Source organism: Carboxydothermus ferrireducens DSM 11255 (assembly GCF_000427565.1).
GTDB classification, from domain to species: Bacteria; Bacillota; Z-2901; order Carboxydothermales; family Carboxydothermaceae; genus Carboxydothermus; species Carboxydothermus hydrogenoformans.
The window spans coordinates 1-57,671 of the sequence record NZ_ATYG01000013.1; the positions used below are offsets into that span (position 1 = coordinate 1).

The window sequence follows — 57,671 nt, forward strand, 5'->3', positions numbered from 1 at the left end:
AAAATTTGACAAAAAAGGGCCGTCCCTGCATGTACGGCCGTAAATATTCCCAGGTTTTACTGTAATAAGCAATAATTTCATCAAGATAAATTCCTTCGGGGTAAACTAAGTCTCTTACCACGATCCCACCTTCTTTTTTGTATAATTTACCCGGAAAATTAATGATAATACAAAAAATCGTGCAGCTCAAGCCACACGATTTTTCCTAAACATCCATTAAAAGCCGATAAATTGTATTTTCCCGGTTTTTCTCGGTGGCACCGGAGGAGTTTGATCGGGATACCCCAGTACCACCGCACACACAAATTCCTTATCGGTAACCCCCAAAAAGCGATCAATCTCATCGGCCACATACCTGGGGCCGGTCATCCAGCACGTCCCCAGCCCTCGTTCATAAGCCAAAAGCATTAAATTTTCCACCAGGGCCGAGACGCTCATGATGGCTTCGATCCTGCTTTCTTCATTGTAATGGCGTTCATAGCCACTCATGAGGTGGTTAACTGAATATTCGTATTTGGGAATGTAAAACAGAATAATTACCGGCGCGTCACCAACATTTTCAAAAAACTGCAGGGTAATTTTTACAATCTTTTCCGGAAAAAGTTCTTCTAATTTTGGTTTAATGTGCTTACCTGATTCAGCAATAAGCCTGGCAAGCTCATCCCGCTTTTCCCCACCAACCACGTAAATTTCCCAGGGCTGGCGGTTTTTCCCGGAAGGCGCCCAGAGTGCCGCTTCTAAAAGCTCTTCCACCACTTCCCGCGGCACCGGGTCTTTTTTAAACTTTCTAATACTTCTTCTCCCCTTTAAAATTTCTTTTAACTCCATCTTCCCCCTCCTTAAAAATTCCGGACTAAATCCGGAATTAGTTCCTTATACGGTCGCAGGGCACGTCGCAGGGACAGTTTCTCTTGCTATCTTTCAGCGCCGGTTCTCCTTTAATGGTTTTAATCAAGCTTAATAATTCTACTACCTCATCCTCATTTCCTTCTACAATAAACGTTTTTCCCCCTTCGGCTCCCCCTATGCCACCGCTACCTACTACCACAACCTCAATGTTGGGAAATAAAAGCTTTAAAGCAGATATTTCGGTAAAAATTTCCCCATCACCAATGACGGTATAACCGAATTTTTGCCCTAAAGCTTTATCAATTGTATAAATTCCGGTTAATTCGGCTGCTTTCCGCACCGAAGGCACCATTTTCTCCAAACCAACGGGAATAATAAGCCGTATCCCCCGGGCGCGAATAAGCGGGTATGCCCGGCCTATGGTCCCTCCCCGGGAATCGGAAGTAATGATTCCGGCAAATCCTTCCGCATCGATAGCACTGGCACCTTTTAAAAACACATCATCCCGTCCCATTTTTTCGAGGGCATCCTGCCAGCCAAGCTCTGATACCTGGCCCCGTTCCAGCACCACCGGTGGAATTCTTCGACCCGGGTCGGTTACGCACTGTCCTTTGGGCGTTATTACCCCCGCCGTATACCACTCCCGTTCAATTTCCCTGCCGGTTAATTCTTCCACGATATAACCATTAGTTGTTCCTCCGGCAATCACCACAATCCCTTCCTTAAAAGCTTTTGCTACCGCCGGATGTTTTTTAATACCTTTTGCAATCAACCTCTTCCCTTCAGCCACCGTTAAGGAAAAAGCAGCTCTCATTCAGCTCACCCCCATTTGATTAATAGCTTCCAGAATCCGGTTAAAATTATTGGGATCTTTTTTAATTTCGCCCTTTTCTTCCAGGTTTTTAAATCCAACAATCCTAAACTCCTCAACTTCTAAAATATTATTTAAGTACTTCAAGGTAATCTCCGCCCCGGTAAATACGGTGTTAAAATTAGTACCGGCGGTCAGTAAATACAGGCCTTTTCGCCTTTTTTGCTGCATTTCTGACTGCTTTAAAAGGTACTTTTGCGCCCAGTAAGGCTGCAACCGGTCTACTATAGCTTTGGCCTGAGCGCAAAGCCCCATGGCATAAATTGGAGATGCTATAACCAAATAATTAATTTGCGGAAGTAACTCATAAATTTCTGCCATGTCATCCTTTTGCACGCATCGGCCGTCCCGGCTGCATAAATTACACCCAAGGCAAGGATTGATTTTTTTGCGGGAAGTGTTTAAGAAAACTCCATCTCCTTTAGCCTTTAAGAGGGTTTCCACATACCGGGCAGCAGTATCGCTATTGCCACCTATCCGTGGACTGGTAGAAAGAATTAAATATTTAAGGGAGTTCGCCACGGCCATCTCCCTTCTTTTCGCTCACCACATAGTAATTTTCACAAATTTCCAGGGGACGTCTTTTTACCCGAAAAACCCTCTTTTTCCTCAATTCTATTCCCTCCTCGCTAAAACCCTCTTATCTCCAACACGCCGGGTAATTTTTAGCTGGTCTAAAGTTTCTAATAACGGCAAAGCGTATTTACGGGAAATACCAAGGAGTTCTCGCACATCGGCAATTACAATTTCTTTTTTTTCTAATAAAAGCTTTTTAATTTTGGCCATAGCCTCTTCAAAATGTTCGCGGGCTAAATATATTTCTTCGTCAATCTTAATTAATTCCCCTTGCTCCACAAGATAATTTATTAACTCCAGCGCCAAATCTTCTTTGAGATTAAAATTGGTCAAAATAACTTTTAGATTTTCCGGTGTTAAAGCAGCTTGTTTAAAGTAGTTTATAATCCTTTCCTTTGCTTTTTCCAATTCCGCAGTAAATTCCGGGAAGTGGTCAGGTAAGGCTACTTTATTTCCAGTTACTTTTAGCTCATTTCTCTCTTCTGCAATTTCCAGAAAAGCAGAAAACTCCCGCGGAGTAAACTCATTAAAAAGTTTACTTTTTAACTCATCTTTAGGAATTCCTATTCGTAATGGGTATTGCCGGTGATATGCCTGTAAAAACTCTTTTGTTTTGGTTAAGGCCTTAGCAAAATTTTCTGCCGTATAATAAAGTTTTTCTCTTGATTGGTAAATTTTGTTGGCTGCGAGCAACCTGTTGATACTCTCCTCGACCGCCGGTGCAGGCAAGGTGGTTTTCTGTTCAATAACTTTTTGTTCCATGGGTTTTGGATTATGCAAAAGAACGTTTAAAACTAACTCCGCAGGTTCTCCTTTTTCTTTAATTTTTAAATTTTCAATTACTTCCTCCCGATAACGCTTGTATTTTCTTGCGGGATAAGGATCTAAGACCTCTCCTCCTCCGATAGTTACCATAGGCGAATAGGAACGAATTATAAACCGGTCAGAGCGGTCGGCTACTACCGGCTCCTCTAACATGAGCTGGGCATAAGTTTCCCCTCCCGGCTCTAACTCTTCCCGGTCTAAAAGCAGTACCCTTCCCAGCCGTTCCGCCGTTCCCAGGTAAAAACGTATCTGCTGCCGGTGGCGAACGGGCTTTTCTTGCGAAGCAAGAACCGTAAACTTAACGTCAAGCAACCGGGTGGGTTTTAATACGCCAGTGGTAACAACCCAATCTCCCCGTTCAATATCTTTTACCTCTACATCCGCTAAATTGATCGCCACCCTCTGCCCGGCAAAAGCCCTTTCCACTTTTTGCCCGTGGACCTGCAGGTTTCTAATCTTTTTGGTAAGCCCGCGGGGGAGAATTTCTACCGTTTCGCCCACCGCAAGTTCCCCCGACCAGAGGGTACCGGTAACGACCGTCCCAAATCCCGCTATGGTAAAAACCCGGTCAATGGGCAGGCGTGCATAATGGGACCGGGATTTTTCCTCGACCTCTTCCGCGACCCGGTCAATTTCCGCAAGTAAAGTAGAAATCCCTTCACCGGTAATTGATGATACGGGGATAATGGGAGCCTTTTCGAGAAAACTTCCTTTGACAAATTCTTTGATATCTTCAATTACAAGATTTAACCAGTCTTCATCCACTAAATCTTTCTTCGTTACTACCACGATACCTTTTTTTATCTGTAAAAGCTTTAAAATATCCATATGCTCCCGGGTTTGGGGCATAATACCCTCATCGGCAGCAATAACTAAAAGCACCATGTCAAACCCCATAACCCCGGCCAGCATATTTTTAATAAACCGCTCATGCCCCGGAACATCAACAATCCCGGCTTTTTTCCCCGAAGGGAGCGTCAGGTGAGCAAAACCAAGTTCGATGGAAATTCCCCGTTTTTTCTCTTCCTTTAAGCGGTCGGTATCAATTCCCGTAAGCCTTTTTATCAGTTCCGTTTTTCCGTGGTCTACATGGCCAGCGGTTCCAATGATGAAGTATTTCATTGCCGGTCACCCACCAGATGTTTTTCCAGTAAGCGTTTGCAGTAATCTATTTCTTCCTCCAATACCGTCCTTAAATCAATAATAAATTTTTCTTCCTCAATTCTTCCCAAAAGGGCAGGATTTTCCTCCCGTAATGCTTTTGCCAGTTTTTCCACCGAAAGGTGATGGGGGTTAATTTTTATCACATAAGAAGATAGGTAGGTTCCGGGAAAAGCTCCCCCACCTACTTCCGATTTACCTTCACCTATGGAAATTTCAGCAGGTAATTTGGCCCTTAAGAGTTTGCGATAAAGCTTTTGCGCCCGCTTTTTAATCTTTTCGGGCGGTTCGGTTAACATCCGTAATACCGGGATTTTCGTGAGAAAATCTCTTTCAAAGTAAAGCATTAAAGTTGCCTGCAAAGCTGCTACGGTCATTTTATCAATCCGAATAGCCCGGGTAAGAGGATGTTTTTTCATTTTGGCAACAAACTCTTTCTTGCCAGCAATAATCCCCGCTTGCGGGCCACCCAAAAGCTTATCTCCGGAAAAAGTAACTACATCCACCCCCGCCGCCAGAACTTCCTGCACCGTTGGTTCGTACGGTAATCCGTAAGAGGTTAAATCCACCAAACTGCCGCTTCCCAAGTCCCACATTACCGGAATTCCCTTTTCTTTTCCAAGCTTCACCAAATCGGCAATTTCCACCGATTCGGTAAAACCAATTATTTTGTAATTGCTGGTATGCACCCCTAATAAAAGGCCGGTGTTCTCGTTAATTGCCTTCCGGTAATCGTCAAGCCGGGTTTTATTGGTGGTACCAACTTCTTTTAAAATTGCCCCGCTTCTTTCCATTATTTCCGGTATCCTAAAGGCTCCGCCGATTTCCACCAGTTGGCCCCGGGAAACTATCACCTCTTTCCCAAAAGCCATACTGCTTAAAGCTAATACTACCGCCGAAGCATTATTGTTCACCACCAGTGCATCCTCGGCTCCGGTTAACTCACAGAGGTATTCCACCACGTGGTCGTAACGGGAGCCCCTTTTTCCGGTGGTTAAATCCAGCTCCAAGTTGCCGTAACTGCCCGAGACTTTACGTAAGGCTTCTACCGCCTCCGGGGCCAGAGGAGCCCGGCCCAGGTTGGTATGCAAAACCACACCGGTACCGTTGACCACCCGCCGGTAGGGGGGTAGAAAAAAGCTTTCAATCTTTCTTTGAGCTAAGTTAACAACCTCCTGAAATTCCAGCGGCTTTTGCCGCTGGCCAGAGACTATACCGGTTCTGAGTTCATCTAAAACCTCGCGCACTTTGCGGGTAATAATCTCCCGCTGATAACGGTTTAAATAGTCCTGAAGTTCCGGAGCTTTTAGAATCTCATCTACCTTGGGTATGGAGCGCAGTAATTTTTCCAATGCCATCGGCTCACTCCTCATAAACTTCCAAAATTTCGTAATGGGTGTTGCGTTTGGCCGGTATGAACCCTGCTTCCCGGATAGTTTTTATTATTTCGTTCATTGGTATGCGGTAGGTTACCCCCGCTGCCCGGACCACATTTTCCTCAAGCATGGTAGAGCCAAAATCGTTGGTTCCAAAATACAAAGCTAATTGCGCTATTTTGGCCCCTTGGGTAACCCAGGAAGCTTGAATGTTGGGAAAATTATCGAGATAAATCCGGGAAATAGCAACCGTCTTTAAGTAGTCCACCCCTCCAGCTGGCAAAAGATGGGCTAAGGCTGTATTGGCCGGCTGAAACGACCAGGGTATAAAAGCAGTAAATCCGCGGGTTTTATCCTGAAGCTGCCGCAAATTTTCCAGGTGAATAATCCGGTCTTCGTAATTTTCCACATGCCCGAACATCATCGTTGCCGTAGTCTTCATCCCCAGGCTATGGGCTGCTTCCATCACTTCCAGCCATTCCGCCGCGGAAATTTTATTGGGACTAATTACCTTCCGCACCCGGTCGGATAATATTTCCGCTCCCCCTCCGGGCAAAGATTGCAGTCCGCTTTCTTTTAGTTGCTTTAAGACTTCAACCACGCTTAAGCCTTCTTTTTTAGCCAGGTACATAATTTCCGGCGGCGAAAGGGAATGGATTTGTACCGTTGGAAATCTTTTCTTTATCTGAGAAAACAGGTTTTTAAAGTACTCCAGCCCTAAATCGGGATGGGTCCCTCCCTGCATTAATAACTGAGTTCCGCCCAGGTTAACCAGCTCTTCAATTTTGGCAAAGATTTCTTCCAAGGTCAGAACGTAACCTTCCGGATGACCGGGAGGACGATAAAAAGCACAAAATTTGCAGGCCGTCGAGCAGATATTGGTATAATTTACATTCCGGTCAACCACAAAAGTAACAATATTTTCCGGGTGATGACGGCGGCGGACAAGGTTGGCAAGTCGCCCCAAGTTGTACAAATCTCCCTGTTCAAACAGTAAAACTCCTTCGGCAAAAGTTATCCTTTCCCCCGCTTCTATTTTGGCGTAAATTTTTTTTACATCCAATCGTCTTCCCTCCAAATCTTAACCAAAACCCCTGCCGGCGCTTCGCCTATTTTAGAAGCCCGACGGTAAAACTCCAAAAGACCAGAAAACTCCCTCTCGGATAGTTCATGGGAAATAATTTTTAAATACCCGTCAATTTCCTCAGGAGTAAAAGGATATTTCTGGCTGCCAAATTCAACCATTTCTTGCCAGTGAGCATACGAGTAATTTTTAGCCTGAAAAAACAGTTCGGTTAACTTTTTAATTTTATGAGGCTCTTTCTGGCAGGTCTCCCGGTGGACCGCCCATACCGCATAAACCATGGGTAGCCCGGTAAGTTTTTTAAAAGCTTCGCCTAAGTCCAACACCTCTAAATTTTGGGGCAAATGATAATAACCTGCTAAAGCTTTATCACCAATTAAAAGCACTCCGTCTAAATCTGTCTTGCGGTAAAATTCAATGTCCAGATTCATGGGTACGTATTGAGGGTCGGCCCCAAAAAGTTCTTTTAAGATTATTTTTAATAATACTACCGATGTTGCCGACTCCCTGGTTACACCAACTTTTTTTATGTTTTGAAGCCTTCCGGAAAATTCCTGCCGGTAAAAAAACATCACGCTCAATACCGGGCCATCGGCGGCAATGGAAAGATCAGGTAAAATTAAAAGGTCTTGATAGTTTCTGGCGTACTCAATGGAGGAAAGGGGAGTTACATCTAACTGATGTTTTAAAAAAAGTTGATTTAACTCGGCCGGGGGACCTGAAAAAAGCTCAGCCTCCGCAAAACCATTTTTCTCAAAAGGATAATATAAGGGTAAGCAGTTTAAGTAGCTTACCCGTCCAAGCCGTAATCTCATTAAAAAACCTCCCGTACCACATTGTAAAGAGTATCTCTTTCTACCGGTTGTCTTCCCGCTTCCCGTATAAGGTGCAGGATTTCCTTTTTGGTCATGGCTTGAGAGGTGGTAGCCCCGGCAGCATGGGTAATCCGCTCTTCTACCACCGTGCCATCAATATCGTCCACTCCGAAGGAAAGAGAAATCTGAGCAAGTTTTGGTCCCACCATGATCCAGAAAGCTTTAATATGGTCAAAATTATCGAGCATTAAGCGGCTGATAGCTAACATTTTTAAGTCTTCTACGCCAGTAGTGAGGGTTTTAATTTCACCCTCTAACCCGGTGTTTTTAGGATGAAACGCCAAAGGAATAAACGACATAAAACCGCCGGTTTCATCCTGAAGTTCTCTTAACTTAATTAAATGCATAAGTCTTTCTTCAACGGTTTCGATATGTCCGTAAAGCATGGTGGCATTACTTCTAAGCCCGAGTTTATGGGCGGTTCTCATGACTTCCAGCCAGCGTTCGCCGGAAATTTTTTTCTCGCAAATTTTCTTTCGCACCCTCTCTGAAAAAACTTCCGCACCTCCGCCGGGTAAAGAACCCAGCCCGGCATTTTTTAAAATTGTCAGCACTTCCTCCAAAGACTTCCCGGAAATACGAGAAAAGTAGTCAATTTCCACCGCCGTAAAAGCCTGAATGTGCACTCCGGGTAAGGCTCTGGAAACCCTCTCCACCATCTCTACGTAAAAATCAAAAGGCAAATCGGGATGAAGACCACCTACAATGTGAATTTCACTTATCCCATCATCTTTGGACTCTAAAGCCCGCGCTTCAATTTCGTCAAGGCTCATCTGGTAAGCTTCCGGAGAGTCTTTGTCCACCCCAAAAGCACAAAGTTTGCAGCGGTTAACGCAGATATTGGTGGGATTAATATGGCGGTTTACAATAAAATAAGCTTTATTGCCATTTTTTCTTTCCCGGACGATATTGGCAAGATAACCAATCCCTATAAGGTCGGAGGAATTAAAAAGGGTTAGCCCGTCTTCAAAGGAAAGCCGTTCACCCTTCTCAACTTTATCGTAAATTTTTTCTAAATTTTTGTCGGCAAAAGCAAACATTCTTCCACTCCCTTTTTAAATTAGTAAATCGATAACGGTAACACCGAACATTAAGACGCTGATAATCATATTTACATTGTTAAAAGCCGTATTAACCCTTGATAAATCGGTAGGCTTGACCAGCCAGTGCTCGTATAATAAAAGAATAGCGGTAGCAATAACACCAAAATAATAAAAAAACCCAAGGCCAAAACCAATGCCAGCCAGTAAAAAGAAGATGATAGTTAGAAAGTGAAATACCCGGGCAATCGTTAGAGCTTTTTCTATCCCAAACCTGCTGGGTATGGAGTATAACCCCTGCTGCCGGTCAAACTCCACATCCTGAAGAGCGTAGATAATATCAAAACCTGCAACCCAAAATAACACCCCGGCAGCTAAAAAGTAAGCCGGTAGCGGTATATAACCTTCAATCCCCACAAAGCTTCCGAGCGGAGCAAAGGACAGGGCCAGGCCTAAAACAAGGTGGCATGCCCAGGTAAATCTTTTAGTATAAGAATAAATTACCAGAACAAATAAAGCAAGGGGAAGAAGCTTTAAAGCTAACGGCTTTAAATTGGCTGCCGCCCAAAAAAAGAGCAATAACGAAAGTATCGTGTAAATATATACTTCCGACACTTTTATAAGCCCCCGGGGCAGGGCCCGGTTTTGGGTTCGGGGGTTTAAGGCATCTATATGCCGGTCAATCAACCGGTTTAAACTCATTGCGGCAGTCCGGGCACCAACCATAGCCAAAGTAATAAAAAGAAAATCTCTTAGCCTCGGTACACCCCCGGAAGCCAAAAATGCTCCTACATAAGCATAAGGTAGGGCAAAAAGTGTATGTTCAAACCTGATCATTTCAAGAAAGATCTTAATTTTAGTCAAGGCCGAGGTCACTCCACTTCCGGTCCACCAAAGCCTTAATCTCCGGATCCATTTCGATGTCATCAGGCCAGGGTCGGGTGTGACCTTCGGAAGGCCACTTTTTGGTAGCATCAATGCCAAGCTTTGAACCGTAATTGGGCAAAGGAGATGCGTGATCCAAAATATCCAGGGGTCCTTCAACAATCATTAAGTCCCGCTTCGCATCAATATTGTTAAATACTTTCCACATTACTTCCGAAAGGTTTTGTACGTTAACATTTTCATCAACAACAATTATCATTTTGGTAAACATCATCTGCCCCAAGCCCCATAAAGCATTCATCACTTTACGGGCATGACCGGGATAGCGTTTTCTAATCGAGACAATTGCGCAATTATGGAAGACCCCTTCCAGGGGAAGATTTATATCAACAATTTCCGGCAGCAGCAGCTTTAAAAAAGGCAAAAAGATTCGTTCGGTGGCTTTTGCCATATAACAGTCTTCCATCGGTGGTTTGCCCACAATTGTTGCCGGGTAAATGGGATTCTTTCTGTGGGTAATTGCTGTAACATGAAATACCGGATAATAATCGGTTAAGCTGTAATAACCGGTATGGTCCCCGAAAGGCCCTTCTAATCGCAGTTCATCGGGATCAACGTAACCTTCAATAACAATCTCCGCATGGGCCGGAACTTCCAAATCTACCGTCTCCGCTTTAACCAATTCCACCGGTTCTTTCCGAATAAAACCGGCAAAAAGAAATTCATCAATTGACGGTGGCAGAGGAGCTGTCGCTGCATAAATGGTTGCCGGATCTCCGCCCAAAGCTACCGCAACTTCTAAAGGCTTGCCCAGGCGCTTGGCCTTCTGGTAAAAGTGCGCCGCATCTTTATGCATATGCCAGTGCATCCCGGTGGTTCTTCCGTCATAAATTTGCATCCGGTACATGCCCACATTTCTTCTTCCGGTTTCCGGGTCTTTGGTAATGACTAACGGTAAAGTTATAAACCTTCCACCATCCTGCGGCCAGCATTTTAATATTGGAAATTTATTTAAATCGGGGTTATCCTTGATAATTACTTCCTTTACCGGGCCACTTTTTACAATCTTAGGCGCAAAATTTGACAACCTGGCAAGCTTCGGTAACATTTTCAGCTTTTCAAACATGGTAACCGGAATATCATCGGGATTTAAAAGGCTTAAAAACTCTTCTCCGATATCATCCAAACGGTCAACCCCAAGAGCCAATTTCATGCGCTCATAGGAGCCAAAAGCATTCATCAATACCGGGACATCGTAACCCGAAACGTTTTCAAATAAAAGAGCCGGTCCATAGGCCTTTGACACCCGGTCGGTAATTTCGGTTATCTCCAATTCCGGTGACACCGGAACTTTGATCCTTTTAAGCTCCCCCCGCTTTTCAAGTTCTGCTATGAACTCTCGCAAATCCCGAAACGCCATCAAATACTACCCCCAATCTCATGTAGTTTTTTCAAATGGTTTGGTACCAACATGAACCGCCACTATTCCGCCGGTAAGCTCGTAACATTTTACATCCACCAAACCTAAATCCTCGAACATCTTTTTAATGACCTGCTGGTGGGGAAAATTTTTTACCGAGTTGGGCAGGTAAGAATAAGGACCGTCCACCCCCACCCCCAATTTCCCTAAAAGCGGCACCAATTTTTCAAAGTAAAACCAGTACAGTTGTTTAAACACGGGGAAGGTCGGATGGGCAAGTTCTAAATTCACAACCCTGCCTCCGGGTTTTACTACCCTTTTCATTTCCAGTATTGTTTTTTCAATATCCGGCACATTTCTTAAAGCAAAACCAATAGTTGCCACATCAAAGCTGTTGTCCGGAAAAGGTAAAGCCAAGGCATTACCGTGAACTAACTTAATTATTTTTTCCATGGAGTACCTGGCAATATTTTTCCTGGCAACTTCAAGCATGTTTTCGTTAAAATCAAGTCCTACGACTTCTCCTGTCGGGCCAACTACCCGCGCTAATTCAATAGCAAACATTCCCGTGCCGCAGGCCACATCTAAACCCCTTCCCCCGGCCGATAAGCCCGATACCTTGACCGCGAACCGCCGCCAGGCTTTATCCCGGTTAAAACTTAAAACGGTATTTAATAAATCATACCGATGGGCAATTGCCGAAAAAATATTATAAACAAGTTCTTCTTTTGAAGTTTGGCGGGAATCGTTCAAAATTTACTACCCCTTCCTTCTATGATAAAATGTCACTTTTATTGATAAATTCTTTAAGTTTTATTAAACCGTCAAAGCCTTCATCCTCAATGTTACAAAGAAACTCGCCAATTTTTTCTCCAAAGGTAATAAGTTCTTGCAGGGTATCTTTGGGTACATCAGCTAAATCTCCCAGGATAGCCAGACTCTGACCCATAAAAATTCGCTCGTCTTTATATTTATCTTCCTCCGAAAAAATCAAAGCAGCTTCATTTAAGTCAAGAATTAACCTGGCCAGAGAACTTAAGTATTGTAAAAGTCCCGCTTTGGCCAGCTCCAAAAAAAAGTTACCGTACATAAAATCGCCCACTAACACCTGATACTGGGTTCTTTGCCTTTCCCCGTGATATTCTTCTTCACCAATTTGCCGGTGAATTTCATGGGCAAGATAAATATAAGAAAATATTTCGGCTAATTTTACTAATTTTTCCCATTCAATCCCCAGCTTTTGCCCCACCAGTAACCAAACTAAAATTCTTTTTCTAACAGCAGTCATTTCCTTAATCTCGGGCAAAATTTCTCCGTATTGTTCCACGTTACTTCGAAGTTTTTTGGCAATTACCTCCGTTATTTCCGCTGCCACTTTATTAAGTTCCCTTTCAGCAACACTCATTTACAGGCCTCCCCAAAATAATCCACACTTATACTATTATTCTTTATTTTATCCCATTTTCCTGTTAGCTTTCTTAAAATTATTAGAAATCATCATTTTTAAAATAAATAAGCCCTACATACCTTCTCCGGCATGTAAGGCTCGCTAACCGTGTTTAAAACACGTACTAATAAAAATCCCTCCTATAAATTGACGGCTTGACTCTCGGCAAACTCTTCAACCATGACGCCCCGTTTCGTTTCCTTAGCCGTCATGTACTTTGCCCCAAACTCCTTTGCCAGGTAATTTGTTGCATCCCAGGGATCTACCGTATCCCCGCAGGTAAATACATCAACAGCAGCATAACCTAACTCAGGCCAAGTATGAATTGCAAGATGGGACTCAGAAATGACCACCACACCGCTAACCCCTTGCGGACTAAACTTATGGAAAGCTACCTCTCTAATTTCAGCACCTGCTTCCAAAGCACTTCTGACCATGATTTCTTCAACTCTTTTGACATCATTTAAAACGTCAAACCCGCAGCCGTAAAGCTCGGCAATCACATGACGGCCTAAAGCATTCATCGGCACTTCCTCCTTTAAAAATAATTTGTTGGGAACTATAACCCCCTTTTGTATACATGGGCTTTATTCAATCAAATTAAATTTTAGCATATAAATCCCCGTTGTCAATAAAAAAATAGAGATTTTCTAAATTAATTTCATTTAATTTTGGTTAATTCTTTATTATCCTTAAAAATTTTTAAGATTTCATGGCTTTTTCTATACTTTCACAAAATTTCTTAGGCTTCCAATGGCCGAAATCTTTACCTCAACCGTGTCTCCTTCAGCAAGTTTACCAACACCGCTGGGGGTTCCCGTTAAAATTACATCTCCGGGCTTTAAAGTCATGACTTTAGAAATAAAACTTACCAAAAAATAGGGATGAAACAGCATTTTAGAAGTATTACTCTTTTGCCGGAGTTCCCCATTCAAATAAGTTTCTATCTCAAGATGGTCAGGATCAATATCGGTAACAATCCACGGTCCAAGAGGGCAAAAAGTATCGAACGATTTTCCCCGCGTCCACTGTCCATCCTTCCGCTGTAAGTCCCGGGCGGTAACATCATTGGCACAGGTATAACCTAAGATGAAATCCCTTGCTTCTTCTTCCTTTAGATTTCGCCCTTCCTTTTTAATCACCACCGCCAGTTCTCCTTCGTAGTCCACCCGCCGACTTTCTTGAGGTAATATTATCACGTCTAAAGGACCAATTACGGCGGTAGGCGGTTTTAGAAAAATCACCGGTTCTTCCGGCAACTGGTGTTTAAATTCGTCAATATGGTCCCGGTAGTTTAAACCTACGCAGATAATTTTCGATGGTAATACCGGGGGTAGTAATTTGACCTCTGAAAGCGGAAGTAATTTCCCGCTGGAATTAATCTCGCCGAAAATATCTCCATTTAAAATTTCTACCTTATCATCATTAATTTTCACGTACTTATCCTGCCCCGCTATTAAGGCTCTACCTAAAATCATTTTTCTCCCTCCCGTACAAATAACAATACTTGATATAAAAGCGGCAAGGCGCTGTAATTCATAGTAGTAGCCGCCGCTACAATTCCCGAATCATTAAAAATAAGAGCAGCTACGCTTGCTACTAAAATGGCGACTAATCCTTTGTAAAATATCGGCATTTCCGTTTTTATTTTGTTCATGTAACCAAGAGGCCGGTAAAAGGAAAAGGCCAGAGCCAGTAAGCTTGTTAAAAACACCCTGCTCCAGATAGTGTATTTAATAAGTTTTATATTCATCGCCACCTTGCGGATTATAATCCCCGTTAAAACCGAAAGACCACCTGCCCTTACTTCCTGTATAGCCCTTGCCACGTGGGATTGAGCTTTAGTGCTTAAAAAAGCATCGTAAGTATAAACTGCTATTAAACCTGCCACTACCGCTCCCAGCAATATCAACACGTTTTGTACATTAAAACGGATGTTTAAAAATAACGCCAGAAAAACAGTAAAACCAAACAATGCAGTTAGAGCTCCCCCAAAGTTTGCTCCATAGGAAGGAGAGGAAATAAGCAAATAAACGGCAAGAAAAACAAACGAATATAAAACGTAAGCTTTCTTTTTCAAGCGCGTACCGTAATGGCTTGCTAAATATAAAGTAACCCCTACCAAAATCCCCATATACTCGTTGCCGATCCCGTAATACCGGGCGCCGGCCATCGGGTCGTAGCCAAGAACCGACCGGCGGATTAACTCCTGGTGATTTAAAAGGTCAAAAATCAACGAAGCAAAGGTAATTATTCCGATAACCGCAAAGCTATCTATTCCCAGAAGTTTATTTAAAAGTTTTGCCAATACCACCAAAGCTAAATTTAAAAGCACCGCAATTAAAAAGTTTAAAATGAGGTTATTGGTGTAGAAAAGGGAAAGCCATAAAAAAGTTAAAGGTACCGTAAATAAAAACAAAAGGGCAAGATCCAGTCCTTTAACTTTTTTGTAATACAGGCCAAAAAGTCCGTAAAGAAGCGTAATAATTAAAACGGTAATATAACTTTTAACTAACGGTGGTCGTAAGTTGTAAGTAATTAATATCTGGTTATGATAATCTTTCAGGAAATTTAACGCATTTGCCTTGCTAATTCCCTGCACCGAACGGCCAAAAACCTCTACCGGTGGTTTAATACCGTAAAAAGTCAAGATAGTTGCGGTGAGATCCAAATTGGTAATTAAACCGGGTCTTTTTGTGGTGCCGGAGGTAAGTAACCCTGGACCAAACCCCCGGCCCCAGGCCACCGCAAAGCCCAGGTAATCTTTCTTTGCCAGCATATCCCTGCTGGGATAGGGAGTAAAAATAATAAGGGCATCTTTTTTAGGATTTAACTTTGAAAGTATCTTTCCTAAAAAAGCATCGACTTCCTTAAAAACTTTCGTCTTCTGGTGTTTTGTTTCCCGGTCAAAAAGTAAGTTTTTAAAATAATCAACCCGGGCAATATCCCCTGTTTCAATGACCACGAGATCCGAACTTCGCCAGTTGTCCGTTACAAAAGTATAAATCTTATCATAATCACTTCTCAAACCTCCGGGAAAATCCGGGTCCTTTTTTAATACTTCCCGGTTTACCAATCCCAAAGGGGTGACACCGGTTTTATCCATGGTCAAAAGAGTAATTTCCCGGAAATACTCCTTTCCGGCATCGGCATTACCCACTACCAGCGTTTTTAATCCCCGTTTTTTTAACTCTTCACCTATTAAGCCAATTTTAAACGGATATTTTAACGAACTGCTTTCCCGTTCCGCTTCCACCGCACCCAGGTTAACAACCGCTTCCCCGGAAGGTTCCTTCCCAAAAAAGGTACGATATAAAGCAAATCCTTCCTGGCCATCGTACTGTTCTCCGTAATTAAACGCAAGTCTACCCGTTTCCCCTCCGCGAAGGTGGGCACCGCTACCGATGGTAAGATAAGCATTTACGCTATTTAGACCACCACCGGTATTATTATTCATTAACGCCACACTACCTTCCTTAAAAACCCGCTCAAAGTTTGGATACCGGCCAAGCTCCGTTAATTCCTCAAAAGATAACCCATCCAGAGAAATTAACACCAATTTCCCCGGGGAACCGGCAAAGGCCAAAGAAGGAAACAACACTACTGCAATAATCAGTAAAATTATGTAAAATACTTTCTTTCTCATGTAAGTAACCCCCTGTAAATCTCCTCGTTTCGCTGGGCCATGTGCGCTACGTTGTATTTCTCCCTTACCGTGATATAAGCCCTTTCTCCAAGACTTAAACGAAAATTTTCATTGAAAATTAACGTGTAAAGCGCTTCAGTTAAAGCCGTAGCATCCTTGGGAGGAACTAATAAACCATTTTCCCCGGAATTAATGACTTCCGGAATTCCCCCAACGTTGGTGGCAATTACGGCTAACTTCCAGCTCATTGCTTCGAGAAGGGATAAGGGTAGTCCTTCGGAAATGGACGGTAAAACAAAAATATCAATTTCCCGGTAAAATTCAGCGGGATTGGGAATGTATCCGGGAAAGGTAACCAGGCTTTCAATCCCCAGCTCTTTTGCTAACTCTTTCAGCTCATTTTTTAAAGGACCATCACCGCCAATGATCGCCCGAAATACCACTCCCCTGGCACTGAGAAGGGCTAAGGCTTCTAAAAGATAATTTAAACCCTTTTGCGGGGCAAAACGGGCTAAGGTACCTATTACCACCGGCTGGTGGGGAGTTGTTTTTATCTCTTCCGGAATCTCCACCCCATTAGGAATTACGGTAATTTTTTCTGCCAAAACCCCATGCTTTAAGATTAATTCTTTCTTTAAATTTTCACTGACCGCAATTACTTTATGGGTATAAAATTTGGTTAAAAAGCGCTCAATGAGCGAAGCAACAATTCTTTTAAAAGCCGCTACATTTTCATGCCAGATGGAGTTATGTACGGTATAAACCACCGGCACCCCAGCCAAAAAAGCAGCCATTCTTCCCGCCAGTGCCGCTTTAAAACCATGGCAGTGAACTATCCGGTACCCTTCTTTTTTAATAATGCGGTAAAGGGAATAGCAGGCTTTTAAATCCCCTTTTAAGGAAATTCCTGCAGGAATTGCTACGGAATAGTAGGTTACTCCCAGGTCTTTTAAGGTTTTTTGCTCAGCTTCGGTTAACTCGCCGGCAAAACCAAAAGCAAAGTCACCGCTTTTCTTTTGCAGCAGGGAAAAAACATGCTTTTTTATTCCCCCCGCCGATGGCCGCATCACCTGTAAAACTTTAACCTTCCCGCTCAACCAGATCACCCTTTTCAAAAACTCCCCCGAGTCTTTCCGGCAAAGAAGAATACCTGGTTTCTTCCTTAATATTTTCCACCGCCTGCCGTAAAGCCCAGGGAGTTCCTATGACAATAAGCATTTTCTTGGCCCTGGTTACAGCAGTATAAAGAAGATTTCTCTTAAGTAAAGGATAATGGTAATTATGTAAAACAAGAATAACCACCGGGTATTCCATTCCCTGAGCTTTATGAACGGTAGTCGCATAAGACAACGTCAGCTCTTCTAAATCCGTTTTCCGGTATTTTATGTTTTTGCCGTCAAAAGAAACAATGATTTCTTCTTCATCCCCGGATTTAATAATTTTTTTGATAAACCCGGTTTCGCCGTTAAATACCCCATCTTCTCCCCTTTCGTAATTGTTTTTTATCTGCATGACCTTATCGTTTACTTTAAAAGAAGTACCGAAAAATTTTACTTCCTGTGTTTCAAAACCGTTAAACAGTTTTTGCAGTAAAACATTTAAATTTTCTACCCCTAAAGCGCCCTTCCGCATAGGAGATAAAACGGCAATATCTTCCGGAGAATACCCGTAATTTTCCCAGAGCTTTTTAACCACCTTTAAAAGAAGATTAGTAATATTTTCCGTATCTTTCGCCGGAAGAAAAAACACATCCTCCAATATTCTTCCCCCAAGGAGCCGCTCAAGTTCAGACCAATCCCCGGTTAATACCCGGTGGGCAACCTCAATAATTCCTGCATCTTCTCCCTGACGAAAAACCGTTTTCAGGCTTATCCGCGGAATTTCTTCCACGGCTAAAAGATCTTTCAACAATTGCCCGGGGCCCACCGGGGGCAACTGATTGGGATCTCCCACCAGTACCAGCCGGCATTCAGGGGTTATGGCCTCAAATAAAGCAGCAGCTAAAGGTAAATCAAGCATGGAAACTTCGTCAATGATAATTAAATCGTAGGGTAAAGGTTCGTATTTGTTATAGCGAAAAAGCAGTTCTCCCGAACGGGTTTCCCCCTCCGGTTCTAAAAGACGGTGAATTGTCGCTGCCGGCATCCCGGTGCTCTCGGAAAGCCTTTTCGCCGCGCGCCCGGTAGGCGCCGCCAGAGCAATTTTGTTTTTAGGAAAAAACCTCTGATACAGCTCAATAAATCCTTTGATTACCGTGGTTTTTCCGGTACCAGGACCCCCGGTTAAAATAAAAAGTTTTTTTTCGGCAAACATTAACGATAGAGCTTCCTTTTGTAATGGGTCGTAGGAAATTCCCAGTTTTTTTTCTACCTCGGCCAAGGACTTCTTTATATTAATTTTTTTATCGGTAATCGTTAAAAGAAAGGCTACTTTCCGCGCCACCGTTTTTTCCGCATCATAAAGCTTTTTCAAATAAAGCCGGTCCCTTTCCAGGCACACTTCTCCGGTTGTTAAAAGTACGGAAAGCCCCTCGTCGACGGTCTCAGGCCCAATCCCTTCCCCCAGAAGAGCAAGCCCTTTATTATACACTTCGGCCAAAGGTAAATAAACATGTCCCTGCTCCAGAGCTTCCTTTAACACATAAACGATAGAAGCTTTAATCCGGTAAAGGTGGTTCGGGGGAAAATGCCAATCTTTTGCCAGCTTATCAAAAGGTGCAAAGGCAAAACCGTAAAGTTCATGAATGGGTTTGTAAGGATTCTCTTTTAAGTGCTCCATTAAACTTTCCCGGTAAAATTTGAGCAGGGTTTTAATTTGATGCGGTTCCAAGTTTAGCGGAGCTAATAAATTAAAAGCTTCTTCGAAAAGATACTCTTCTTTTAATTTCTGGTACAGGCTTTCCGCCTTTTCAAAGGAAATGCCTCTTATTTTTGTTAGCTGGGAAAAATCTTTTAGGATAACGGTCAGGGCGTCCATACCAAATCTTTCAACAATTTTCGCTGCCGTTTTTTCCCCAATTCCCTTAACCCCTAAGTTAGACAGGTACGAGATTAACTGTTCCGGAGAATTTGGTCTTTCCCTTTCGTAGTATTTAACTTGAAACTGCAAACCGTAATTGGGGTTATTGACAAATTTTCCCGAAACCCGGTACCGTTCGCCTACCCGGCAGTTAATTATTTCCCCTAAAATATCAATAATTTCCCCCTGCCGTTCTCCTTCTAAAATTTTAGCTCCGGCAATAATAAAATTTTCCCGGGAAAATTTTATATATTTTACTTCTACATTAATTGTCTCTTCCAAAAGAAAATTCCTGGTCATATTTTTCCCTTCAATTTATAATGATTTAGCATAATTTTACTACAATTTTAAAAAAGAAAAAACCCCGGCATAAGCCGGAGTTTTTTCTCTTAGCCAAGGATAGCTTTTAAGTCTTCGTCGGGAGTAGTGATAAGCTTTAATCCGAACTTTTCGTTTAAGATGGCCAGTAAATTAGGTGTTAGGAAAGCAGGAGCAGTCGGGCCAATTCGAATATTCTTGACTCCAAGGTAGAGGAGTGATAAGAGAATTGCCACCGCTTTTTGTTCAAACCAGGACAGAATCAGGCTAAGCGGCAGGTCGTTTACTCCAACCTTGAAGGCTTCAGCTAAGGCTAAGGCAATTTTTACTGCCGAATAGGAGTTGTTGCACTGCCCGATATCGAGGAGCCGCGGAATACCGGTACCCTCGATTTCACCAAAGTCCTTGTGGATGAATCGATATTTACCGCAAGCTAAGGTCAGGATAATGGAGTCTTTGGGTACTTTATCGGCAATTTCGTTGTAGTAGTTCCGAGTGGTCTTAGCTCCGTCGCAACCGCCAATTAAGAAGAAGTGCTTAATCTTGCCGGACTTAACCCCTTCAATTATCGTATCGGCTAAGTTTAATACTGCAGTATGATGGAAGCCGGTAGTAATGTAACCTCCTTCTTTCTCTTCCGCCGGAGGAAGTTCTAAAGCCTTCTTGATAACCTCGGAAAAGTCGCGATTGGCGATATGTTTTACTCCGGGCAGATGAGCTACCCCGCAGGTAAACATCCGGTCTTTATAAGAATCCTTGGGAATTAAAACGCAGTTGGTAGTGCCGAGAATCACTCCTGGAAATTCTTCGAACTCTTTTTTCTGGTTCTGCCAGGCGGTACCATAATTACCAACCAAGTGGGGGAATTTCTTTAACTCGGGATAAGCATGAGCCGGAAGCATCTCTCCATGGGTGTAAACATTAATTCCGGTACCTTCGGTTTGCTTTAAAAGCTCATACAAATCTAAAAGGTCGTGCCCGGTAACCAGAATAGCCGGGCCTTTTTTAAGTCCGGTGTAGACTTTTGTTGGAACAGGATTACCAAACCGTTCGGTATGGGCTCTATCCAAAAGTTCCATAATTTTAAGGTTCATTTCCCCAGCTTTTAACACCATTTGTAGATGGTGATCAAGGTCAAAATCTACGTTTGTTAGGGTGGTAAAGAGAGCTTCATGCATAAAGGCATCTACTTCCGGATCATGAGCTCCCAACTCCCGAGCATGGTAAGCATAAGCAGCAATACCTTTTAAGCCAAAGATAAGTAAGTCCTGAAGGGCGGCAAGATCTTCATTTTTCCCGCAAACTCCAACAGGCCCAACACAGCCTTTCCCTTGAGCAGTTTGCTCGCACTGGTAACAAAACATCAATAAACCCCTCCTGTTAATAATTTTTCGCCTTCTGGCTAATTTTAATTTTAAAAATATAAGGAGGGGCAATTCTGTTAAATTCGTCACAGTTTTGTCATGAAATTTATTAAATTAAGTGGATTACTCGGATATTTTACTTCAAGTTTTCAGGATTCAGTCCTTCCAGTTCCGGTAAAACAAATACTCCATCTTTTCTAATCAACACATCATCAAAATAAATCTCACCACCACCGTATTCCGGAGTTTGAATTAAAACAAGATCCCAGTGTACTGCCGATTTGTTGCCGTTAAAAGCTTCATCGTAACTGGAACCGGGAGTAAAGTGGATGCTCCCCATAATTTTTTCATCAAACAACGTATCTTTCATCGGCTTAGTTATGTAAGGATTTACTCCTATCGCAAATTCCCCGAAATATCTTACTCCGGCATCGGTATCTAAAATTTTGTTAAGCTTTTCGGTGTTGTTGGCCGTTGCTTCAACTATCCTGCCATCTTTTACCACAAAGCGCACATTTTCAAAGGTATAGCCCTGGTATACCGAAGGGGTATTGTAAGTAATAACTCCATTTACCGACTCTTTCACCGGAGCAGTGTAAACTTCACCATCGGGAATGTTGCGATGGCCGTCGCATTTCACCGCCGGAATGCCTTTTATCGAAAAAGTTATGTCAGTGTCCGGACCGGTTATTCGCACCTTATCCGTTTGGTTCATTAAGTCAATTAAAGCATCCATCGCTTTGGACATTTTGCTGTAGTCAAGGTTGCAAACATTAAAATAAAAGTCGGTAAACGCCTCATTGCTCATTCCGGCAAGCTGGGCCATAGAAGCATTGGGATAACGCAGTACCACCCATTTAGTTTTGGGTACCCGAACTTCCCCATGGACCGGATGCCACCAGTCCCGTTGATAAGCCTGCATTTTTTCCTCGGGGACATCGGAAAGCTCGGCGATATTATCTCCGGCCCGAATTCCAATATAGGCATCCATTTGTTCCATTAGCGATTTTTCCATTTCCCGATTAATCTTGATAACTTCCTCATCGGCTTCTAAAAGAATTTCCCGCAAAATTTCCTGGTTTTTTAAAAGGACAAAAGGTTTTGCCCCAACCTTATAAGCCTCGCAAATTAAAGCTTTGGTCAGGGGAAGCTCCGGACCTATGTTTTCAATTAAAATTTTCTCACCGGGTTTAAGGGCGGTAGAATAGTGAATTAAATTCTGGGCAAGTTTTATAAAGCGTGGATCCAAGAAAAAGCCTCCTTTCTTCTTTTCGTCTCTTTATATCTTATTCCTTTTTCGTTTTAACATCAATAAAAGCACAGGGACCCGTTGCACACTTTCCGCAAATTTCTACCGGATTGGTATCAGAAAAAGCTTCCCCGCATTTAACGCACCACGCATAGCATTTCTGCCGGTCAAAAGCATTATTATCATCTTTTAACGCCTTTACCGGGCAAATGTCCCGGCAGTAGGTACAGCCCTCAGATCGCCAGCACTGAAGATAAGGCTCAATAGCAGGAGTTGGTGTAATTTCGGCATCGGTGACAAAAGACCCAAACCGGCCGCCACTTCCCAGGGGAGTAATTAAAAGGTTGTTCATCCCGAAAGTACCAAGCCCTGCTATATAGGCTACATGCTTATGCGACCAGACGGCTTTCAAAATTTTTTTATCAAACTGGTAGGTTGGCAGAAGGCCTTCAGCTTTAAAACCGTAATTTTTTAATTCGTCCTTGATTTTCTGAATTATTTTCCAAAGGAGACGATTTGTTTTTATATACGCTTTGGCCCAAAGCTCCGATGGATAAATGCCATTTTTGTTACTTTCGATAATCTCCCGGGTATATGGCAAGAAAATAACAACTACCGTCTTAGCCTCGGGTAATAGCTCATCAGGCAGTAAATGAGCCGGATTGGCCACCTCTTTTAATCGCCGGAAAAGGGGATTTTGAGCTTCGGCATAGCCAATTAACGGCTTACGATAAAAAAAAGAACTTTCCTCTTCTAACTCCACCTGTTCAAAGATAATCTTCTCTATTAATTGTTGCAAAATCATTTCCTTCTTTCTCCTTTAGCATATTAACATCTTTTTTATTTAAATAAAATAAATTAAAATAAGAACATAAAATTCCTTTCAAATTAAAGGAGATAATATGGGAGTAATCTGGGATTTAATTCTACACCTTGATAAACATTTAGACCTTCTGCTTCAGCGGTTTGGCACCGAAACCTACTTTATTTTATTTCTTATCGTTTTTTTGGAAACCGGGCTTGTGGTCACTCCTTTTCTTCCCGGCGATTCGCTCCTTTTTGCAGCAGGAGCTTTATCTGCCCGGGGAAGTTTAAACCTCTATCTGGTAATGCTAATTTTCATTTTAGCCGCAGTGCTTGGTAACACTTCAAACTATTTTATCGCCCGGCTCGTTAGTAATACCGTTCTTAATAAAAAAAATCTTAAGTTTATAAAACAAGAGCACTTGCTAAAAACCCAGAGGTTTTACGAAAAATATGGAGCAGTAACCATTGTCCTGGCCCGCTTCGTCCCCATTGTTCGTACCTTTGCTCCCTTTGTTGCAGGAATAGGCCAGATGAATTTTTTTAAGTTCAGTCTCTACAACTTAATTGGAGCTTGTCTCTGGGTATTCCTCTTAACTTTAGCAGGGTATTACTTCGGCAATATTCCCGTAATTAAAGATAATTTTTCGCTTGTAGTGATAGCAATAATTTTAATTTCAATCCTTCCAGGATTAAAATCATTTATAAAAAAAGCAAAGTAGTATCCGCAATCCCTGGAAAACTCCCATTTTCCTGGACGGTATTTATCCCTTAATTTTTTCCCTTTTGGATAATGTTTGCAGCATTAACGATTTTTAAGTATATATCCTTTTAATTTAAATATTTAAGGAATTGAAATAAAGACTTTTGCTTATTTAAAAAAAAGTTTTTAATTTCTTCCCAGCTATTTTCCCACAACATTCGCGGCATCGGTTCATCCTCAGCATCATTAAAATATGTAAGGCTTTTAATGATATGATAATAATTTATTGTAGTATTGGGAAATTTTTGCGAGAGATTTTTTAAAAGATAACTAAGCTCAATTCCGGATTTAGCTAACGCAAATAAATCTATAAAATCTTTTTTTGATCCCCGTTGACTTACAGCTATAAGTTTCATTAAACCTATATCTATAATTGAAGCCAAAAAAAGTCCTGGTATATTTTTATCTTCTATTAAGGGTTTTAGTAGAGGATTTGGATAATAAAGCCAGGTAACTCTGACTCCATCTAATACTCCATGGAAAGTATCTTTTCCTATTTCACTTTCCATAATTTCTCCCTTTTCTTTTAACCGGGCAACTAACTGTTCAGGATTAAACTTGGAAGGACAAAACCAGTCTAAGTCGACCGATTTACGATGCCCAAGCTGTAAGGCTAAAGCAGTACCACCGGCAAGATAACTTCCTTTAATTGGAATTTCCCGGGCTATTTTTTGTAAAACCTTAAGTTGTTTTTCCTCTAATGCTTTATAAAACACCGCATTTCCTCCTCAGAAAGTTTAAAGTAATACTGCCAAAAACGCGCGGTCTTTGGCGTAAGATTACGGCTATTTTGTACTACCTCTTTGATGGTAGCCTCGTCATAATTACTTAAAACCCACTTAAGCGCCCTGTGGTCGCCGAAATTTAAAATACGCTCGATAATAAAACGTTTATGTTTCTCTATGTTTAAGTCGCAAAGCTCAACATCCCAGAAATAAACCTTAAACTCTTCCGGCAATGTTTTTTCCACCCTTTTCACCTCTAACTTCATTTTACCATATTTTAACTTTATAAAAAAGAAAAAACCTGCCTCCCTTTTGGCAGGTTCTTATTTATCTTTTACTATTTTTTCAGCTAAAAGCTCTAACGGATGATACACCGGCAAGCAACTTACATTATTTAGCTGCACACCACACATCCCGCACTCGGTAACAAGAGCCTCGGGTTCATGGCGGTCTATAGCCTTTTTTAGATTCTGGCCAATAGCTTCGGTTACCGGCTCTTTTTCCGCCTTTAAGCCGTAACTTCCCGAAAGGCCGCAACACCCGGCATCCAACGGCACTACTTTATTTACCGTCACTTCTTTTAAAAGTTCCAACCCCGGAGTTCCTACTCCCGATGCTTTTAAATGGCACGGTTCATGATAACCATACTTGCCCTCTATCGGCTCACCCCCCAAGAAATTGTTAATTTCTTGAAGTCCCCTTAAAAACTCGCCGGCCTCATAGAAATACGGCACAAACTCCCTGGCTTCTTCGATTCCAAGTAACCCGCCATACTCTTCTTTAAAAGTTAAAAGGCAGCTTGGACAGGAAAATAATACGGGAGTCCCATCCTTTACATATTTTTTCAGCTGGCTTAAATTAAAATGAGCAAATTCTTGAGCAGTATCAAGTTTACCATTGCCTATTGCCGGCTGACCGCAACATTTAAACTCCGGAACAATAACCTCGTAATTCAGGTGGTTTAAAATTTTCACCAGAGCTTCTCCAACTTCCGGTTTATTATACTCGGTAAAACAGCCCGGAAAATATACAACCTTGTTTTTCGGTTTATTTACTTTTTGCCGGTAACTACCAAACCAGCGGGAAAAACTCTTGTGAGCGTATGCTGGAAAAGAAATATTTGCGGATATTCCAAAAAGGGTTTTGCCTATCTGACGAAAGATTTTAATCTTCGTAAAGAAGTTTACCAAGCCGGCAAAATTTACCACAATCCTTCCAAGCAAACGGGGATTGGCAAAAAGTTTTTCCCTTAACCTAAGTCCTTTTTTCTTTAATTTTTCCGCCCTGGTAAGCTGGTTTAACGACGCCACCGGAACTCCCGAGGGACAGGCAATTTCACAGTTTTTGCAATTAGAGCAGTACTCTATTCCTTCGGGGTAATCTACTTTCGTTTCAGCGTTTAAAGAAAGTCTGAGCCAATCGGGGCCAACCGCTTTGGGTCCGGGAAAATCCGGATTTACCTTGGCTACAGGACAGTTAGCGGTACAGGTGGAACATTTGGCACAATGATTTAGAGTTTCCAGAGAAATATCTTTAAGCATTTCTCCTCACCTCCCTATCTCCCAAAGCTAAAAGCCCCGCTTTATAGCCGGAAGCTAAAGCCAACCCCAGCCCGGAATTATTTTTTAAATAATTTGAGTTTGCTAAAATACTTCCCGCCGCATAAAGATTTTCTAATTCCTTAATTGGCCGCAAATACTCATCGGTAAATATACCGGAAGCTAAAAAGTTAAAGTCTTCGGCAAAGTTCCGGGGAAGATAAACTTTAGACTGAAAGATGGGCTCACAAATTTCCTCTTTATTAGCCCACAAACCTTTACCCCAGAAAGATCCCGTAGCTAACACAAAAGCTTTACCAGAAATCTCCCGTACCCGTCCGCCAGATTCTTTAATTTTAATTGAAGTTACTTGCCTTAAATCTTTTTTATATCCTATTACCTCAGCATTAAAGAGAAAATTTACTCCCATTTCTTTTAAGCTGCTAACCAATGCTTTATTGAGCCTTTGACCGGGAATAGACGGTAGTCCCCCGGGAAGCTCCACTACCCTTACTCCCAGTACATCCTCCATTTCTTTAAAAAGCCTATCTTCCGGTAAATCTCCCAAAACTGCCGGAAAGACCATTAAAGTTTTCGGCCCGGCATAAGGTTTTAAAAAAGCTATAAGCTTTTCCTTCAGGTCCCCTTGGGTTAAAGCCTGGGCAAGCCAGGTAGTATTAACGGTTATGGTGCCGGTTTCAAAGTAAACTTCCTTGGTTTCTTTTAAACCGGGAAATATTCCGCTTTTTTTAGCATAATAAAGAAACATTTTAGGAGAAAAATCGAAATAACCCTTGAAGCCAACCGCTATAATTCGCTCATAACTTTCAGGATTTTCCAGAAACATGCTTTCCGGAACAAGGCAGGAGTTCTTTACCGTTCCAAGGGTCGTTAAAATTCTGGTCCGCTCAGAAGGTGAACCTACATAATTTAACCCATACCTTTTGACTAAGTTCTTAAAAAAGCTAAAGCTCTCCTCTACCACATCTTGTACTTTAAAATAAGGATTGCCTTCTTCTCTTTCTAAAAGCTCGGGATTAAAATCGATACAGCCGGAAGACAAGCTTAAAGCCCCCTGACCTTTAGCCACAACCAAAACCTTTTTTTGTTTTCTGGCTCCCGCTCCGGCTGCCATTAAACCGCTCATCCCAGCCCCGATTATAACTAAATCATACATCGTCCGTACCTCCAAAGAGACTAAAATTACACCCGTATAGACCGGCTAAAAGCTCTGCTTCCCGCAGCTGTTCACCCCAGAGAAGAGGCTTTTGTCCAGCATAGCGGTTTTTAAGAAAATCTTTAAGCTGTTCCAACGGCTCCTGAGGCTTTTCCAGTAACTCCGTAAAAGCAACCCCTAACCCACGGTAGGCACAGTTTAAACCCTGACAGGTGCCCATCCCCAGGCGTGTTTTCCGCCGTAAGTCTTCTAAATTATGCGTATCTTCCCACCGGGCCACTTCTTTAACTTCCGCCACCGTCACTCCTTCACATTCGCAAAGCACCTGTTTTTCTTCAGTAACACCCTTTAACCTTTCTTCAATTTTCGGTGCTCGTACGGTATAACGCCGGGCAATTTTATTCTTCTCTTCCACCGCAAGAGCTGGAGTCAATGGAATTTCTGAAGTCTTACTCTTCCTATCAATCCCTAAAAGCTTTCCTATATAGTCACCGGTTTTTTCGGCCATTAGCCGATAGGTGGTAAGTTTGCCCCCTACGAGACTAATAAGCCCTTTTAAACCTTCATTCCTTTCATGATCAATGATGACAAAATCCCGGGAAATGCTCCGGCTGTCCTGGCTATTGCTTTCTTCTCCTAAATATAACGGCCGAATCCCCGCAAAAGCTCGCAATATCCTGAGTTCTAAAACATCAGGAATTAGCTCCTTCCCAATTTCTAAAAGCTTTGTTATCTCTTCGGGAGTCGGTCTTAACATTTCCGGGTTATCCACGTTAACCGAAGTTGTACCCAAAATAGTTATTGTATAGTGTGGTACCCAGATATCTCCGTCACTGGGTGGCCGCAAGCGGTTAAATACTTTTTGAAAAATCCGCTGGTTAAAAGCAATTAGGGTACCTTTATTTTGTAAAAGATTCACTTTTACCCCGGCAATCTTGGCTACCTCCGCCGCCCAGGCACCGGCAGCATTTACCGCTAATTCGAATTCTACAAAAACTTCCTCGCCGGTAAGGGACGACCGAAGTTTAGCTGCAGTTAACCGCCCTTGTTGCTTTTCAAAACCCACCAACTGGTGATAGGTTAGATACCTGCCGCCATACTCTTCTGCCTGCCAGACATTGGCCCAGCACAGACGAAAGCCGTCAACAGTGCCATCGGGAACTTCAAAAACTCTCTTTACTTCTTTTGTTAAAAAGGGATATTCCCTTTTTATAAGTTCTGGATCCCTTTCCCGGACTTCTATGCCCGCCGTTCGACACCCATCAAGCCATTTTTCGGTGTAAGCAGGGTCATCGGAATTTAATTCGATAAAGTATCCTCCGGTTTCTTCAACACAAGTAGGAGCAATTTTCTTTAAAATTAAATTTTCTTCAATACACTCCCGGGCCGCATTTGGGTCTTTGACGGCATACCGGGCTCCGCTGTGCAGAAGTCCGTGAAAACGCGAACTTGCCCCGTAAGCAATATCTTTTTGTTCCACCAACAAAACATCTAAACCCCTTAAAGTTAAGTCCCTTAAAAGTCCAGTGCCGGTAGCACCTCCACCGATGATTAAAACTGTTGTTTTTAGTTTCTGCATCCATATCCCCACCTGTAATCTATTTATACCACTATAAAAAAAGCCGTAAAGCCATCCCGAGGGATGGCAATACGGCGTTCTTAGTCTCCAGCCAGTTTATTTTGTTTTACTCCTCTACTTCCCATTCCCGGGCACGGGTTACTGCCCGCTGCCAGCCTTTGTAGAGTTTTTCCCTGGTTTGTTCATCCATAGTCGGTTCAAAACGGCGGCTTACTTTGTATTTTGTCACTAACTCCTGTTTATCAGCCCAGAAACCAACGGCCAAACCTGCTAAATAAGCAGCACCCATGGCAGTAGTTTCAATGTTTACCGGTCGTTCTACCGGAACACCCAGGATATCGGCCTGGAACTGCATTAAAAGGTTGTTGGCAACAGCCCCACCGTCTACTTTGAGAGCCTGAAGTTTAATACCCGAGTCAGCTTCCATTGCTGATAAAACATCCCGGGTTTGATAGGCCATTGATTCTAATGCAGCTCTCACAAGGTGGTATTTGTTAGTACCCCGGGTTAAGCCTACAATCGTACCCCGCGCCCGCATATCCCAGTAGGGAGCACCAAGTCCGGCAAAGGCAGGAACGATGTATACCCCACCGGTATCGGGCACTTTAGAAGCAAAATATTCCGAATCGGCTGCGCTTTCAATAAGTTTTAGCCCATCTCTTAACCACTGGATAACTGCACCGGCAATAAAAATACTTCCTTCCAAGGCATATTCTACCTTACCGTTAATCCCCCAGGCAATGGTGGTTAAGAGACCGTTTTTCGATTCATAAACTTTGTCACCGGTGTTCATCAGCATAAAGCAACCGGTACCATAGGTATTTTTAGCCATTCCCGGTTCAAAGCAGGTTTGACCAAATAAGGCCGCCTGCTGGTCTCCGGCAATACCGGAAATCGGAATAGCATGACCAAAGAAAACGTTAGGATCGGTTTCTCCGTAAACGTAACTTGAAGGCTTTACTTCCGGAAGCATGGAGGCCGGAATCCCAAGCTCCGCTAAAAGCTCTTCGTCCCACTTAAGCTCCCGGATATTGTAAATCATCGTCCGGGAAGCATTGGAGTAGTCGGTAACATGGACTTTTCCGCCGGTTAATTTCCAGACAAGCCAGGTATCAATGGTGCCAAATAACAGTTCGCCTCTCTCGGCTTTTTCCCGGGCACCTTCGACATTATCTAAAATCCACTTAATCTTTGTGCCCGAGAAATATGCATCAATAACCAGACCGGTCTTATAACGAACCTTTTCTTCTAAGCCTTTTGCTTTTAACTCATCGCAAATCCCTGCAGTTCTCCGGCACTGCCAGACAATCGCATTATATACAGGCTTTCCGGTATTTCTATCCCAAACTACCGTGGTTTCCCGCTGGTTGGTAATACCAATAGCCGCAATTTCTTCAGGGTTTACGTTGTAACGGGCCATTAACTCGGCAATAACCCCGTACTGANTGCTCCAGATTTCTTCCGGATCATGTTCCACCCAGCCCGGCTTGGGATAATGCTGGGTAAACTCTTTTTGGGCTACGCCCACGATATTGCTGTCCCGGTCAAATAAGATTGCCCGGCATCTGGTGGTACCCTGGTCTAACGCCAAAACATATTTTTTCGTCACAAAATTCCCTCCCGGTTTTTATTATACTTGATTAAAATACCATTTGATATAAAATAGCACCAATTAAACCGCCAATGATTGGACCAATAACCGGTACCCAGGAGTAAGCCCAGTCGGAACTTCCTTTACCAGGGATAGGTAAGATTGCGTGAGCAATTCTGGGGCCTAAATCCCGGGCCGGGTTCATAGCATAACCGGTAGGTCCACCCAGAGATAAGCCTAAACCCCAGACTAAAAAACCCACTAAGAGAGGAGCAAGTCCAGAAGCAGCCGGCTCTTTATTTACACCTAAAGCAAGTACGCCAAAAACCAACATTGTCGTAGCTATTATCTCGGTTAAAAGGTTTGCGGCATAATTTCTAATAGCAGGGCCCGTACTAAATACCCCTAATTTTGCTCCTGGATCATCGGTTTCCGCCCAATGGGGAAGATAAGCAAGCCACACTAAAACACCGCCTATAATACCACCCAAAACCTGGGCTAAAATATACATTGGAACTTTTGACCAGGGAAACTGGCCAAGATAAGCTAAAGCAATGGTTACCGCCGGATTTAAATGGGCACCACTTAACTTTCCAGTAGCATAAACCGCAACAGCCACCCCAAAGGCCCAGCCAGCAGTTATAACAATCCAGCCGGAATTTTGACCTTTCGACTTGTTTAAAACAACGTTTGCAACAACGCCGCCACCAAATAAAATAATAATTGCCACACCAATTAATTCGCCAATAAATGCGGTCATTGTGGTTTTTCCTCTCCTGAAATTTTTGTTTAAAGTATTTTAAAAAACTGTGTTAGTAGCCCCCTCTTCTCTCTTATCCCCTCCCCCTTCCTTTAATAAATAGAAAAGCCCTCCCTGGATACAGTAAGCCTGTACCCAATTGGAGGGCTCTCCATTTCTCCAGCCCGCATACAGTATCCATTAACATTGGCAAAACAAAAAGAGCCTTTAAGTAAAAGGTACCTCCCTTTACTTAAAAGGCTCTCCTGTTCTCCCGCCACAAATCTTCATCTGCTATTAAGTGTAGTCTAAGGAGAGTAATTTGTCAATATATTTTTACAATTCTAAAAATGTTCTTTTTTTCACAATTATAAAACAGTATTTAAAAACCAGAGGGCAGTTTTATTGGTACTAATTGCGGAAAATCCTTTAGAAAGAGCTTCCTTTAAGTCATCCTCCCCTTGAATTAGCCCACCGCCAATCACCGGAAGGCGGGAAGTTTCTTTAATTTCCCTGACGATTTTTGCAGGAACGGTCGCCGGGAGGATTTCCACACCATGAGGTTTTGATTCAGCAAGCTGCTTCAAACCGCTTCTGACCGCTTCCGAATCAATTATAAAAAGCCTTTGAATGGCAACAATTCCTTCTTTTTTAGCCTGCCGGGCAATCGAAGTTTTCGTAGTAATTATCCCTTCCACCCCGGCTTTGACCAAATACTTGACCGCTGCTTCATCTTTTCCCAATCCTTCAATTAAATCAAAGTGGACAATCAACTTTTTCCCAGATGCTCTGGCATGTTTTAAATAATCGCCCAGGGAGTTAATATCCCCAAACAGTAAAAACATTATTTTTACCGAAGGAATATTTAAGACTTCACGAAAATCTTCAGGATTTCTTAAGGCGGGGATTACCTTTTGCTGATTTATTAAGTCTATTAGCACTTTTAATTTTACCTCCCTTAAGAATCTTTCTACCATATAAAAGTTTACTACTTTTCGCAGAAAAAACCAAAGTTTTTTTCAACCTTTGCAACTTCACCTGCCCAAAATTCATCTTTTATTTAAGGGTGAAAAAAAATGCGAAAAAAAGTTATCTTTTTTGCCGTAAATTTTCTTACCTTATGGCTTATATATAACATTATTTTAAATAAAGATTTCAGCTATGCGATTTTAAAGGTCAAACCCCAAGAAAAAATTTTAATTGTGGCTCCACATCCCGACGACGAACTTTTAGCCGCTGGAGGATTACTTACCCAAGCAAAAGAAAAAAGAGCAAAAATAGCGGTTGTTTACCTGACTGCCGGAGATGGTTTTACGCAAGCGGTAGAAGTAAATTATAAAGTGCTTAAGCCTAAAACCGTTGATTATATTAATTTTGGCCGTTTACGCATAAACGAATCTTTTGAGGTAAAAAAATATTTAAACATTGACCGGATTTACCACTTAACCTATCCCGATGGTTACCTAAAAACCGTCTTATTTCAATATTATGATACGCCTTTTACCTCTCCCGATACCGGTTTTAATGCCCAGAGCTATCCAGAAAGCTATAAGCCCGGGCAGCCTTTTACCGGAAAAAATTTAATTGAAAACTTAGAAGAAATCGTTAAAAAAGAACAGCCGGATATAGTTGTTTTCCCCTCGGTTTTAGACAACCATCCGGACCACAGCTTCGGGGGGTTTGCCACCAGTGTTGCGTTAAGAAAAATAGGTTATCAGGGAAAAACTTATACTTACCTGGTTCACAGCTACTTTTGGCCCAATTACGGGAAGCAATTTAAGCTCCCCCGGGTTCTAACGGATAACAAACTAAAGTTCACCGTTATTTCTTTAAATGATTTTGAACATGCTAAAAAAGCTCAAGCCCTGGCTTTATATCGGTCCCAGCGCAAAGTAATTGGAGCTTTTATGCAGCTTTTTGCCAAAGAAGACGAAGTTTTTCTTCCCGAAAGCAGTACAGCTAATACTGTCTGGCAGCATGGTTCGAATATTTTACATGTGCAGGTATTTGCAGATAAAGTGTTCCTATCCTTTGCTAAAAACCAGCAGGATAAGCTAGTGATATCCGGATATAATCTTCAAACCGGGAAAACCTTCAGGATTGTAAAAAATATCAATGCCACTGAGCAAAACTTCACTTTTCCTTTAGAGGGTCATGGTATATTTATCATAGAAAGTTTTAAAGGGAAAAAAATAAGCAATAAAACCTTACCTTTTAATTATTAAAAAATTATTAACTGCAACTTTAGTTAAAAAAATCTCCTCTATATTTTTAGAGAAATGAGTTGAGTGTAGATGGATATTAAGTTAATCCCGATAATAGTTAAAGCAAAAAATGGTGATGACCGGGCTTTTGAAATCTTAGTCCACATCTATTACCAAAAAGTTTTAAATTTTTTCAAGGGAAAACTCCAGGACGAAGATATTGCCCTGGACTTAACCCAGGAAGTTTTTGTTAAGGTATTATTAAATGTCAAGAAGTTAAAGTTTGCAGAAAACTTTGAAACCTGGCTTTTTACCATTGCCCGCAATGAACTAAATCACTATTTGCGAAAAAAACAAAAAGACAAACATATTTTTCAAAAAATCCTTGATAAGCCTCCTGGCGAAGTAAGCTTCAGTCTTGAAAAGTCCGAGGTAGAGGAATTACTAAAAGAACTTCCGGAAAAATACCAAACAGCTCTTAAATTATTTTATTTCGAAGCGAAAAGCATCAAAGAAATAAGTTTAATCACTAAAAACCCGGAAAACACGGTAAAATCCTGGCTGTACCGGGGGCGGGAAATTTTAAAGTCATTATTACTGGGGGGAAATAAAAATGATTGACCCGAATATCGCCCAAAAAATTATTGAACACGCTTACGAACAAAGGCGTTTAATAATCTATCGTAAATTAAAGTTCTGGCTGTCTTTTTATTTTATGCTTTTAAGTTTTCTTGTTTTAGAAACTGCCGCCTTCATCTTTCATTTCTTCAAAAGTCGCCTGCACCTTATCTTTTATGCAGCTATAAGAGACGGCGTTTTATTTGGGGAAAAGGTTGTTTACTATTTTGAAGCTTTAATGGAACGTTTTCCTTTTGAAATTTTCTTCTTAATTCTGTTAACTTTTCTCTTTATCTCCTTTTCCAGTAAGCGCTTTAAGCTTTTTGAAAGCCAGTTAAATTTAGTTTTAATTCAGAAGGAGTTGTAAAAATGAAAAAGTTTTTGAAATTAATCTTTTTGCTGTTACTGGTTTTTGCCCTTCTTGGTAGCTTTTATAAGTACTACTACGCTAAAACCAATGACACCGTTAGCTTGGTAGGAACTGTAAGATCAGTTGCTAATGACCACATAACTTTGCAAGAAAAGCACATCCTTAAAAAAATTGAAATCACCCAAAATACCAAAATTTATTTTAATAAGTCTTTAGTCCCCAAAGCTCGGCTTAAACCCAAACAAAGATTGGTAGTATTGGGTCAAAGGGAACTTGATGGAGACATTGAGGCACTAATTATCCATTTGCTGGATAATTAGATATTAAATAACAAAAGAAGGAGGTGGTAAAATGAAAAGGTTTTTGTCAGTTTTAATTGTTCTCGGCATGTTGTTAACCAGTCCTTTAGCCGTACTGGCTAACACAGCAAAAAAAGCAGCAACCAACACCGTTAAAACCGCTAAAGTACAAATTGTTAAAACCAATAAAACAAAAAATGTAGCAAAAAAACAAGCAAGCCAAACTAAAAAAACAAAAGCCACAAAAGTTACAAAGACTAACAAAAAAACTGCGCCAAAATTAAAAAAATAAAGAAGGCTAAGGAAATAACTCCCTAGCCTACCTCAACCACAGGAAGGGGGTAAAACCCCTTCCTTTAAGAATATTATAGCAAATTAATATTGTTAAAGGAAAGATTTGTATGGTAAACAGGAACAGAAAGCTTGTTACGATTATTCTACTTCTCTTAAGTTTATTCTCGATACCTCACTTTCGGATCCTTGGCAACATGAAAACAGTAACAAAGCCCGCACCACCTAAAAAATATTGTGCCCTGACCTTTGATGACGGTCCTGATCCGCGCTTTACACCGCAGGTCTTAAAAATATTAAGAAAAGAAAAAATTCCAGCAACCTTTTTTGTTGTCGGCCAAAACGCTGCCAAATACCCGGATTTAATAAAAGAAATTTATTTCCAGGGCAATGAAATTGAAAACCACACTTTTACCCATCCTGTTCTTAATTATTTTAAGGACAATACCAATTTAGATTTAGAAATCAAAAAAACCGATGCAGTGGTATATGCAAAAACCCATTATACTCCTGCTTTTTTTCGCCCACCCCGCGGGCGTCGCCCGGTTTACCTTTATAAAATTTTAGCTCGAAATAAGAAAACCCTGGTAATGTGGGATATTTGCGTAGAAAGTGTAATAGATAAAAAGAAAACAAATTTTTTAGTACCTAAAAATAAAGTAATAATTTTAGCCCATGACGGCCGCCTTGACCGCAGTAAAACTATTAAAGCGCTGCCGCAGGTGATTAAACAATATAAAGATGCAGGGTATCAGTTTGTAACCATAAACCAGCTTCACAGTTTAGGAGTGAAATAATGGACTATACAATTTTCCAGGCAATCAATAATCTTGCCGGTCATAGTATCGTATTAGATAAACTTATGATTTACATTTCCAAATACGGCATATTTTTTTACGGATTAATCCTTTTAGGAATCTTTTTAACCGGTTCAAAAAAAGCAAAAATCGAGGTATTTAAGATTGGCTTCACCGGGTTAATTGCCTTAGGTATTGCAGGTATCACCGGCAAAATCTATTATCGCCCCCGTCCTTTTATTAGCCATAAAGTTCATTTATTGTATGCCCACCAGCCGGACAGCTCCTTCCCGTCCGACCATGTAACGGGAGGTTTTACTTTAGCCCTTGGCATTTACACCCTTTCCCCTTCTTTAGGATTGCTGGCAATTGTTTATTCGCTTTTAATGGCCTTTTCCCGGATCTATGTAGGCCACCATTACCCTTCAGATGTAATTGGCGGAATGTTATTAGGAACATTTGTGAACTTTTCAAGGCTCCTTTTAGAGCAATATTATCTATCTGGCAAAAGAAGGGATATCAAATGTTAAGAAAAGTTTTTGCCGCATTTTTGCTTTTCCTTTTTATTTTTATCTTTTCCGGATGCACGCCTTCTTCCTCTTCTTCCAGTATTCTGGTCCTGGAATATCACGGAGTAGTTCCAGATAATGCCTGGGGTAAAGTTAATCATCTTTACAATATCAGGGTTGAAACCTTTGAAAACCAGATAAAAACTTTATTAAATGCCGGCTACAAACCCATCTCTGCCGAAAAGCTTATTGACTTTTACTATAACGGCTATAAACCATCCGGGAAAGAATTTTTAATAACCTTTGATGACGGCTACCGCAACAATTACCTGTATGCTTTCCCTATTCTAAAAAAATACCGGATTCCGGCCGAAATTAACTTAATTGTTGCCCGTATTGACCAGGCAAAAAACCATAACGATCCCATAAAAGGCTATCTAAACTGGGCTGAAGTTCGAGAAATGGCCAAGTCCGGTTTAATCTATTTTGGCTCTCATACCTACGATAGCCATAATAAAGTTATTACCGGTAAAAATAAAAAGAAAAATTATCCCTTTTTAGGGCCAATTTATCTTGCAACTCAAAAAAGAATGGAAACATGGCAGGAAGCTGAAAAAAGGGTAAATAAAGACTTAATGCTCTCCGTTGAACGCATTTCATATGAAACAGGAATTAGACCAGAAATCTTTTGCTATCCCCACGGCAACTATAATACCTGGTTTATAAGTCGTCTTAAAGAAAATGGATTTAAAATAGCTTTAGCTGGCAATATTCCGCAAAATAATAACCCCTTTACCGTAAAGCGTATTTTGGTAACCGATTCCCTGCGCGGAAAAATACTTCTAATGAAATTAAATCTTGTAAAATACTCTAATATTCTGGATTTTATAATTAAAAAGGCTTCTGGTTCTGCCCAGAAGCCTGATTTTTCAAAAACTTAAACCTTGATTATTTCCACTCTGGTATCCAATTCACTGGCTCCGCCGCCAATAGGATCGGACAAGCAAGCATTTTTCAAGGCCACATCCACTAATTGAACATCATTTACCGAAAAACCGGTACCTCTGCCCAACGCAAATCCGGTATCACTAACTCCAGCTACCCATTTTGTATGACCGTAAGGTTGAACGGCAGGTATCTTTTTGCCGTCAATTATCACCGGTGCTGCGCCATAAGCAAAGTGGCCGTAATTATAACTGCATCCCACTACTCCGGGTTTAATGCCATTAGTTACCAGGGCCTTACCTTGCACTTCAAAGTTTGGAGATATAATTTTGATGGTATTTCCGGAGTTAATCCCGCGTTTTTTAGCATCTTCCGGATTAATCCAAACGTAATTTTCCGCCTCAATTTCCCGTAACCAAGCATCGCTGATATTACGGTGAGTTCCGATATGTCTTGCCTTCCAGGTAATTAAAATTAGGGGATAACCCTCATTTTCCACCCTTTGTCCATTGTAATGGGCGATTTCTTCAATTCGGGGAAGACCATCAAAAGGCTTGCCGGTATATGAGTGCTTACCTTTAGCCACTTTTTCGGAGTAAAAATTAACCTCAGAAGCTAATTTATACTTAAGGTACGGACCATCATATTCATTCCCTTTTTCTTCAAATCTACCTCCCCGATTAAGAACATAGACCACCCGGCGCCACTCTTCCGGCTTTACCGCCCGTTTCCAGGCCTCCAGATCAAAAAACTTCCCCAGCGCTTTTTTCCTTGCCCTTTCAAAGATTAACAGTTCTTTATCATCCGCTTCCGGTACCGGCTCCTTTCCATCATAGGCAATATTCGCCACCAGCTTCAGGTAAAAGTCCTCGGCTCTGTCCAGGGAACTGCCGTCCGGAAAAGCCCCAGCTCCCACCCCCGGCAGCTTTAACTCCTTGGCCAGCTCAATAAAGAAGTCCTCCATCTGCCGGGCTTCAGGATAAACCCGGGTTACCGGCTGTTGAATATGGGTTTCTTTCAGGGGAAAATTGGGGTATATGGTTTCAAAGCCCCAGCGTTCCAGATAAGTTAAATCGGGCAAAATATAATCGGCATAAGTAGCTGTTTCACTGATTACCACATCGGATACCACCAAAAGGGGAATAGCTTTCTGGTCTTTTAAGATCTCTTTATGAGCTTTTCCCACCGGCACCGATAATAAAGGAGAAATCCGGTGGATGAACAGGGCTTTGATAGGGTATGGATAACCTTCAGCAGCACTGGGTAAGGCCTCCTGAATGTTATTTCCGGAGTACTGAAACCAGGGACGCTTGGCCGGGTAACCATCCCGCTCAAAAAGAGTTGTCTTTTCATAGGCAACCTTGTTACGTACCAGCGGAATGCCCCAGGCTTTAAATCCTTTCGGCACTTTTAACAAATCATACCTACCTTCGAAAGGATTGAACTTCGCTCCGGTGCTCATACTGCCCCCTTTCCAGTCATAGTTGCCGATCAGGTGGTTAAGGCAGTTAATAGCCCGGAGATTATAGAAACCATTGGTATGCATTGCCGGACCCCGGTAGGAAGTTATAGCCGCTTTTTTCCCATGGGAAGTAAACTCCCGGGCCAGTTCGATAATCAGCTGCGGGTCGATTTCGCAAATCTTGGCATATTCCTCAATGGTGTACTCCATAACCCGCTCTTTAAACAGGGTAAACACCGACTTGACATGAATGCCGTTAATAACCGTATCCACTTCCAATTGTCCTTCGGTAGCCTGGTCATGGGGTACTGGCTTGCCATTCTGGATTACCACAAACTGTTCTTTAGTTCCAATTCCGAGATCACTGGCCCTTAGCTTTGGCTTTCCTTTTGCGGTCAGATTGACCAAATAAGTTGCATCGGACCAGGTCGGTTCCCCGTCAGCTTTTGCTGCCTCCTTGTTGGGATTGGTTAAGTATCTTAAGTCATAACGCTTGTTTTCTATAATCCAGCGGGCCATACCCAGAGCTAAAGCCGCGTCGGTTCCCGGTTTAATCGGTACCCAGATGTGTGCCTTTTCAGCAATCCGACTCAATCTTGGGTCCACCACCGCCAGCTTCATCCCTCTTTTAAGAGCATTCATAATTTTGGGCGCAAGCCAAGTTGGCCCTTTATTGGCCACCAGCGGGTCGGTTCCCCAGACAATTAGAAACTCAGCATTATCCACATCGGCGTACATGCGCTTTTTCGGTTTTTCTGTGTTAAAAGACTGTACATTTCCGATTACACCGTTAACACCACAAATTCCTCCATGATCAAGGCTGTTAATGCTGCCAAGGGTTTGGCTCCAGAAACGTTCTTTGAAAAAATCCCGCCGGTCTCCAAAAAAACCTACAATTTGATTGGCCTTGGGCCCCAAATCCGGATGTTTAGTATCGATAAGCACATCTTTATACTTCGCATCAAATTCTTCCTGGGACATCTCTCCTTTTTTTACTTTTTCCCAATCGGCCATTACCTTCTCTTCGGGAACAAAGGCCCAGATGCTCTTTAGCCCTGGAGTTCCCAGATCGGGGCTGCCATAGACAATTTCCTTTAACGCTTGTTCCCAGCTAATACTTTGCCATTGCCCGCTTCCCCGGGGGCCAACCCTTTTTAGAGGCTTTTGCACTCGCAAAGCATCATAAGCAGTTTGGATACCGGCCTGGCCTTTAAGACAGGTCAGTCCGCCCCGGAAGCCTCTTCCCTCCTTGGCTATATCACCGCTACCTTTTGCTGCCTCATCCACAGGTGTCCCGTAAGGAATCTGACCAAAAGGTTGCATGTTAAGCGGACTATAAGGGTTGCCGGCTATCTTTCTGATATAAGAAGTAGGACCGTTTCCTTTAGCAGGGGTTATAACCGCTTTTATAGTACAATGGGTATTACACTGTTCGCAGGTGGTATAAATAACATCTTCGGCACCGTAATCCAGGACCTCTTTGCCCGTCCCGTGAGGATCATCTAAAAACCAGGTTTCAACCGCCGACTGCTCAGACCCCAAGGCTGCGGGAGCTACCAAACCTACTCCCGCCAAAACAGCGCTGGTTTTAAGAAAACTTCTTCGGCTGATTTTAACCGGCTTCTTTTGTTGATCCATATTATTTTCCCTCCCTTAATTCTTCAACGGTATCTATTGGTAATGCTTTAATTGCCACTGTATACAAAAACAGACCGAAAGCCACTATTCCTAAACTACTAAGCCATTCAACAAGCGTAGGATAATAATAACCCCAGGGCAATCCCGGCAACACCGGGACAATTAAAGCAGGTACCACAATGTTAAACCGTACGCCTAAAATGCCGATTACCACCAAAATAGCCGCCAGGGCAATAGCATTTACCGATTCTTTCAGCCTGGGGTGAAAGAAAATAAACAGTGGAACAACTACTCCCAGAAACAGCTGTACCCACCAGAACGACCAGGAAAACGGACTCCGAAAAATAGTTTCGATGGTAGCCAGTTCCGTATGCTTAAGTCCATAGGCGCCCACAAAAAATTCGTAAAATTCCAATCCTAAATCGATAAACAGAAAAAGGGTTAAGAGTCCCGCCAGGGACTTAACCATTTCCTTATCTACCTCACGCCCCATCACTTTGCTCCGGATCACATAAATTGCCAGTAATAACGCGGTTCCCGAAACCAAAGCCGAAACCACAAAGATTACCGGAAAAAGCCCGCTATTCCAAAAAGGTCGAGCTTTGGCTACTGCGAAAAGCGTTCCCGTTCCGCCGTGGACTCCAAAAATAGCAACGGGAATTCCGATTGAACCTAATATTTTCAACAAACGATGGTCCCGCTGTTTGGAAGCAACGGTCAGGTCGGTACTGCCAAAGGTAAGAAAACGGGCTAAAGCTGCTTGCCACCCACTGCCTTGAGCAGCCCGAATTAAATCCTGTCGCATGGAAAAATAAAGTTCAGCCATTAATAAACCAATATAAACTACATAAAACCGAACTTCCCAGGCCAGGATACTGGTGAAATTCCAGTAACGTAAAGCATGCCAGAAGCGCTCCATTCTTCCCAAATCTATCAAAATAAAACACATAGCTAAAACCATGCTGAGAATGGCAACCAGCAAAGCATCCCGACCAATTTTCTCATATTGTTCCATTTTAAACACAAAAATCATAGTCGAGAGAAGAAAAGACCCGGCACTTAAACCCACAAAAAAGATATAAAAGGCTACCCAGGCTCCCCACGGCGTGGTACTGGTCAAATTAGTAACGGCCAAACCGCCTCGAATTCGTTCGATAATCGCCCAGCCACCGAGCGCCATTAATATAACGAGTACCCCATACCAGGCTTTAGTCAATCGTATGCTGCTTTTCACCGCACCCTCATCCTCCCTCTTTTTAATTTATTTCAGATATATGACCCTGGGTTTGGTTCCCATTTCTTCCTGAAGAACGAAGGCCCTGGGACTTGCAGCCAATTTGGATACCACACTTTCCGGATCGTTAAGATCGCCAAAATAGCGGGCATCTCCCAAACAAACCTCAACACAGGCCGGTTCTTCTCCGCGCTGTAACCGGTGGTAGCAAAACATACATTTGCGAACATTCCCTATTGGCGATTTACCTTTCTCCCGTTTGCCGCGGTCGATACCGTATTCCGGCGCCTGCACTTCGTTGTAGCCAATCATCTCCCGGCTGTAATCCTCACCAAAATCAAAAGACCTGGCTCCGTAAGGACAGCTTACAATACAATAGCGGCAACCAATACAGCGGTCATAGTCGATGGCAACAATTCCGTTTTCCATTTTATAGGTTGCTTTTACCGGACAAACTTGAACACAAGCAGGTCGGTCACATTGCATACACGGTCTCGGAATATGAATTTTAGTAACATTGGGGAAAATCCCCTTCTCCTCTTCAATGACAACATTGTACGATATTCCCGGTGGCGTACGGTTTTCGGCTTTGCAGGCCACCGTACAGGTATCACAGCCAATACATTTTTGCAAATCAATTACCATTGCCCATTTCTTGTCTGAGCTCACTGCTTATTCTCCTTTCCAAACAACTAAATAGGTTGTAAAATTTAATCGTCAAAGGCCGGTGCTACTTGAACAATATCTCACAAATATCCCTCTCCGGAGAGTTTAATTTTTCATAAACTTTTTAAGCAAAAACTATACCAACCCCAAAAGGCTCAAAAATCGGGATAGAGATAAAAAAAATCCATGACAATTTGTCATTTGCTGTGACAAAATGTCATGGATGGCAAGTAACGTTTTAAGTTATTTCTTTAATTGGTATTCCTCAATTTTACGATAAAGATTGCGGACGCTAATTCCTAAAAGTTCGGCGGCCTTGGTTTTATTCCATTGAACCGCCTCTAAAACCTGTTTAATATATCTTTTTTCCATTTCTTCCAGAGTATAAATCTTTTTCGGTGCCTCTTCCCGGGGAAGACAGCCAAAAAGGTCTTCCTTTTGGATTTTATCCCCGGTGCTGAGCAACAGCCCCCGTTCCAGGATATTGAAAAGTTCCCGAACATTCCCGGGATAATCGTAACTCATAAGTGCCTGCAAAGCATCCGGAGTAAGTTCCTTTTTTACCCCGTTACCCGCCTTTTGCAAAAAGTACTCAACCAGTAAGGGAATATCTTCTTTTCGCTCCCGCAGAGGAGGAACCCGTATCTTAATGACATTCAGCCGGTAATATAAATCTTCCCGGAAATTACCTTTCGCCACTTCTTCCTCCAGATTCCGGTTGGTAGCCGCTATTACCCGAACATCCACTTTGCGTAAGCGTATATCACCAACTCGCCGGAATTCACCGGTTTCCAGAAACCGCAAAAGTTTTACCTGTAATCCCAGTTCCATTTCCCCGATTTCATCTAAAAACAAAGTCCCGCGGTGAGCGCTTTCAATTAAACCGATTTTTGTAGTTGTGGCTCCGGTAAAAGCCCCTTTTTCATAACCGAAGAGCTCGCTTTCCAGAAGTTGGGCCGGTAGGGCTCCGGAGTTGATAGCTACCAGCGGTTGTTGGGCTCTATTGCTCCACTGGTGAATCGCATTGACAATTAATTCCTTACCGGTACCGCTTTCTCCCTCAATCAGCACCGGTGAGTCGGAAGCCGCCACCTTTTTCGCTAACTCCAGCACCCTGGTAATGGCTTGACTTTTACCTACAATTACTTTGGAACTTCTATCCCTGCGCAAAACTTCTTTCATCCCCAAATTTTCTTCCAGTAACTGCCTTTTCTCGTAAGCTTTTTGCAGGGTAATTTCCAGCTCTGCCAGATTACAGGGTTTGGTTAAATAATCATAAGCCCCAAGCTTCATCGCTCCAATAGCCGATTCTATGGTACCGTGCCCGGTAAGGATAATCACCTGAAGATTTTCATCTAATTGCCTGGCCCGTTGCAGCAGTTCTATTCCATCCATTCCCGGCATTTTAATATCAAAAATTGCTAAATGAAAAGTTTCTTCCTTTAAAAATTGGAGAGCCTCTTCACCGGTTGCCGCTCCCTTAACTCCATAGCCTTTCCGGGTTAACCGTTGAATAAGCAAATCCCGAAAATTTTCCTCATCATCAACTACCAGAACTTTAATTGTTTCCTTCATCTTTCTCACCTTCTTTCCGCTCCATCGGTAAAATAATAGTTACCGTTGTTCCCTTACCTAAACTGCTGCTAATTTGAATATCCCCCTTCATTTCTTTAACAATACCATAACAAATGGATAGTCCCAGTCCGGTACCTTTACCCAACGGTTTTGTAGTATAGAAAGGATCAAAAACTTTCTTCAGCTCCTCCTGGGCAATGCCTGTTCCGGTGTCGATTATTTTAATTACTAAATCTTTTTCTCTTTTTTCAGTAACCAGTTTAAGCCGTCCTCCCGTTGTTTCCATAGCATCCAGAGCATTACCGATAATATTGAGCAAAACCTGTTGTAGCTGGGAAAGGTCCCCTTTAACCACAGGCAAATCTACATTAAATTCTTTCTCAACCTGAATGCCAAGTTGTTTAATCCGGTGATTAACCAGGGCCAAAGTATCTTCCAGCAATTCGTTAAGATTTATGTCAATCATATGACCGGCAGGTTGTCTGGCAAAATTTAACAAACTTCCGGTAATTTTTTTGCACCTCTCGATCTGTTTACAGATTACCTGTAAGTATCTCGCCAATTCCCCGGAGCGGTGAAGCTCCCTTACATCTTCTTCATTAATCCTCTCCAACAGGTCTTCAGCATAAGCAGAAACAGTAGCTAAAGGGTTATTAATTTCATGGGCTATTCCGGCAGCCAGTAACCCTAAAGCCGCCATTTTTTCCGTTTGAATAAGTTCTGCAGATTTTTGCTTTATCTGTTGCGTCATAAAGTTAAAAGCTTCTACCAATTGCCCGATTTCATCATCGGTAGTTTTGGGTAAAACAAAGTTCAGGTCTCCGGCAGCCACCCGCCTGGCTCCCTGTTCTAAAACCTCAATAGGTTTCGTAAAACGCAAAGCAAAAAGAATACAGGTTATCACAACCAACACTACCACAAAAAATGTTATTATTAGAAACTTAAACTTCAAAGCAGTAATGGGTTTGTAAGCTTCACGAACCGGGATTTCCATAACCGCTGCCCACCCTAATTTTTTTATAGGTGCATAAACCCCCAATACTTCCTCGCCGTTAAAAGAAACATATCTTAAAGGCAACGTACCTTCATATTCCTTTCCCTCCATAAAACGGCGGACAGCAAGGCTGGAGTTTACCGGAGTTTGTTTTAAAACCTGTCTGAAATCTTCATGGGCAATTAATTTCCCATCATTATTAACCACAAAAATGTCGCCGTCTTGGTTACCGTACTTGGCCAGTACGGTATTCATAACAGGCCTTAAATTAACCTGAACATAAAAACCACCTTTAATTTCCCGGGTCAACAAACTTTTCACCGGGATGATTAAACTGACCATGGTTCGCCGGTCAGCAGTCTGATAGCTTTTGACCATTCCTTCTTTGCTTAAGAGTTCCGGATCTACTTGGGACAGTTTTTGGGGAGTAATTACTTCCCGTTTGGAAACCCGGGCAACTTCTCTTCCCCGCGCATCCAATAGACTAATATCTTCAACGGCCGGTATATCCCGTAAAAAGATATAAAGGAATTTTTCCTGACTTTCCCGGTCCTGCTGCAAAAGCGCCTCCCCGAAAACATTACCGGCAGCGGAAATTTTATCTTCTATTTCGGAAATCAACTGACCGATATCCATAGCAATTCCTTTTACCAGATCAGTATTCCGCTGCTGAATGGATACCAGTAAATCCTTTTCGGCTGCCCGAACATTAAGATAGGCCAGTGACACCAGAGGTATAATGGACATAAGAATACCAAAAGCTAAAACCTTAATTTTTATCCTGTTCCAAAATTTCATCGCAAATCGCCTCAATTTCACTTAATTACAGTTTTAGCAAAACTCAATCCGGTTGCATTAAGCTTAAGTCCTAACTTCTTTGCTGTACGCAGATTTACCACCAATTCCAGATTATCCGGTGTTTCTACAGGAATCTGTTCCGGTTGCTGGCCGTGGAGTACTTTGGCTACAATCCTGGCTCCCTGATACCCCTGGTTGTACATGGAAACTCCATAAGCTGCAAAATAACCCCGGTCCGCCTCCTGCTCAAAAATACCCATAACCGGAATCTTATATTGCAGAGAAAGGTTTAATAAATCCTGGGTTAAAGTTTCCAGCAAAAAACTGGATAAAGGAAGAATAGCATCAAATCCTTTTAGGGATTGTTGGTTCAATTTTGCTTTAAATTCAGCCCTTGAACTTACTGCTATGGTTTTTATTTCTATTCCCAAATCTTTTGCTGTATCTTTAACAATTTTCAAACTGGTATAACCGGGGGGTACCTTAGGGTCATAAAGAACGATAACCTTATTCACCGACGGCAGCAACTTCTTTAACAATTCCAACCTTTTTCCGGCCAGCTCCGCATGATAATTATCCACCCCGGTAATTTGTCCTCCCGGTTCGATAAAGCTTTTTACCAGACCACCTTCTACCGAAGAAGCAGCTCCGATAAAAACAATGGGAGTATCTTGATTCTTAGCTGCTCTTTTCAGGGCATCCGCTTCCACACCTCCGGTGGCAACCAGCACATCCGGCTTTTCATGGACTAACTTTCGGGCTAAAGGCAATAGCTGTTCCCGCTCACCTTCGGCATTTAAAATAATATAGTTAACATCTTTTCCCTCGATAATCCCTAAATCCGCTAAACCTTGCTTAAGACCCACGATTTTTTCCGCCTTTATACCGCTGGCAGCTAAGATCCCTACAGTCCATTTGGCTTTCTCCGGTTGGGCACCGACCTTGCAGCCTGCTATAAAAATTATTCCGATTATTAATCCTAAAAAGGTAATTTTTTTCACCATGCTAAAACACCTCTTTCTAACAACAGTTCTTGCTCTTATAATAGCACAGAATACGCAAAAAGGGCTGTCCCACAGTACTACAAAACCCTTAACACCTAAGAAAAAAGAGGCTCCTGGTTTTCCAGAAGCCTCTTTTTATTTACAAAATCATTTAAACTTGGCCTTAAGTGCTTACTGTAATTAATTTCTTTTTTCCTTTGGCTAAATAAAGTGCCTCATCAGCAGTTTTAAAAAGCTGGTCTTTATCGTTTAAGTCGCTTTCCTGCATTGAAGCAATACCAATACTTACGGAAATTCTAACACGACTTTGCCCAAAAACAAAATCATAGTTTTCTATCTGGGTTTTAATACGCCGGGCAATATTTAAAGCTTCCTGTTCGTCAGTTTCCCAAAGCACAACCACAAATTCATCTCCACCCCAGCGAACGATAACATCTACTTTTCTGGTAACATTTTTTAGAATCTCAGCAACCTTTTGCAATACAGTATCTCCTGCAAGGTGCCCGTAAAGGTCGTTTATATTTTTAAAATTATCAAGGTCGAGTAAAATTAAGGAAATTGGACCTTTGGTTTTTATATTGTATAACTTCTCATTAAAATAGTTTCGATTAAATAGCCCGGTAAGCGCGTCAGTATTTGCTTGAACGCTTACTTCTTTAAAAAGCAAACTAAGCCCTATGGCCCAAATTACCTGAAACATTAAAAAAAAGTTCCAGATCAAATCTCCATCCTTTTTTAAAAAATATAATATAAATGTTAAAAGCAATCCTCCGATTAATAATAAATTAAAGGCCAAGCTCTTTCTTCCCGCTCGCACTTCCTTTTTGCCCCCAACTTAGCAAAATTACCCCCAGATATTTTTATTTTAATACATAAAAAGCTTTTTGCAAATAATATCTTTATGCTATTTGCCAATCTGCTCTTTTCCCAAAATGTCTTTTTGACTACTGTTTTTGTTAAAATGTTCCACTATGTACTGATCTATTTTTTGACTAATTTTTAGGATAATTTCTTTATTCATGTTCATTCTGGCGGCGTTATATAAGATATTTCTGGCAACTTCAATTTTATCCACTTTACCCACCCTGCTCACTCCCGATATATTTTTTTACATCATTTTACATAATTTTATGCTAATTGCCAATAATATTTTTATGCTAATTGCAAATTTTTCTTTACAAAGAATTCCGATAAAGTTATATCCACAGGGAGTGAGCAAACTTGGAAATCAATACTAAAGCTATCGGGCAGAGAATTCGGGAAGAAAGGGAAAAGCTTGAGCTTTCCCGGGAAGAATTTGCCGAAATTCTCGGGCTTTCGGATTATTACGTAGGACAATTAGAACGGGGAGAGCGGCAAATGAGCCTTCCCGTCTTAGTTAACATCGCCCAGTGCTTGCATGTATCTTTAGATTACCTTATCTTGGGAAGTACCCCTTTTGAACCGTCCGGAGTTCAGGAAAATATTTCATTTTATAATTTTCTGCAAAATCTTGATCCAGAATTGCTAAGCTTGCTTTCTAAATGCTCCCATGATGAATTGGAATTGTTCAAAAAGCTTATCAAAACCATCCTCCCTTATCTGGGTAAAAAGCCGGTCCCTTAAGAGACCGGCTTTTCTACTTATTTTTTAATTTTAACCGTTACTGAAAGCCCCGGAATAAGCCCTTCCGGCTTTTCCAAAAGCTTAATTTTTATCGGTATCCGTTGACTTACCTTCGTAAAGCTTCCGGTAAAACTGTCAGCGGAAAAGAGGTTAAAGGTCGATTGGGTTGCCCTGCCTATAGATTCAACCTTGCCGGATAAGACTTTCCCCCCCAAAGCATCCACGTAAATTTTAACCAAAGCTCCAACCTTAACCCCGCTTATCTCTTTCTCCAGGATGTTAGCGGTAACGTAGAGGTTACTAAAGTCCGCCAGGGATACGGCAGCCTGGCCTGGAGCCAAAATTTCCCCGGGCTTTACCCAGACTTTGACTACCTCACCTTTTACCGGTGCTTTTACCTCGGTCGCATCCAGGTTTAATTTGGCAAGTTTTAAAGCTGCTTCCTGGGCTTTAACTTGAGCTTCTACTGCTTTGACGTCTTCGAGCTGGGCACCGTTTAGTGCCAGATCAAGTTTACTTTTAGCAGCTTTTACGCCGGCTTGCGCGGTATTCATTTGGGTCTTGGCCGCTAACTGCTGGTACTTTAACTGGGCAATTTGCTTTAAAAGTTCATTGGCCTGATCTTTTACCTCCTGGGGGGTAGCTGGATTTGCCAGTAAGGGCTTTAAAGCATCATATTTTTTCTGAAGGTCATCTATGTCTTTACTTAGCTGCTCGTATGATTCCTTGGCCCCATTATAGCCAGCCAGCGCTTGTTCATATAAAGCCCTGGCTGCGTTTACATCCTCAACCCTGGCTCCTTTTAACACCTTTTTTAACTGCATTTGAGCTGCACTTAATCCCGCCTGGGCCTGCTCTAACTGAGCTTTAGCTAAATCATCCTCAAATTTTACTAAAAGCTCACCTGCTTTTACCTCATCACCTTCCTGAACTTTCACTTCCTTTACTTTACCGCCGGTTTTGCCGCCAATACTGTAAATATCGGCAGTCACCTTGGCATCATCGGTAGTAACGTAATTTTTACTGTCAAGGTAAGCATAAATTCCATAACCGGCTCCTAAAAGCACAATAACCAAAACTATTGCTAAAAACTTTTTCTTCAATTCCGGCACCTCCCTTTAAAATTCCGCCACAGGTAATTTTTCTTTTTCTTCCTGGTTTTTTCTTTCCTCTTTCAAAAAGAAAGTAAGGATAACCCCAAAAACCATAATAAAAGCCGTAACCAGGATCGCATCGGTAATAGCTTTGGCATACGCTACCTGATAAAGTCGCATAGCAATTACCCCCATAGCTCCTTTGACCGAAACTAGAGGTGAAACACCCATAAAGCTCAAGCCACTTTTAAGGAAATTAACGGTATTCTGAAATACCGGAGAAGCCTGGTTCAAGCCTTCCACCATACGGGCAGTGTGAAAAGCCACCCGTTGCTGGGTAATTGTGGTGATAATCGCCACCCCCAGAGAACTACTTACCTGACGTAAGGTATTATTGATGGCCGATGCTCTCCCCACCTGATAATTAGGCAGAGCATTCATGCCAGCAGTATTTACCGGCATCATCGAAAAACCAATCCCCATCGCCCGGATGATTAATAAAGTTTGCAACCACCAGAGTTCGGTATTAATGTGCGTAAGAGATAGGCCATAGGAACTTATAATCGCCAGGGTTAATCCAAATAACACTACTGGCTTTGCCCCAAAACGGTCAAAAAGACGTCCCGCAATAGGCATCACCAAACCCGAAGCCAACGCCGCCGGAAGCATAATGAGCCCCGTATCCATCGGCGGATAACCCCGCAAATTTTCAAAGAAAATAGGAAAAAGAAAAAGGCCACCAAAAAGTCCCATGGTATTAATCATGGTAATAATTAAGCTCATCGAAAAAGTAGGGTTTTTTAAGACGCTTAAATCGAGAAGAGGTTCAGGACTTTTTAGCTCGAAGTAAGCAAAAAGCGTAAGGGACAAAGCGGAAAGCCAGAAAAGGAACAGTATTTTGGCCGAACTCCAGCCCCAATCGGTCCCTTTACTCAGCGCTAAAAGGAGGGCAAAAAATCCCACCGATGAGGTGATAAAACCTGGTAAATCAAAGGTAGCATGAGGCCGGCGCACCGATTCTTTTAAAAACAGAAGCGCCATGACCATGCCAAAAAGACCGATGGGAATGTTAATGGTAAAAATTAGCCGCCAGTTAAAATACTCCACTAAATAGCCGCTTAAGGTCGGACCAATGGCCGGGGCTACCATCACCGATATCCCCCAGATCCCCAACGCCATCCCCCGCTCTTCCCTGGGAAAGGTATTGAAAATAATCGTCATGGACGCGGGCATCATCATCCCGCCGCCTATGGCCTGAACTACCCGGGCAGCAATCATCGAGTTATTGCTCCAGGCAAAACCACATAAAGCAGAGCCCAAGGTAAAGAAAAAGAGGGCAGCAATGTACAATCTTTTATAACCGTAAGTATCGCCCAGGTAGCCGGTAACGGGAATGACCACACCCATCACTAACATATAACCAGTTAAAACCCACTGAATTTCTTCGGTGCCCACCGCAAAAACCTGCATCATCTTGGGAATGGCAATATTGACGATGGAGGTGTCGAGGATAGCCATGAAAGTGCCTATAACCACCACAAACATGGTAAGCCATTTATTTTCCCCAAAATTATGCCGCTGGTGCTCCAAGCTCTCACCCTCTTTACATTTCAAGTTTTTGTTGTAGCTCCTTAATCTTTTTCCAGTAGTGTTCCTTAACCTCTGGTTCTATCTCACTGAGAAAAGCATTAAAAAGTTTGGGCAAGTCATGATGATGGAAAAAATGGTGTTCTGCTAAATGGACTACTACCGGATGCCTGGTCCATATACCAATAGTCTCATTTTCCCCTCCTTCTTCAGCTAAAAGAAGCTCATCATCATCAATAATCAGCTGAAACCCCAAGCTTCCTCTTTTTTTTAAAACCGTTTTTTCCGGTGTTAAGATTACAGGATCAAATTCCTGTAATTCTTCCCCCTTTCCAATCAATGTTAACTCGACAGCCACCTGCCTTTGCCTGGCGTTTTCCAGCAGCTCCTGGTAGGGTAAAACCATTGCCATTGAAGCCAGTAATTTAATATTTTTCGTTGCTTTCTGGAGCATTTCCCGAATTCTTCCGGCTATTTGTTCACCATTTAAATGGATTACCCTTTCTTTCGCACCTGGGGGAGTTAAGGCTTCTAAAGCTTTTTTCGCTTCGCTAATTTTTAAGGAAAACTCCTCTTTTAACCGCTCCAAATATTCCGGTGGCGGTTCAGCCAGATACTTTACCGGTTCACCTTGAATTTTCTGCACTGCACCTTTTTCTATAAGCTTATTCAAGGTCTGGTATATCATTGACCGGGGAATCCCGGAGTTTTTGGCCACCTCGTAGCCGGTAGCTTCCCCCAAGTTTAGTAAAGCAAGGTAAGCTTTTGCCTCATACTCACTAAAGCCCAAAGCCTTTAACTTTTCTAACAATAAAATCTCCCTCCATAGTAGTTATATGTATAACTACTTTAAAATTTTAGCTACTATTCGGAAAAAAGGCAAGAAAAATCTTGTTTCAAGTTAAAAAAACTTTCCCAGTAATTCTTGACAACTCCTTAACACTTTCCTGAAAGGTTCACAACACCTTACGGCTATTATTTAAGTAAGCTCCAAACGAGGGGCAAATACAAAAAATTTATGGAGGTAGATATCATGAAAAAACAAAATTGGTTCAAAAGGTTAGCAGCAGGTTTAGTAATTGGAGGAGTTTTACTGGCAACAGTCCCCGCCACCATTTTTGCCGCTGAGACAACTACAACTACTCCTGCAGTAGTTCAAACCATGAAGGGGTACGGGGCAAGGCTTGGTCAAACCTTCGGCAGCATGCTGGATTCCATCGCTAAATTCTTGGGAATTGACACTACTACTTTAATAACGGAACGGCAAAGCGGTAAATCCCTGGCCCAGATAGCCAAAGAAAAGGGTAAAAGCGAAACTGACCTGGTAAACTTTATCGTCAAAGAAAGAACCGCTCAATTAGACCAGCTTGTCAAAGACGGGAAAATTACTCAAGCTCAAGCGGATTTAGCAAAATCCCAGATGGTTGAGCGGGTAAAAGCCCACATCAACAAAACCACTGTCGGCGGCAACGGTTATGGCAAGGGAAGAGGTATGGGACAAGGTAAAGGCCAGTTTAGAGGCCAGGGCCGGGGACAGGCCGGTAACTGCATCTATACAACCCCCAGCACTACAAACTAAATAAAAAGACACCTTAAAGCGAAGAGGCTTCTGGGAAACCAGAAGCCTCTTTAATTATTTAAAGTTATTTTTCTAAAGTCCGCAACTTTTTACAAGTCGCACCATCGTTAACCTGTCCGGCCCATTGGACTATATATATTCCTAAAAGAATAACCATCGTTCCAGCAATAAACTCAAAAGTTATCTTTTCTCCTAATATTGCCCAAGCAAAAAAGCTTGCCAATACCGGTTTTATAAAAAACACCATCGATCCATTCCCTGCACTAATGTTAGTTAAACCCAAAAAATACGTGTAATAGGCTAAACCTGTAACAAAAAAAGTCAAATAAGCCATTGGTAAAATTGCTTTAGGCTGAAGGAAAAAAAGTGGGTAGTGTTTTAGTAAGATTATAGGTAGTAAAAATACACTTCCCAGGATAAAGGAAAAAGAATTCATTATTACACTGTCGGTTTTTTGCGAAAACCTTTTACCCAAAACCGTGTAAAGCCCATAGGTTACCGCAGCTAAAATTAGCATCAGAATTCCATAAACATGGGAAATTCCTAATTCTAAATCTTTATAAAAGACAATTACTACCCCAACGATTCCAATAAAAAGCCCCAAGATTTTTTGGAAGTTCAATTTTTCATCCAAGATTAAATAAGCAAAAAGCACCACAAAGAGCGGATTTGAGCTAAAAATCGCCGCTGCCAGACTTGCTTTAGTCATATTAATACCTATTTGCAAAAATGACATACTTAGAACCACATTTAACAGACCAATCAAAAATGCAAACAAAAAATCACTGCCCGTAAGTTTTACATTTTTTCGCTTTATATTATTTAGAGCCACAGGCAAAAGGACAAATCCTCCAAAGAAAAATCTTAAAAAATTCAATTGAAAAGGATTAACCAGTCCTGCCAATACTCTGCCTACTACTTCATACGTACTAAACAACACTACCGTAATTCCTAAATAAAGATAACTTTTATTCACTGCAAATTTCCTCCTACAATTTTTACTTAAAAATAGAAATTATAATATGAAATATCATGAATTATCTTAATATTTTTTATTGTTAAAAAATCGCCCATTAAATGCTTAACAGGTTTTATTATACCATAAATAACAGTATTTGTGACTTATGGTACATAATTATATTTTTAATTTTTTGTTAAAGATAAGTAGCGATTAACAATTAACTAATCCTTTTTTTCAATTGAAACTAAAAAAATAAACCCTGCAAATAATAAAACCTGCAGGGTTTCTCAAAATTTAAAGGTTTGTAAAATATTTTCCATAATTCATTTTTTCGACAAAAAACATTAATTTCCTTTAACGAACAATTCTAACTTTTTAACCTGTAGGTCAGTTTTTCCGGCTTAGGTTTGCTGAAATATCTATTCTTTTTCTAACCAGCCTAACCCGATTCAACTTTCTATTAAAAATTGTTTTTCTTAAAAAACTTTAATATAATTTCCATGAAAATACATCTGACTGAGATAGATGATGGTTTAAATTTAAAGATGAAACGTTTACATAAGACCGCAATACCATGAGTAATTGGAGCAAATATCAAGATAGTTACTGTTTTATAACTTTAGCTATTGCCATGCAGGAGATTGGTCTTAAACATTCTCCTGCTTTTAGTTCATCATACTGGTTAATAGGAATTATAACCACCTGAGGTTTACCTGCACTGTTTCCTGCATCTGTTCTTTGTCTATAATTATTCCAATATTTTTTCAAACTCGATTTCATGCAAAATAGGTATGCCGTCAAACCCGTATAATGGAATTTCCGGTTTTAATTTTCTTGCTTTTTCTACCGCATTTAAATAAAGAGCCGCCATGTTAAATCCCTGTTTCTGGTAAAAACGAATCGCCTTTAGATTATCATTGGTGGTGATAAGCCAGACTCTTCTGCAGCCGTGCCTTTTTGCCTCGCTTACCACATACTCTACCAGTTTACTGCCTATCCCCTGATTTTCTTTTAAACTGTCAAGGGATACTATTTCACAATCCCCGTTTTCTATACGATAAGTTATTAATCCCACTATTTTTCCCTCATCTAAAGCTACAAAACCCGGAAGTTTATCTACATAATGCACCTTTCCTTTAGCTACCATCATCGGCGCGCCCCAGTGCTCGGTAAAAAAATTAAAAACTTCTTTTCTTATGGTTTCATCAATGGGTATTATTTTCAATGCATCTCACCTTCTTAAAAGCTATTCTGTTTTTTATTTCGGTAATTTTTTCTTTTAGTTCGGCTTATTTCCTACACTTCCCCTTTTAGCCCAATAACATCTGCTACTTTCCGCATACCTTTAATAGTTTCTTCGATTAATTTGTCTAATTCCATCCCCAGCATTTTTGCGCCCTCTTCAATAACCTCTCTATTTACTCCTGCGGCAAAACCTTTTTGCTTCCATTTTTTCTTTACCGATTTTACCTCGAGATCCAGGATGCTTTTACTTGGCCGCATAAGAGCAGTAGCGGTAATCAATCCCGTTAATTCGTCAATTGCATATAGTACTTTTTCCATCTTTTCCACCGGTTCAACATCAGTACAAATCTTCCAGCCATGGCTTTCTATTGCCCGAATGTAATCTTCCGGCCAGTTTCTTTCGGTCAATATTTCTCTTACTTTCTTACAATGTTCATTAGGATACATTTCATAATCAAGGTCATGAACTAAACCGATAATTCCCCATTTTTCCTTATCTTCTTCGCCAAATAGTTCGGCAAAGTGCAGCATTACCGCCTCAACCGCCAGGGCATGTTTAATTAAGCTTTCACTTTTGTTAAACTCTTTAAAAAGTTTAAATGCTTCTTCCCTATTGGGAACAATCTTTTCCATTACCCGCCACCCTCTTTCCGACTAAAATTTTCGTGATAATTGTTAATCCTTGGATATCCTGAACCTAATTATATTACATCTTAAGTTTCTTCGACAAAAAACAGGAAATTCCTTCCTTAGCCGGGGCTTTGAAATTGGTAGTTAATTACAAGTTACGCAAAACTTTAATGTAATAAATTATAAAAGCGCACCTTTTGGTGCGCCTGTAAGTTAAACTCTTTTAATATACTGGCCGGTACGGGTGTCAATTTGCAGTACATCGCCCACTTCCACAAAGAACGGAACCTGAACCACGTAGCCGGTTTCTAAAGTTGCCGGTTTGCTGCCACCGGAAGCAGTATCTCCTTTAATTCCCGGAGGGGTGTCGATTACTTTCAGTTCAACAAAGTTGGGTAATTCCACCCCGATAACCTTGTCTTTGAAAAACAGTACCCAGAGGTTGGTGTTTTCTTTAACGTAATTAATGGCATCACCAAACTGCTCTTTGGTCAGCGGAAACTGGTCATAGGTTTCCATATCCATGCAGTAGAAATTATCGCCATCATTGTAGAGATACTGCACTTCCCGACGGTCTACGTGGGCTTTGGGAACTTTTTCACCGGCGTTAAAAGTTTTTTCAATTACGGCACCGGTCATTAAGTTCCGAAGCTTGGACCTGACAAAAGGGCTACCTTTTCCGGGCTTAACATGCTGAAATTCAATTACCTGATATACCTCTCCATCCAATTCAATGGTAAGCCCGGTACGAAAATCGTTGGTTGAAATCATCCCAGAACCTCCTTAATTCTAATTTTTATTTGAGAAATCTTAGAGTATAATTAAATTTTTGGGAGAACGGGTTAAAACTTCACAGCCGTTTTCGGTAACCAATACCGTATCTTCTATCCGTACCCCCCCGCTACCGGGGAGATAAATACCCGGCTCGATAGTTACCACCATCCCCGGCTGTAAAACCGCCTTCCCTTTAGGAGAAAGGCGTGGACCTTCATGGATATTTAAGCCTACCCCGTGGCCTAAACCGTGGCCAAAATACTCGGCATATCCTGCTTTGGCGATAATATCCCGGGCCACCCGGTCCACATCTACCGCCAGCGCTCCCGGGCGGACGGCTTGTAAAGCCGCTTCCTGAGCTTCCAAAACTACATCATATATTTCAAGCATTTTTTCCGAAGGTTCACCTATCGCTACCGTCCGGGTAATATCGGAATGATACCCCTGGTATTTTGCCCCAAAATCCAGAGTAACCATTTCCCCGGAAGTAATTTTTTTCTCCGATGCCACTCCGTGGGGCAGGGCGCCACGCTCTCCGGACGCAACAATGGTTTCAAAGGCTATATCTTCCGCTCCCGCTTCCCGCATAAACTTCTCTAACTCCCAGGCCACTTCCTTTTCGCTCATACCCGGAGTTAACTTTTTTAAAAGGTGGTTGAAGGCCGCATCGGCAACGGCACAGGCTTTTTTAATGATTTCAACTTCATCTTTATCCTTAATTTCCCGGAGTTCATCCACTATTTCCGGTAAACTTACCAGATTCACCCCTGAAGCTTTTTCGGAAAGTTCCCGGTAATCTTTAAAAGTCAGGGCATCTCCTTCAAAATGCAAAGTATCGATTTTTAATCCCTTTAAAAGCTCGGCTACCCGGGAATAAATCGTGTCTTCGTGTTTTTCTATGATAAATCCCGGGCATTGCTTGGTCGCCTGTTCCACATAGCGAAAATCGGTTATAAAATAATTTTTCTCGGGAGTAATCAACACCGCACCGGAACTTCCGGTGAAGCCTGCTATGTAGCGCACATTTTCTCTTTTGGTGATAAAATAGGCGTTAATTCCTTCTTTTAAAAGCTTTTTTTTAAGCTTTTCCACTCGCTCCATCTTTATCCCGCCTTTTTAAATAATCAATTAACGCTATTAAGCCAAGGCGATAGCTATCCACCCCGAAGCCGGCAATGTAGCCGATACAAGCACCAGCGGTAACCGAATGTTGCCGGAACTCTTCCCTTTTATAAAGATTGGAAAGGTGGACCTCCACCGCCGGCTTTCCTACCGCCAGCAAAGCATCCCTTAAAGCAATGCTGTAATGGGTATAAGCACCGGGATTTATTAAAATCCCGTCTATTTCCCGGTAATACCGGTGAATAAGATCTATTAACTCCCCCTCACCGTTTTTCTGGTAAAAAATAATTTCCACACCTTGATTTTCGGCAAAACCGGTAAGGTCCTTTTCTATTTCTTCTAAACTTACCTTGCCGTAAATTTCCGGTTCCCTAATTCCCAGAAGATTTAAATTCGGTCCGTTTAAAACCAGTATTTTCATTTTTCCACCCCAATCCTTGAAAATTGTATCATAATTTTAAATAAAAAAAAAGCCCGGTTAACCGGTTTGCCGGGCATGATCACCCAAAAGGCGTTCACGTTTCAAGTATTTAATAAATACTTTCGTAAGTTCAGGGTCAAACTGGGTTCCCGCACAACGCTGTAATTCCTCAATTGCTTCATCAAGAGTTTTACCTTTTTTATATGGCCGGTCGGTAGTCATGGCATCAAAAGAATCGGCCAGGGTCAATATTCTGACCCCTAAAGGTATTTCTTCTCCTTTTAAACCATAGGGATAACCTTTGCCATCATAACGCTCATGATGGTATA

The 57,671-nt window shown here is 41.8% G+C and carries 57 protein-coding genes (1 of these 57 running past the window's edge); 11 read left to right on the forward strand and 46 right to left on the reverse strand.

The window, feature by feature from the left end:
• Positions 1 to 216 precede the first annotated feature (216 nt).
• From CARFE_RS0105375 to CARFE_RS0105475, 20 genes are all read right to left on the reverse strand, one after another.
• Positions 217 to 828 carry a nitroreductase family protein gene (locus CARFE_RS0105375; protein ID WP_028052002.1) on the reverse strand — a complete coding sequence of 204 codons (612 nt, stop codon included), beginning with the start codon at positions 826 to 828 and terminating at the stop codon, positions 217 to 219.
• A 37-nt stretch (positions 829 to 865) separates the two neighbouring features.
• Entirely contained in the window at positions 866 to 1,663 is a 798-nt protein-coding gene (locus CARFE_RS0105380; RefSeq protein WP_028052003.1) for a hypothetical protein, read from the reverse strand.
• Complete coding sequence (locus tag CARFE_RS14395) at positions 1,664 to 2,242, reverse strand: flavodoxin family protein (RefSeq protein WP_051250180.1); 579 nt, start codon at positions 2,240 to 2,242, stop codon at positions 1,664 to 1,666.
• Between the two features lie 93 nt (positions 2,243 to 2,335).
• The gene (selB, locus tag CARFE_RS0105395; protein WP_028052004.1) at positions 2,336 to 4,243 is read right to left on the reverse strand and encodes a selenocysteine-specific translation elongation factor; all 1,908 of its coding nucleotides are present in this window, start codon (positions 4,241 to 4,243) and stop codon (positions 2,336 to 2,338) included.
• Complete coding sequence (gene selA / locus CARFE_RS0105400) at positions 4,240 to 5,640, reverse strand: L-seryl-tRNA(Sec) selenium transferase (protein ID WP_028052005.1); 1,401 nt, start codon at positions 5,638 to 5,640, stop codon at positions 4,240 to 4,242. Before selA ends, selB begins: the two co-directional genes overlap by 4 nt.
• Before the next feature lie 4 nt (positions 5,641 to 5,644).
• Entirely contained in the window at positions 5,645 to 6,721 is a 1,077-nt protein-coding gene (gene mqnC, locus CARFE_RS0105405; protein WP_028052006.1) for a cyclic dehypoxanthinyl futalosine synthase, read from the reverse strand.
• Complete coding sequence (locus tag CARFE_RS14400) at positions 6,712 to 7,557, reverse strand: menaquinone biosynthesis protein (protein WP_051250181.1); 846 nt, start codon at positions 7,555 to 7,557, stop codon at positions 6,712 to 6,714. Before CARFE_RS14400 ends, mqnC begins: the two co-directional genes overlap by 10 nt.
• Entirely contained in the window at positions 7,557 to 8,657 is a 1,101-nt protein-coding gene (mqnE, locus tag CARFE_RS0105415) for an aminofutalosine synthase MqnE (protein ID WP_028052007.1), read from the reverse strand. The genes CARFE_RS14400 and mqnE overlap by 1 nt, the downstream gene beginning before the upstream one ends.
• A 15-nt stretch (positions 8,658 to 8,672) precedes the next feature.
• Entirely contained in the window at positions 8,673 to 9,521 is an 849-nt protein-coding gene (locus tag CARFE_RS0105420; RefSeq protein ID WP_028052008.1) for a UbiA-like polyprenyltransferase, read from the reverse strand.
• On the reverse strand, positions 9,514 to 10,962 hold the full coding sequence (locus CARFE_RS0105425; RefSeq protein ID WP_028052009.1) for a menaquinone biosynthesis decarboxylase: 1,449 nt from the start codon (positions 10,960 to 10,962) through the stop codon (positions 9,514 to 9,516). The genes CARFE_RS0105420 and CARFE_RS0105425 overlap by 8 nt, the downstream gene beginning before the upstream one ends.
• Before the next feature lie 18 nt (positions 10,963 to 10,980).
• Positions 10,981 to 11,715: a demethylmenaquinone methyltransferase gene (locus CARFE_RS0105430; RefSeq protein WP_011344703.1), complete on the reverse strand. Its 735-nt coding sequence runs from the start codon at positions 11,713 to 11,715 to the stop codon at positions 10,981 to 10,983.
• Between the two features lie 19 nt (positions 11,716 to 11,734).
• Positions 11,735 to 12,367 (reverse strand): isoprenoid biosynthesis enzyme family protein, encoded by a 633-nt coding sequence (locus CARFE_RS0105435; protein WP_028052010.1) that lies wholly within the window; start codon positions 12,365 to 12,367, stop codon positions 11,735 to 11,737.
• A 182-nt stretch (positions 12,368 to 12,549) separates the two neighbouring features.
• The gene (gene speD, locus CARFE_RS0105440; RefSeq protein ID WP_011344705.1) at positions 12,550 to 12,933 is read right to left on the reverse strand and encodes an adenosylmethionine decarboxylase; all 384 of its coding nucleotides are present in this window, start codon (positions 12,931 to 12,933) and stop codon (positions 12,550 to 12,552) included.
• 198 nt (positions 12,934 to 13,131) lie between these two features.
• Positions 13,132 to 13,887 carry a fumarylacetoacetate hydrolase family protein gene (locus tag CARFE_RS0105445; protein WP_028052011.1) on the reverse strand — a complete coding sequence of 252 codons (756 nt, stop codon included), beginning with the start codon at positions 13,885 to 13,887 and terminating at the stop codon, positions 13,132 to 13,134.
• Complete coding sequence (locus CARFE_RS0105450) at positions 13,884 to 16,055, reverse strand: alkaline phosphatase family protein (protein ID WP_028052012.1); 2,172 nt, start codon at positions 16,053 to 16,055, stop codon at positions 13,884 to 13,886. The genes CARFE_RS0105445 and CARFE_RS0105450 overlap by 4 nt, the downstream gene beginning before the upstream one ends.
• A complete protein-coding gene (locus CARFE_RS0105455) occupies positions 16,052 to 17,161 on the reverse strand; it encodes a glycosyltransferase family 4 protein (protein WP_245570758.1) in 1,110 nt (369 codons plus the stop codon). Before CARFE_RS0105455 ends, CARFE_RS0105450 begins: the two co-directional genes overlap by 4 nt.
• Positions 17,136 to 19,373, reverse strand: a complete 2,238-nt coding sequence (recD2, locus tag CARFE_RS0105460) for an SF1B family DNA helicase RecD2 (protein ID WP_028052014.1) — start codon at positions 19,371 to 19,373, stop codon at positions 17,136 to 17,138. Before recD2 ends, CARFE_RS0105455 begins: the two co-directional genes overlap by 26 nt.
• Positions 19,374 to 19,462: 89 nt before the next feature.
• Positions 19,463 to 20,755: a hydroxylamine reductase gene (hcp, locus tag CARFE_RS0105465; protein ID WP_028052015.1), complete on the reverse strand. Its 1,293-nt coding sequence runs from the start codon at positions 20,753 to 20,755 to the stop codon at positions 19,463 to 19,465.
• 136 nt (positions 20,756 to 20,891) lie between these two features.
• Positions 20,892 to 22,004 carry an aminopeptidase gene (locus tag CARFE_RS0105470; RefSeq protein ID WP_028052016.1) on the reverse strand — a complete coding sequence of 371 codons (1,113 nt, stop codon included), beginning with the start codon at positions 22,002 to 22,004 and terminating at the stop codon, positions 20,892 to 20,894.
• Positions 22,005 to 22,041: 37 nt separating this feature from the next.
• On the reverse strand, positions 22,042 to 22,809 hold the full coding sequence (locus CARFE_RS0105475) for an epoxyqueuosine reductase (protein WP_034541717.1): 768 nt from the start codon (positions 22,807 to 22,809) through the stop codon (positions 22,042 to 22,044).
• Between the two features lie 97 nt (positions 22,810 to 22,906).
• Between CARFE_RS0105475 and CARFE_RS0105480 the strand changes: the two genes are divergently transcribed.
• Entirely contained in the window at positions 22,907 to 23,530 is a 624-nt protein-coding gene (locus CARFE_RS0105480; RefSeq protein ID WP_028052018.1) for a DedA family protein, read from the forward strand.
• A gap of 109 nt (positions 23,531 to 23,639) precedes the next feature.
• Here the strand turns inward: CARFE_RS0105480 and CARFE_RS0105485 are convergent, their stop codons facing one another.
• From CARFE_RS0105485 to CARFE_RS0105525, 8 genes are all read right to left on the reverse strand, one after another.
• Positions 23,640 to 24,287 carry a nucleotidyl transferase AbiEii/AbiGii toxin family protein gene (locus CARFE_RS0105485; protein WP_028052019.1) on the reverse strand — a complete coding sequence of 216 codons (648 nt, stop codon included), beginning with the start codon at positions 24,285 to 24,287 and terminating at the stop codon, positions 23,640 to 23,642.
• Complete coding sequence (locus CARFE_RS0105490) at positions 24,269 to 24,541, reverse strand: DUF6922 domain-containing protein (RefSeq protein WP_028052020.1); 273 nt, start codon at positions 24,539 to 24,541, stop codon at positions 24,269 to 24,271. Before CARFE_RS0105490 ends, CARFE_RS0105485 begins: the two co-directional genes overlap by 19 nt.
• Before the next feature lie 78 nt (positions 24,542 to 24,619).
• Positions 24,620 to 25,837 carry an anaerobic glycerol-3-phosphate dehydrogenase subunit C gene (locus CARFE_RS0105495; RefSeq protein WP_028052021.1) on the reverse strand — a complete coding sequence of 406 codons (1,218 nt, stop codon included), beginning with the start codon at positions 25,835 to 25,837 and terminating at the stop codon, positions 24,620 to 24,622.
• Positions 25,830 to 27,011, reverse strand: coding sequence for an anaerobic glycerol-3-phosphate dehydrogenase subunit B (locus CARFE_RS0105500; protein WP_028052022.1), 1,182 nt, complete (start codon positions 27,009 to 27,011; stop codon positions 25,830 to 25,832). The genes CARFE_RS0105495 and CARFE_RS0105500 overlap by 8 nt, the downstream gene beginning before the upstream one ends.
• The gene (gene glpA / locus CARFE_RS0105505) at positions 27,004 to 28,590 is read right to left on the reverse strand and encodes an anaerobic glycerol-3-phosphate dehydrogenase subunit GlpA (RefSeq protein ID WP_028052023.1); all 1,587 of its coding nucleotides are present in this window, start codon (positions 28,588 to 28,590) and stop codon (positions 27,004 to 27,006) included. The genes CARFE_RS0105500 and glpA overlap by 8 nt, the downstream gene beginning before the upstream one ends.
• Positions 28,591 to 28,696: 106 nt before the next feature.
• Entirely contained in the window at positions 28,697 to 30,199 is a 1,503-nt protein-coding gene (glpK, locus tag CARFE_RS0105510; RefSeq protein WP_028052024.1) for a glycerol kinase GlpK, read from the reverse strand.
• A gap of 31 nt (positions 30,200 to 30,230) precedes the next feature.
• Entirely contained in the window at positions 30,231 to 30,941 is a 711-nt protein-coding gene (locus CARFE_RS0105515) for an MIP/aquaporin family protein (RefSeq protein WP_028052025.1), read from the reverse strand.
• Between the two features lie 347 nt (positions 30,942 to 31,288).
• The gene (locus CARFE_RS0105525; protein ID WP_028052026.1) at positions 31,289 to 31,861 is read right to left on the reverse strand and encodes a glycerol-3-phosphate responsive antiterminator; all 573 of its coding nucleotides are present in this window, start codon (positions 31,859 to 31,861) and stop codon (positions 31,289 to 31,291) included.
• A gap of 135 nt (positions 31,862 to 31,996) precedes the next feature.
• On the opposite strand from CARFE_RS0105525, the gene CARFE_RS0105530 reads away from it, so the two are divergent.
• From CARFE_RS0105530 to CARFE_RS0105565, 8 genes are all read left to right on the forward strand, one after another.
• Positions 31,997 to 33,145, forward strand: a complete 1,149-nt coding sequence (locus tag CARFE_RS0105530) for a PIG-L deacetylase family protein (RefSeq protein WP_028052027.1) — start codon at positions 31,997 to 31,999, stop codon at positions 33,143 to 33,145.
• 69 nt (positions 33,146 to 33,214) lie between these two features.
• Positions 33,215 to 33,745 (forward strand): RNA polymerase sigma factor, encoded by a 531-nt coding sequence (locus tag CARFE_RS0105535; protein WP_028052028.1) that lies wholly within the window; start codon positions 33,215 to 33,217, stop codon positions 33,743 to 33,745.
• On the forward strand, positions 33,738 to 34,109 hold the full coding sequence (locus CARFE_RS0105540) for a hypothetical protein (RefSeq protein WP_028052029.1): 372 nt from the start codon (positions 33,738 to 33,740) through the stop codon (positions 34,107 to 34,109). The genes CARFE_RS0105535 and CARFE_RS0105540 overlap by 8 nt, the downstream gene beginning before the upstream one ends.
• Before the next feature lie 2 nt (positions 34,110 to 34,111).
• Positions 34,112 to 34,432, forward strand: coding sequence for a hypothetical protein (locus CARFE_RS0105545; protein WP_028052030.1), 321 nt, complete (start codon positions 34,112 to 34,114; stop codon positions 34,430 to 34,432).
• A 31-nt stretch (positions 34,433 to 34,463) separates the two neighbouring features.
• A complete protein-coding gene (locus CARFE_RS0105550; RefSeq protein WP_028052031.1) occupies positions 34,464 to 34,703 on the forward strand; it encodes a hypothetical protein in 240 nt (79 codons plus the stop codon).
• A 196-nt stretch (positions 34,704 to 34,899) separates the two neighbouring features.
• Positions 34,900 to 35,499, forward strand: coding sequence for a polysaccharide deacetylase family protein (locus CARFE_RS14405; protein WP_051250182.1), 600 nt, complete (start codon positions 34,900 to 34,902; stop codon positions 35,497 to 35,499).
• A complete protein-coding gene (locus tag CARFE_RS14410; RefSeq protein WP_051250183.1) occupies positions 35,499 to 36,029 on the forward strand; it encodes an undecaprenyl-diphosphatase in 531 nt (176 codons plus the stop codon). Before CARFE_RS14405 ends, CARFE_RS14410 begins: the two co-directional genes overlap by 1 nt.
• Complete coding sequence (locus CARFE_RS0105565; protein WP_028052032.1) at positions 36,023 to 36,949, forward strand: polysaccharide deacetylase family protein; 927 nt, start codon at positions 36,023 to 36,025, stop codon at positions 36,947 to 36,949. The genes CARFE_RS14410 and CARFE_RS0105565 overlap by 7 nt, the downstream gene beginning before the upstream one ends.
• Here CARFE_RS0105565 and CARFE_RS0105570 read toward each other — a convergent pair.
• The 8 genes from CARFE_RS0105570 to CARFE_RS0105610 all read right to left on the reverse strand — a co-directional run bounded on the left by CARFE_RS0105570 (position 36,946) and on the right by CARFE_RS0105610 (position 47,408).
• Positions 36,946 to 40,053 carry a molybdopterin-dependent oxidoreductase gene (locus CARFE_RS0105570; RefSeq protein WP_028052033.1) on the reverse strand — a complete coding sequence of 1,036 codons (3,108 nt, stop codon included), beginning with the start codon at positions 40,051 to 40,053 and terminating at the stop codon, positions 36,946 to 36,948. The genes CARFE_RS0105565 and CARFE_RS0105570 overlap by 4 nt on opposite strands.
• 1 nt (position 40,054) lies before the next feature.
• Positions 40,055 to 41,287: an NrfD/PsrC family molybdoenzyme membrane anchor subunit gene (gene nrfD, locus CARFE_RS0105575; RefSeq protein ID WP_028052034.1), complete on the reverse strand. Its 1,233-nt coding sequence runs from the start codon at positions 41,285 to 41,287 to the stop codon at positions 40,055 to 40,057.
• Between the two features lie 27 nt (positions 41,288 to 41,314).
• A complete protein-coding gene (locus CARFE_RS0105580) occupies positions 41,315 to 41,956 on the reverse strand; it encodes a 4Fe-4S dicluster domain-containing protein (RefSeq protein WP_028052035.1) in 642 nt (213 codons plus the stop codon).
• Positions 41,957 to 42,196: 240 nt separating this feature from the next.
• Positions 42,197 to 43,528 carry a sigma-54-dependent transcriptional regulator gene (locus CARFE_RS0105585; RefSeq protein ID WP_028052036.1) on the reverse strand — a complete coding sequence of 444 codons (1,332 nt, stop codon included), beginning with the start codon at positions 43,526 to 43,528 and terminating at the stop codon, positions 42,197 to 42,199.
• Positions 43,512 to 45,320, reverse strand: coding sequence for a sensor histidine kinase (locus CARFE_RS15515; protein ID WP_028052037.1), 1,809 nt, complete (start codon positions 45,318 to 45,320; stop codon positions 43,512 to 43,514). Before CARFE_RS15515 ends, CARFE_RS0105585 begins: the two co-directional genes overlap by 17 nt.
• A gap of 17 nt (positions 45,321 to 45,337) precedes the next feature.
• Positions 45,338 to 46,324, reverse strand: a complete 987-nt coding sequence (locus CARFE_RS0105595; protein ID WP_028052038.1) for an ABC transporter substrate-binding protein — start codon at positions 46,322 to 46,324, stop codon at positions 45,338 to 45,340.
• 163 nt (positions 46,325 to 46,487) lie between these two features.
• Positions 46,488 to 47,024, reverse strand: a complete 537-nt coding sequence (locus CARFE_RS14420) for a GGDEF domain-containing protein (RefSeq protein ID WP_154652727.1) — start codon at positions 47,022 to 47,024, stop codon at positions 46,488 to 46,490.
• A 204-nt stretch (positions 47,025 to 47,228) separates the two neighbouring features.
• A complete protein-coding gene (locus tag CARFE_RS0105610; protein ID WP_028052039.1) occupies positions 47,229 to 47,408 on the reverse strand; it encodes an aspartyl-phosphate phosphatase Spo0E family protein in 180 nt (59 codons plus the stop codon).
• A 137-nt stretch (positions 47,409 to 47,545) separates the two neighbouring features.
• On the opposite strand from CARFE_RS0105610, the gene CARFE_RS0105615 reads away from it, so the two are divergent.
• Positions 47,546 to 47,929, forward strand: a complete 384-nt coding sequence (locus CARFE_RS0105615; RefSeq protein ID WP_028052040.1) for a helix-turn-helix domain-containing protein — start codon at positions 47,546 to 47,548, stop codon at positions 47,927 to 47,929.
• A gap of 17 nt (positions 47,930 to 47,946) precedes the next feature.
• Here CARFE_RS0105615 and CARFE_RS0105620 read toward each other — a convergent pair whose 3' ends face one another.
• Genes CARFE_RS0105620 through CARFE_RS0105630 form a run of 3 tightly spaced genes read right to left on the reverse strand, consistent with a single transcriptional unit; the run spans position 47,947 to position 51,421 of the window.
• On the reverse strand, positions 47,947 to 49,032 hold the full coding sequence (locus tag CARFE_RS0105620; protein ID WP_028052041.1) for an HlyD family secretion protein: 1,086 nt from the start codon (positions 49,030 to 49,032) through the stop codon (positions 47,947 to 47,949).
• Positions 49,033 to 49,047: 15 nt separating this feature from the next.
• The gene (locus CARFE_RS0105625) at positions 49,048 to 50,613 is read right to left on the reverse strand and encodes a DHA2 family efflux MFS transporter permease subunit (RefSeq protein WP_028052042.1); all 1,566 of its coding nucleotides are present in this window, start codon (positions 50,611 to 50,613) and stop codon (positions 49,048 to 49,050) included.
• A 13-nt stretch (positions 50,614 to 50,626) separates the two neighbouring features.
• Positions 50,627 to 51,421: a TrmB family transcriptional regulator gene (locus CARFE_RS0105630; protein WP_028052043.1), complete on the reverse strand. Its 795-nt coding sequence runs from the start codon at positions 51,419 to 51,421 to the stop codon at positions 50,627 to 50,629.
• A 222-nt stretch (positions 51,422 to 51,643) separates the two neighbouring features.
• Here CARFE_RS0105630 and CARFE_RS15520 point away from each other — a divergent pair, with 222 nt between their 5' ends.
• A complete protein-coding gene (locus tag CARFE_RS15520) occupies positions 51,644 to 52,189 on the forward strand; it encodes a hypothetical protein (RefSeq protein WP_051250185.1) in 546 nt (181 codons plus the stop codon).
• Between the two features lie 64 nt (positions 52,190 to 52,253).
• On the opposite strand, the gene CARFE_RS0105640 is transcribed toward CARFE_RS15520, so the two are convergent.
• From CARFE_RS0105640 to CARFE_RS15525, 7 genes are all read right to left on the reverse strand, one after another.
• The gene (locus CARFE_RS0105640) at positions 52,254 to 53,165 is read right to left on the reverse strand and encodes a DMT family transporter (RefSeq protein ID WP_028052044.1); all 912 of its coding nucleotides are present in this window, start codon (positions 53,163 to 53,165) and stop codon (positions 52,254 to 52,256) included.
• A 733-nt stretch (positions 53,166 to 53,898) separates the two neighbouring features.
• Positions 53,899 to 54,375 (reverse strand): GNAT family N-acetyltransferase, encoded by a 477-nt coding sequence (locus CARFE_RS0105645; RefSeq protein ID WP_028052045.1) that lies wholly within the window; start codon positions 54,373 to 54,375, stop codon positions 53,899 to 53,901.
• A 71-nt stretch (positions 54,376 to 54,446) separates the two neighbouring features.
• The gene (locus CARFE_RS0105650) at positions 54,447 to 55,028 is read right to left on the reverse strand and encodes an HDIG domain-containing metalloprotein (RefSeq protein ID WP_028052046.1); all 582 of its coding nucleotides are present in this window, start codon (positions 55,026 to 55,028) and stop codon (positions 54,447 to 54,449) included.
• Between the two features lie 210 nt (positions 55,029 to 55,238).
• Positions 55,239 to 55,796, reverse strand: a complete 558-nt coding sequence (gene efp, locus CARFE_RS0105655) for an elongation factor P (RefSeq protein WP_011344766.1) — start codon at positions 55,794 to 55,796, stop codon at positions 55,239 to 55,241.
• A gap of 39 nt (positions 55,797 to 55,835) precedes the next feature.
• A complete protein-coding gene (locus tag CARFE_RS0105660; protein ID WP_028052047.1) occupies positions 55,836 to 56,900 on the reverse strand; it encodes a M24 family metallopeptidase in 1,065 nt (354 codons plus the stop codon).
• Positions 56,878 to 57,342 (reverse strand): type II 3-dehydroquinate dehydratase, encoded by a 465-nt coding sequence (gene aroQ / locus CARFE_RS0105665; RefSeq protein ID WP_028052048.1) that lies wholly within the window; start codon positions 57,340 to 57,342, stop codon positions 56,878 to 56,880. The genes CARFE_RS0105660 and aroQ overlap by 23 nt, the downstream gene beginning before the upstream one ends.
• A 57-nt stretch (positions 57,343 to 57,399) precedes the next feature.
• Positions 57,400 to 57,671, reverse strand: the 3' portion of a protein-coding gene (locus tag CARFE_RS15525; protein WP_051250186.1) for an HD domain-containing phosphohydrolase. The gene runs 1,609 nt beyond the window's last position; only the last 272 of its 1,881 coding nucleotides appear in the window; the start codon falls outside the window, past its right edge — the gene reads right to left on this strand; the stop codon is at positions 57,400 to 57,402.

What these genes read in the sequence shown, in the direction of transcription:
- CARFE_RS0105375 (WP_028052002.1), bottom strand. Translation starts at nt 828, where the DNA reads ATGGAGTTAAAAGAAATTTTAAAGGGGAGAAGAAGTATTAGAAAGTTT.
- CARFE_RS0105380 (WP_028052003.1), bottom strand. Translation starts at nt 1,663, where the DNA reads ATGAGAGCTGCTTTTTCCTTAACGGTGGCTGAAGGGAAGAGGTTGATT.
- selB (WP_028052004.1), bottom strand. Translation starts at nt 4,243, where the DNA reads ATGAAATACTTCATCATTGGAACCGCTGGCCATGTAGACCACGGAAAA.
- selA (WP_028052005.1), bottom strand. Translation starts at nt 5,640, where the DNA reads ATGGCATTGGAAAAATTACTGCGCTCCATACCCAAGGTAGATGAGATT.
- CARFE_RS14400 (WP_051250181.1), bottom strand. Translation starts at nt 7,557, where the DNA reads ATGAGATTACGGCTTGGACGGGTAAGCTACTTAAACTGCTTACCCTTA.
- mqnE (WP_028052007.1), bottom strand. Translation starts at nt 8,657, where the DNA reads ATGTTTGCTTTTGCCGACAAAAATTTAGAAAAAATTTACGATAAAGTT.
- CARFE_RS0105425 (WP_028052009.1), bottom strand. Translation starts at nt 10,962, where the DNA reads ATGGCGTTTCGGGATTTGCGAGAGTTCATAGCAGAACTTGAAAAGCGG.
- CARFE_RS0105435 (WP_028052010.1), bottom strand. Translation starts at nt 12,367, where the DNA reads ATGAGTGTTGCTGAAAGGGAACTTAATAAAGTGGCAGCGGAAATAACG.
- speD (WP_011344705.1), bottom strand. Translation starts at nt 12,933, where the DNA reads ATGAATGCTTTAGGCCGTCATGTGATTGCCGAGCTTTACGGCTGCGGG.
- CARFE_RS0105445 (WP_028052011.1), bottom strand. Translation starts at nt 13,887, where the DNA reads ATGATTTTAGGTAGAGCCTTAATAGCGGGGCAGGATAAGTACGTGAAA.
- CARFE_RS0105450 (WP_028052012.1), bottom strand. Translation starts at nt 16,055, where the DNA reads ATGAGAAAGAAAGTATTTTACATAATTTTACTGATTATTGCAGTAGTG.
- recD2 (WP_028052014.1), bottom strand. Translation starts at nt 19,373, where the DNA reads ATGACCAGGAATTTTCTTTTGGAAGAGACAATTAATGTAGAAGTAAAA.
- hcp (WP_028052015.1), bottom strand. Translation starts at nt 20,755, where the DNA reads ATGTTTTGTTACCAGTGCGAGCAAACTGCTCAAGGGAAAGGCTGTGTT.
- CARFE_RS0105475 (WP_034541717.1), bottom strand. Translation starts at nt 22,809, where the DNA reads ATGATTTTGCAACAATTAATAGAGAAGATTATCTTTGAACAGGTGGAG.
- CARFE_RS0105480 (WP_028052018.1), top strand. Translation starts at nt 22,907, where the DNA reads ATGGGAGTAATCTGGGATTTAATTCTACACCTTGATAAACATTTAGAC.
- CARFE_RS0105495 (WP_028052021.1), bottom strand. Translation starts at nt 25,837, where the DNA reads ATGCTTAAAGATATTTCTCTGGAAACTCTAAATCATTGTGCCAAATGT.
- CARFE_RS0105500 (WP_028052022.1), bottom strand. Translation starts at nt 27,011, where the DNA reads ATGTATGATTTAGTTATAATCGGGGCTGGGATGAGCGGTTTAATGGCA.
- glpA (WP_028052023.1), bottom strand. Translation starts at nt 28,590, where the DNA reads ATGCAGAAACTAAAAACAACAGTTTTAATCATCGGTGGAGGTGCTACC.
- CARFE_RS0105515 (WP_028052025.1), bottom strand. Translation starts at nt 30,941, where the DNA reads ATGACCGCATTTATTGGCGAATTAATTGGTGTGGCAATTATTATTTTA.
- CARFE_RS0105530 (WP_028052027.1), top strand. Translation starts at nt 31,997, where the DNA reads ATGCGAAAAAAAGTTATCTTTTTTGCCGTAAATTTTCTTACCTTATGG.
- CARFE_RS0105535 (WP_028052028.1), top strand. Translation starts at nt 33,215, where the DNA reads ATGGATATTAAGTTAATCCCGATAATAGTTAAAGCAAAAAATGGTGAT.
- CARFE_RS0105540 (WP_028052029.1), top strand. Translation starts at nt 33,738, where the DNA reads ATGATTGACCCGAATATCGCCCAAAAAATTATTGAACACGCTTACGAA.
- CARFE_RS0105545 (WP_028052030.1), top strand. Translation starts at nt 34,112, where the DNA reads ATGAAAAAGTTTTTGAAATTAATCTTTTTGCTGTTACTGGTTTTTGCC.
- CARFE_RS0105550 (WP_028052031.1), top strand. Translation starts at nt 34,464, where the DNA reads ATGAAAAGGTTTTTGTCAGTTTTAATTGTTCTCGGCATGTTGTTAACC.
- CARFE_RS14405 (WP_051250182.1), top strand. Translation starts at nt 34,900, where the DNA reads ATGAAAACAGTAACAAAGCCCGCACCACCTAAAAAATATTGTGCCCTG.
- CARFE_RS14410 (WP_051250183.1), top strand. Translation starts at nt 35,499, where the DNA reads ATGGACTATACAATTTTCCAGGCAATCAATAATCTTGCCGGTCATAGT.
- CARFE_RS0105565 (WP_028052032.1), top strand. Translation starts at nt 36,023, where the DNA reads ATGTTAAGAAAAGTTTTTGCCGCATTTTTGCTTTTCCTTTTTATTTTT.
- CARFE_RS0105570 (WP_028052033.1), bottom strand. Translation starts at nt 40,053, where the DNA reads ATGGATCAACAAAAGAAGCCGGTTAAAATCAGCCGAAGAAGTTTTCTT.
- CARFE_RS0105585 (WP_028052036.1), bottom strand. Translation starts at nt 43,528, where the DNA reads ATGAAGGAAACAATTAAAGTTCTGGTAGTTGATGATGAGGAAAATTTT.
- CARFE_RS15515 (WP_028052037.1), bottom strand. Translation starts at nt 45,320, where the DNA reads ATGAAATTTTGGAACAGGATAAAAATTAAGGTTTTAGCTTTTGGTATT.
- CARFE_RS0105595 (WP_028052038.1), bottom strand. Translation starts at nt 46,324, where the DNA reads ATGGTGAAAAAAATTACCTTTTTAGGATTAATAATCGGAATAATTTTT.
- CARFE_RS14420 (WP_154652727.1), bottom strand. Translation starts at nt 47,024, where the DNA reads ATGTTTCAGGTAATTTGGGCCATAGGGCTTAGTTTGCTTTTTAAAGAA.
- CARFE_RS15520 (WP_051250185.1), top strand. Translation starts at nt 51,644, where the DNA reads ATGAAAAAACAAAATTGGTTCAAAAGGTTAGCAGCAGGTTTAGTAATT.
- CARFE_RS0105650 (WP_028052046.1), bottom strand. Translation starts at nt 55,028, where the DNA reads ATGGAAAAGATTGTTCCCAATAGGGAAGAAGCATTTAAACTTTTTAAA.
- efp (WP_011344766.1), bottom strand. Translation starts at nt 55,796, where the DNA reads ATGATTTCAACCAACGATTTTCGTACCGGGCTTACCATTGAATTGGAT.
- CARFE_RS0105660 (WP_028052047.1), bottom strand. Translation starts at nt 56,900, where the DNA reads ATGGAGCGAGTGGAAAAGCTTAAAAAAAAGCTTTTAAAAGAAGGAATT.
- aroQ (WP_028052048.1), bottom strand. Translation starts at nt 57,342, where the DNA reads ATGAAAATACTGGTTTTAAACGGACCGAATTTAAATCTTCTGGGAATT.